The organism is Candidatus Eisenbacteria bacterium, assembly GCA_018831195.1.
In the GTDB taxonomy this organism is placed as follows: Bacteria; Eisenbacteria; RBG-16-71-46; order CAIMUX01; family JAHJDP01; genus JAHJDP01.
Window position 1 is genome coordinate 1 of record JAHJDP010000097.1, and the last position, 57,671, is coordinate 57,671.

At 54.5% G+C, this 57,671-nt stretch carries 43 protein-coding genes (1 of these 43 running past the window's edge); 13 read left to right on the forward strand and 30 right to left on the reverse strand.

The features are described from left to right. Nucleotides 1–322, reverse strand: a 322-nt coding sequence (locus KJ970_16915) for a hypothetical protein (GenBank protein ID MBU2692598.1), incomplete at its 3' end; no start/stop codon positions are given. Nucleotides 323–1,237: 915 nt separating this feature from the next. On the opposite strand from KJ970_16915, the gene KJ970_16920 reads away from it, so the two are divergent. Then, nucleotides 1,238–2,962, forward strand: coding sequence for a recombinase family protein (locus tag KJ970_16920; GenBank protein MBU2692599.1), 1,725 nt, complete (start codon nt 1,238–1,240; stop codon nt 2,960–2,962). On the opposite strand, the gene KJ970_16925 is transcribed toward KJ970_16920, so the two are convergent. Both KJ970_16925 and KJ970_16930 read right to left on the reverse strand, forming a co-directional pair. After that, a complete protein-coding gene (locus KJ970_16925; protein ID MBU2692600.1) occupies nt 2,910–3,443 on the reverse strand; it encodes a sigma-54 factor interaction domain-containing protein in 534 nt (177 codons plus the stop codon). The genes KJ970_16920 and KJ970_16925 overlap by 53 nt on opposite strands. A 1,228-nt stretch (nt 3,444–4,671) precedes the next feature. Next, nucleotides 4,672–5,028 carry a hypothetical protein gene (locus tag KJ970_16930; protein ID MBU2692601.1) on the reverse strand — a complete coding sequence of 119 codons (357 nt, stop codon included), beginning with the start codon at nt 5,026–5,028 and terminating at the stop codon, nt 4,672–4,674. Nucleotides 5,029–6,137: 1,109 nt separating this feature from the next. On the opposite strand from KJ970_16930, the gene KJ970_16935 reads away from it, so the two are divergent. Then, complete coding sequence (locus KJ970_16935) at nt 6,138–6,746, forward strand: hypothetical protein (GenBank protein MBU2692602.1); 609 nt, start codon at nt 6,138–6,140, stop codon at nt 6,744–6,746. A 23-nt stretch (nt 6,747–6,769) separates the two neighbouring features. On the opposite strand, the gene KJ970_16940 is transcribed toward KJ970_16935, so the two are convergent. Continuing rightward, a complete protein-coding gene (locus KJ970_16940) occupies nt 6,770–8,203 on the reverse strand; it encodes a hypothetical protein (protein MBU2692603.1) in 1,434 nt (477 codons plus the stop codon). 371 nt (nt 8,204–8,574) lie between these two features. Between KJ970_16940 and KJ970_16945 the strand changes: the two genes are divergently transcribed. Then, nucleotides 8,575–8,811 carry a hypothetical protein gene (locus KJ970_16945; protein ID MBU2692604.1) on the forward strand — a complete coding sequence of 79 codons (237 nt, stop codon included), beginning with the start codon at nt 8,575–8,577 and terminating at the stop codon, nt 8,809–8,811. On the opposite strand, the gene speE is transcribed toward KJ970_16945, so the two are convergent. From speE to KJ970_16965, 4 genes are all read right to left on the reverse strand, one after another. After that, nucleotides 8,808–9,683 (reverse strand): polyamine aminopropyltransferase, encoded by an 876-nt coding sequence (gene speE, locus KJ970_16950; GenBank protein ID MBU2692605.1) that lies wholly within the window; start codon nt 9,681–9,683, stop codon nt 8,808–8,810. The two genes, KJ970_16945 and speE, sit on opposite strands and share 4 nt — an antisense overlap. A gap of 97 nt (nt 9,684–9,780) precedes the next feature. Further along, nucleotides 9,781–10,965: an aminotransferase class I/II-fold pyridoxal phosphate-dependent enzyme gene (locus KJ970_16955; GenBank protein ID MBU2692606.1), complete on the reverse strand. Its 1,185-nt coding sequence runs from the start codon at nt 10,963–10,965 to the stop codon at nt 9,781–9,783. 236 nt (nt 10,966–11,201) lie between these two features. Then, on the reverse strand, nt 11,202–11,663 hold the full coding sequence (locus KJ970_16960) for a hypothetical protein (GenBank protein MBU2692607.1): 462 nt from the start codon (nt 11,661–11,663) through the stop codon (nt 11,202–11,204). Between the two features lie 10 nt (nt 11,664–11,673). Further along, on the reverse strand, nt 11,674–13,860 hold the full coding sequence (locus KJ970_16965) for a hypothetical protein (protein MBU2692608.1): 2,187 nt from the start codon (nt 13,858–13,860) through the stop codon (nt 11,674–11,676). 408 nt (nt 13,861–14,268) lie between these two features. Between KJ970_16965 and KJ970_16970 the strand changes: the two genes are divergently transcribed. Then, a complete protein-coding gene (locus KJ970_16970; protein ID MBU2692609.1) occupies nt 14,269–15,315 on the forward strand; it encodes a DNRLRE domain-containing protein in 1,047 nt (348 codons plus the stop codon). Here the strand turns inward: KJ970_16970 and KJ970_16975 are convergent, their stop codons facing one another. Together KJ970_16975 and KJ970_16980 are read right to left on the reverse strand one after the other, a co-directional pair. Continuing rightward, a complete protein-coding gene (locus KJ970_16975; GenBank protein MBU2692610.1) occupies nt 15,316–16,119 on the reverse strand; it encodes a M48 family metallopeptidase in 804 nt (267 codons plus the stop codon). A gap of 34 nt (nt 16,120–16,153) precedes the next feature. Beyond that, nucleotides 16,154–18,259, reverse strand: coding sequence for a S8 family serine peptidase (locus KJ970_16980; GenBank protein ID MBU2692611.1), 2,106 nt, complete (start codon nt 18,257–18,259; stop codon nt 16,154–16,156). Between the two features lie 290 nt (nt 18,260–18,549). Between KJ970_16980 and KJ970_16985 the strand changes: the two genes are divergently transcribed. The 4 genes from KJ970_16985 (at nt 18,550) to KJ970_17000 (ending at nt 26,527) form a co-directional block, all read left to right on the forward strand. Beyond that, nucleotides 18,550–19,764 (forward strand): efflux RND transporter periplasmic adaptor subunit, encoded by a 1,215-nt coding sequence (locus KJ970_16985; protein MBU2692612.1) that lies wholly within the window; start codon nt 18,550–18,552, stop codon nt 19,762–19,764. 40 nt (nt 19,765–19,804) lie between these two features. After that, nucleotides 19,805–23,047 carry an efflux RND transporter permease subunit gene (locus KJ970_16990; protein ID MBU2692613.1) on the forward strand — a complete coding sequence of 1,081 codons (3,243 nt, stop codon included), beginning with the start codon at nt 19,805–19,807 and terminating at the stop codon, nt 23,045–23,047. After that, nucleotides 23,044–26,145: an efflux RND transporter permease subunit gene (locus KJ970_16995; GenBank protein ID MBU2692614.1), complete on the forward strand. Its 3,102-nt coding sequence runs from the start codon at nt 23,044–23,046 to the stop codon at nt 26,143–26,145. Before KJ970_16990 ends, KJ970_16995 begins: the two co-directional genes overlap by 4 nt. A 106-nt stretch (nt 26,146–26,251) precedes the next feature. Then, nucleotides 26,252–26,527, forward strand: coding sequence for a hypothetical protein (locus KJ970_17000; GenBank protein MBU2692615.1), 276 nt, complete (start codon nt 26,252–26,254; stop codon nt 26,525–26,527). A gap of 6 nt (nt 26,528–26,533) precedes the next feature. Here KJ970_17000 and KJ970_17005 read toward each other — a convergent pair whose 3' ends face one another. Next, the gene (locus KJ970_17005) at nt 26,534–27,430 is read right to left on the reverse strand and encodes an inositol monophosphatase (protein ID MBU2692616.1); all 897 of its coding nucleotides are present in this window, start codon (nt 27,428–27,430) and stop codon (nt 26,534–26,536) included. A 183-nt stretch (nt 27,431–27,613) separates the two neighbouring features. Between KJ970_17005 and KJ970_17010 the strand changes: the two genes are divergently transcribed. Next, on the forward strand, nt 27,614–28,936 hold the full coding sequence (locus tag KJ970_17010; GenBank protein MBU2692617.1) for a glycine--tRNA ligase: 1,323 nt from the start codon (nt 27,614–27,616) through the stop codon (nt 28,934–28,936). 60 nt (nt 28,937–28,996) lie between these two features. On the opposite strand, the gene KJ970_17015 is transcribed toward KJ970_17010, so the two are convergent. The 8 genes from KJ970_17015 to KJ970_17050 form a co-directional block, all read right to left on the reverse strand. Beyond that, nucleotides 28,997–30,163 carry a glycosyltransferase family 4 protein gene (locus KJ970_17015; GenBank protein ID MBU2692618.1) on the reverse strand — a complete coding sequence of 389 codons (1,167 nt, stop codon included), beginning with the start codon at nt 30,161–30,163 and terminating at the stop codon, nt 28,997–28,999. Nucleotides 30,164–30,486: 323 nt separating this feature from the next. Further along, a complete protein-coding gene (locus KJ970_17020) occupies nt 30,487–34,800 on the reverse strand; it encodes a PASTA domain-containing protein (GenBank protein MBU2692619.1) in 4,314 nt (1,437 codons plus the stop codon). 62 nt (nt 34,801–34,862) lie between these two features. Then, nucleotides 34,863–36,866, reverse strand: a complete 2,004-nt coding sequence (locus tag KJ970_17025; GenBank protein MBU2692620.1) for a hypothetical protein — start codon at nt 36,864–36,866, stop codon at nt 34,863–34,865. A gap of 142 nt (nt 36,867–37,008) precedes the next feature. Continuing rightward, nucleotides 37,009–38,523, reverse strand: coding sequence for an acyl--CoA ligase (locus KJ970_17030; GenBank protein ID MBU2692621.1), 1,515 nt, complete (start codon nt 38,521–38,523; stop codon nt 37,009–37,011). Then, nucleotides 38,520–39,176: a hypothetical protein gene (locus tag KJ970_17035; protein MBU2692622.1), complete on the reverse strand. Its 657-nt coding sequence runs from the start codon at nt 39,174–39,176 to the stop codon at nt 38,520–38,522. The genes KJ970_17030 and KJ970_17035 overlap by 4 nt, the downstream gene beginning before the upstream one ends. A gap of 38 nt (nt 39,177–39,214) precedes the next feature. Beyond that, nucleotides 39,215–40,414, reverse strand: a complete 1,200-nt coding sequence (gene aksA / locus KJ970_17040; protein MBU2692623.1) for a homoaconitate hydratase — start codon at nt 40,412–40,414, stop codon at nt 39,215–39,217. A gap of 71 nt (nt 40,415–40,485) precedes the next feature. Then, nucleotides 40,486–40,734: an acyl carrier protein gene (locus tag KJ970_17045; protein ID MBU2692624.1), complete on the reverse strand. Its 249-nt coding sequence runs from the start codon at nt 40,732–40,734 to the stop codon at nt 40,486–40,488. A 162-nt stretch (nt 40,735–40,896) separates the two neighbouring features. Next, nucleotides 40,897–41,631, reverse strand: coding sequence for a sugar transferase (locus KJ970_17050; GenBank protein MBU2692625.1), 735 nt, complete (start codon nt 41,629–41,631; stop codon nt 40,897–40,899). Nucleotides 41,632–41,801: 170 nt separating this feature from the next. Here KJ970_17050 and KJ970_17055 point away from each other — a divergent pair, with 170 nt between their 5' ends. Both KJ970_17055 and KJ970_17060 read left to right on the forward strand, forming a co-directional pair. Beyond that, nucleotides 41,802–43,058 carry a serpin family protein gene (locus KJ970_17055; protein ID MBU2692626.1) on the forward strand — a complete coding sequence of 419 codons (1,257 nt, stop codon included), beginning with the start codon at nt 41,802–41,804 and terminating at the stop codon, nt 43,056–43,058. Nucleotides 43,059–43,447: 389 nt separating this feature from the next. After that, the gene (locus tag KJ970_17060; protein MBU2692627.1) at nt 43,448–43,750 is read left to right on the forward strand and encodes an RNA-binding protein; all 303 of its coding nucleotides are present in this window, start codon (nt 43,448–43,450) and stop codon (nt 43,748–43,750) included. A gap of 100 nt (nt 43,751–43,850) precedes the next feature. Here the strand turns inward: KJ970_17060 and KJ970_17065 are convergent, their stop codons facing one another. Further along, on the reverse strand, nt 43,851–46,376 hold the full coding sequence (locus KJ970_17065) for a SpoIIE family protein phosphatase (GenBank protein ID MBU2692628.1): 2,526 nt from the start codon (nt 46,374–46,376) through the stop codon (nt 43,851–43,853). Between the two features lie 271 nt (nt 46,377–46,647). On the opposite strand from KJ970_17065, the gene KJ970_17070 reads away from it, so the two are divergent. Together KJ970_17070 and KJ970_17075 are read left to right on the forward strand one after the other, a co-directional pair. Then, nucleotides 46,648–48,189, forward strand: a complete 1,542-nt coding sequence (locus tag KJ970_17070) for a hypothetical protein (GenBank protein ID MBU2692629.1) — start codon at nt 46,648–46,650, stop codon at nt 48,187–48,189. A 200-nt stretch (nt 48,190–48,389) separates the two neighbouring features. Further along, nucleotides 48,390–49,664 carry a M28 family peptidase gene (locus KJ970_17075; GenBank protein ID MBU2692630.1) on the forward strand — a complete coding sequence of 425 codons (1,275 nt, stop codon included), beginning with the start codon at nt 48,390–48,392 and terminating at the stop codon, nt 49,662–49,664. A gap of 154 nt (nt 49,665–49,818) precedes the next feature. On the opposite strand, the gene KJ970_17080 is transcribed toward KJ970_17075, so the two are convergent. The 10 genes in view from KJ970_17080 to KJ970_17125 are tightly spaced (at most 22 nt apart) and all read right to left on the reverse strand, a layout consistent with a single transcriptional unit that may run on beyond the window. After that, nucleotides 49,819–50,547: a hypothetical protein gene (locus KJ970_17080; GenBank protein ID MBU2692631.1), complete on the reverse strand. Its 729-nt coding sequence runs from the start codon at nt 50,545–50,547 to the stop codon at nt 49,819–49,821. A gap of 22 nt (nt 50,548–50,569) precedes the next feature. After that, entirely contained in the window at nt 50,570–51,640 is a 1,071-nt protein-coding gene (locus KJ970_17085; GenBank protein MBU2692632.1) for a PilT/PilU family type 4a pilus ATPase, read from the reverse strand. 5 nt (nt 51,641–51,645) lie between these two features. Next, nucleotides 51,646–52,983: a hypothetical protein gene (locus KJ970_17090; GenBank protein MBU2692633.1), complete on the reverse strand. Its 1,338-nt coding sequence runs from the start codon at nt 52,981–52,983 to the stop codon at nt 51,646–51,648. Nucleotides 52,984–52,993: 10 nt separating this feature from the next. Continuing rightward, a complete protein-coding gene (locus tag KJ970_17095; GenBank protein MBU2692634.1) occupies nt 52,994–53,482 on the reverse strand; it encodes a hypothetical protein in 489 nt (162 codons plus the stop codon). Between the two features lie 3 nt (nt 53,483–53,485). After that, on the reverse strand, nt 53,486–54,019 hold the full coding sequence (locus KJ970_17100) for a hypothetical protein (GenBank protein ID MBU2692635.1): 534 nt from the start codon (nt 54,017–54,019) through the stop codon (nt 53,486–53,488). Continuing rightward, nucleotides 54,016–54,573, reverse strand: coding sequence for a hypothetical protein (locus KJ970_17105; GenBank protein ID MBU2692636.1), 558 nt, complete (start codon nt 54,571–54,573; stop codon nt 54,016–54,018). The genes KJ970_17100 and KJ970_17105 overlap by 4 nt, the downstream gene beginning before the upstream one ends. Then, entirely contained in the window at nt 54,566–55,537 is a 972-nt protein-coding gene (pilM, locus tag KJ970_17110) for a pilus assembly protein PilM (protein MBU2692637.1), read from the reverse strand. The genes KJ970_17105 and pilM overlap by 8 nt, the downstream gene beginning before the upstream one ends. Nucleotides 55,538–55,554: 17 nt before the next feature. Beyond that, on the reverse strand, nt 55,555–56,883 hold the full coding sequence (locus KJ970_17115) for a pilus assembly PilX N-terminal domain-containing protein (GenBank protein ID MBU2692638.1): 1,329 nt from the start codon (nt 56,881–56,883) through the stop codon (nt 55,555–55,557). A gap of 11 nt (nt 56,884–56,894) precedes the next feature. Next, complete coding sequence (locus KJ970_17120; GenBank protein MBU2692639.1) at nt 56,895–57,365, reverse strand: hypothetical protein; 471 nt, start codon at nt 57,363–57,365, stop codon at nt 56,895–56,897. Next, nucleotides 57,362–57,671 carry the 3' portion of a prepilin-type N-terminal cleavage/methylation domain-containing protein gene (locus KJ970_17125; GenBank protein ID MBU2692640.1) on the reverse strand. 119 nt of this gene lie beyond the right edge of the window, so only the last 310 of its 429 coding nucleotides appear in the window; its start codon lies beyond the right edge, outside the window; the stop codon is at nt 57,362–57,364. Before KJ970_17125 ends, KJ970_17120 begins: the two co-directional genes overlap by 4 nt.

Sequence of the window (57,671 nt, forward strand, 5' to 3'; positions counted from 1 at the left end):
GCCTGTCGGGATCGAGCGGGTCCCAGCGGCGCCTCTTCTTGAATATGGAGTCCAACCCAGGCCAAAAGACAGTCAGCAGAATGGTCACCCATCGCTGATCAGGAACTTCGCCATGAGCCTTGAGGATTGGGTATAGAACGGTATCCTTGCGGGGATCGTGTGAATCCCCACCATGCATGAACAACAGCACCTCATCCCAGAATACAAACTGCGGAAGAGGTGCATCCGTCAGGTTTAGGTTCGTCAGTAATGACTGGTAGGCATTGCTTTGCAGCTCCTTCTTAAGTTGCTCAAACCACTGAGCCCATTTTGTCTCGCGCACGACACTCCGGCCTCTCTGGCCGGGCGTCGTGCGCCTCACATGGGCCAACTAGGGCGTCGTGCGCCTCAGGATTTTGAGCAGTAACTGAACGCTACTGGCTATATGTACTCCCCGATTTGGCTACCACCAGATCGGGAGTTCATTCAGTGTCTTGCAATGTCGACACTTGCAACAGGCGGGCAAGCTAGCAAAATACTCGTGCCCACGCGTGAAGCGAATGTGTACCCTCTTGCCATTAAGCCTGGCGAGGAGCCTCTCGCATTTTATGCATCTCCAATCACGGCCTTCTTGACCGACATACGATTTTGCTTTGGAATTTTTCATATCCATTTCCTGGGCATAGCTCGCCCTTCTCTCGGACATATATTTCTATGCCGATTGACTTCAAACCCTCACACCCCTGCAGGGTTCTAGTGTCTATGGAAATGGACTGGTTGCTTCAGGGGTTAATCAAGCATCGGAGGATACACATCGCAACGCTCAACAAAGCTCTGCTCACAATCCACTCCCCATTGCGACTCACTTATCGCACCTCCTCAAAAGGACCTCCCGATAACCTCTCGATATCCTTTTGACACCAGTAAACTGGTTAAGTGAGTGGATCTGCCTTTTACTTTTCTGTTTGCTCCTCAGCTGAACCTCAGATGTGCATGCTGCCAATAGGATCTCTACCCACCATTGTGCAAGCACCCATAACCTAGCGCGCGAGAAACACAATCGTCAAGCGAAAGAGCTATCACAAAATTAAAAATAATTGTCCCCATTGCCCTCTCCCAACCCCCTTTTACATATAGAGAGCAGTGCCCCGGGTTCAACTTGATGTTCCGGCCAGCCAGAGCCAATTGTGGACAGGGGAGACTCTAATCGCCTTGAAATAAACAAGTTAAAGCTTGCAGGCCAGAGGAGACAATTCACGTGAAAGCAGCCATCTACGCCCGCGTCTCATCGCAGGAGCAGCGGGAGAACCAAACCATCCAGACCCAGCGGGAGTTCGCGGAAAAATATTGCGATCTCCACAAAATAAGCGTCATCGATATCTACTCCGATGACGGCGTCACCGGCACCCTGCCCCTCAGCCAGCGCCCCGCCGGAGCCAAGATGCTCGATGATGCCCGCACCGGCAAGATCGACACCGTTCTGTTCTACAAGCTGGACCGCCTTGGCCGCGATCCCCGGTTGACCCTGGAAGCCATCGACCAGCTGGAAAAGTGCGGTGCAAAGATCAAGTCCATGACCGAACCGTTCGATTCCGGCGAAGCGACAGGACGGTTTCTTATCGGCATCCTCGCGAGCGTGGCCGGGCTGGAACGCGAGACATTCCTTGAGAGATCCCATGCGGGCAGGGAACGCCTGGCGCGAGAAGGCGCATGGCTCGGCGGGATTGTGCCATTTGGCTATCGGGTCGAGGGTCGAAAGAAAGACGCCCGGCTCGTCGTCAACGAGGAGCATCTACCCACTGTTCCAATATCCGAAGCTGATATCGTCCGGATGATCTTCGACTTGTCAGCCAACAAGGGCTGGACCTGCGGGGCCATTACCAGGCACTTAACGGACCTCGGTATCCCCCCAGCCTATGTCAAGGACGGCCGCAAGGTCGCGACGAGAGGGAAACGGAAGCAAGGTACCGCCGGGGTCTGGTGGCCGGGAAGGGTCGGATTGATCATCCGCAACACGACCTACAAAGGTGTCCACTACTTCGGCCGCCGGGCGAAACGAATCAAGGAACCTATCAAACGCCAGGTCCCCGCTATTGTAAGCGAGGAAATTTGGGACAAGGCTCAAAAGACCCTCAAGAGGAACCTCATGAACTCCCCCCGCGGTGCCAAGAGGCGTTACCTGCTCAGGTCACTGATCAAATGCGGGATATGCGGCCTCAACTTCGGTGGCCTAAACGACCACAATGACACGCCATACTACCGCTGCGGAGGGAAGAGGAAACTGCGCGGCATCTATGGCAAGACAGGAGAGCCCTGTCGATCAAAATACGTCCCACTCGCAATTGAGGATATGATCTGGGCCGACCTGGAAGAATTTCTGCGGAACCCGGGCGATGTGCTGAAGACGCTGGCCGAGAATATGGACGGCCTGGAGGATGATGACTCCATCGCCAAGAGAGAACTCGAACTGATCCAGGAGCAGCTCAAAGAGAAAGATATTGAAAGAGGACGCATCCTGAACCTTTATCGCCGGGGCACGATCGACACCGCCCTCTTGGACGGCCAGATGACCGACATTGAGACGGAGCGCCAAAACCTCACACAAGCCCTCGTGTGCGTGCGGGAGCGCCTGGGAGGCGTCCAGGCCGCGGCGACCCGAATTGACTCGGCTGAGGCCCTCCTGAGCGAGTTAAACGGGCGACTGGACGGCACTCTGACGTGGGAGCTTAAGCGGGAGATCGTGGAGACGCTTGTGGAGGGAATTATTGTGGAGACGGTCGAGAAGAAGAATGGCAAGAAGGAAGCTATTGTACATGTGACCTACTGTTTTGATAAACCGAATACCGTACTTACAAACTACACGGACTCTCGTGCGAGTCGCAAACAGGGAATAAAAATTGACCGATCTGGGAAGAAAACGAATACCTGTCTTACAAACCACACGCAGATTCGTGCAATTCGCTCGGAACAGCGCCGCAATTGACTGGAACAAAGGCGCGGCCCCGCCGGTTACTGGCCTCATGAATCGCACGGGCAATCAACTCCTTGCCGGTGCCGCTTTGACCGAGGATCAAGATCGGGAGATCACTGCCCGCGATCGGTTCGAGATCCTCAAGCCGCGAGAGGAGTTTCATGTCGCGGGTCAGAAAGGTTCCGACACCGAGACGCCGGTGCCTCCTGTAATACCCGGAGGCTTTCAGCCGCACTTGAGAAATCCCCGCACCGCCGGCGGCCGTATCCGGCTCTCGCCAGGGACAGCGCAGCCAAAGTTCTTCCAGCATATGGTGAGCTTGGCTGACTAGATCCGCCCTCTTGATGCTGTTGAGAAGACCACGGGATTCCAGCAGCAGCTCCCGAATCTCACCGAGCCTTTTCATCGATCCCGTCTCGGTGGGACCGCCGCCGGGTTGCCAGGCCACGGTCTTGAAAGCCCGCTCCGCGAAGAGAAGCTCCAACCGCCCCATTTCGAAGGGATCGCCGACCGCCCTGAGCTCTTTGAGGGCCTCGTTGGCTTCAGCAAAAGCTTCATCCGACCCCTCTCCCAAAACGATCTTGGATGTGGCAAGTAGAATACGGGCCGCCGCGGCTTCCATCTGGTCCGGTATCTTTCGAGCCAAATGATAAGCTGCCGCGGCTTCACGTTTCGCATCCTCGGGCTGATCCAACGCCAGATAACATTCGGCCCTGCGGCGATGCACCTCGCACACGACATCGCCGTCGGGCGCCATCTCATATCCGCGACGATACGCTTTATCCAGCCTTGATAAAGCCCCGAGGGGATCCTCTTCATCCAGATCCAGATCGGCCTGAAACTCCAGAATCAGCGCTTCCTCCCTTGGCGAACCGGTGTTTAACAAAAGAGCCTTCGCCCGTTGAGCGGAAGATCGAGCCGCCGGGATCGCACCGCATCTTCGGTGAAGAAGCAGCGCCGTCAGGTGGAGCCGCATTTCAATCCGGGGATCTCCCAAACGCCGCGCGCGGCGAAGCGCGGTGGCCAAGACAGGCCTCGCCTCCGCGAGAGCTCCACTCTTGATACAGACAATGGCGAGATTGAGGCTGACATGGACCGTGCGATTCCACTGCCCTGTTTCCTCATAAAGATGATTCGCATTGTGAAGATGATCGCGGGCCAGAGACCAGACACACCGATTTTTGGCTTGAATCCCGAGTGCGACCAGAACATCGGCCTCGCCGCCGCGATCGCCCACCTGGCGGTACAGCACCCGGGCGGTTTCCAGCTCCCTGAGAGCTTCATCACCACGGCCCAAACGCATCAGAGAAAGGGCCATGACATGATAAAAACCAGCCAGTTGTCCGGCGGAACATCCATGATGAGGTTTTAATGTATACTTTTGACAGAGAACCAGCGCCTTTTTATACTCGCCGGTCTCAAAAAGGATATCCCTTTCGAGACGGTCCCATTCCACCGGTCTCTTGCTGTTTTGCCGCAGAGAATGTGAAATGGAAGATTCCAAGTCTCCAAGCGCTTCCTGTCCGCGGCCGAGATTCCAAAGACTGGTCAACCGGGCCAACCATACCTCTTCCGCACCAGCGGACCGGTTGGGGATCTTGGGATTCTGGCCGTTGTTCAGCAAGATTTCGGATAGACGGAGAACCTCCTCATACGATTCCGTACGAATGTGCAACCGGAGGAGATCGAGATTAACATCCGCCGCACCCTGCATTTTCAGGCTAGAGTTTTCCATAGTGGCCTCCCCTCATGAGGAGCACTAATCTCTCCAACCAAAAACGCCATCCCCGATGGGGCTCGGGCGTCTTTTCCCGGTGCTGAATCCTCGATCCTCTTCGGACTTCAATGGATTCACCAGGATTTTGAATGCAGGATTTTGGTCGGTAAATCGAATCATCCCCGCCGCCGGGATTGGAACGATGCGGCAAAGAATCCGGGTCTCCATCCGATTCCACCGGTGCCCGTTCGTAGGCCTGCGTATGAGCCCAAACCCGGCTGGCGATGCCCCATCCTCCTAGGGTCGATAGAAGGAAGGTCGCCAGCAGGAGGACCCATAACATTCTTTGATGTGCGAACATTTGAGACTCCTTACTTTCTTGGCACACGAAGCAGTAAATTATAGGATCCTTCGGAAATGGCATAGACATACCCTGGTCAAGACGTGGAAACCGCGTCTTGAATAACGGGCACATCCTTTGCCAGGGAGAATCCCTTTCCTGGGATCCTGGGAGGCGAGTCACTGAGGGGACTTGGGATAATCCCAACAGTGTGAAATGCACCCGAGTCGGCCGGATGAAAATTGATCAACTCGAATGACTTTTACTAATTGTGCAACAAATATTACCAATTGATCGGAAAATTGTCAATATGCAAAGGTAAAGGTCGACGGATCTGAATCCGCCGCGGGTCAGCCGCCCTATACTCTTCCTTGAAGAATCCGATCGAACAGCTTGTACGACATTTCGACTTAGTGACGACATCAAGCCGACATCTGGATCTTCACCGCACATTGTATGCCAACACTGCCCACATCCTGCTTGGGAAGTGGAACTCCATCTTATTTAATGACAAGGTGATAACTCGTCCACTTTTGGCGGGCTCAGGAAGAGAGCCGGCCTGTCGAGATTTCGTCGCTCTGATCAGAGCTGCAGGCCGAACCCCTCACCCCGCCCAAACGTGCATTCCCCACGAAGATTCATGCTTTTCGCAACGGAGATTTCATCTCCCGTGGGGAGTCTCGATAGGATGTCAAATCATACGGAGACGTAACCCCCTTACCAGCAATGCGCTACAAGTCCTCTGCTTGAAAGGTGACGACCGCCCTTTGTTGGCACATCACCTGCATATTGATTCAGCAGTCATGAGTCGCCAGGAGCCTTGACAGGCCGTGGCGATGGAAGCCGCCGTCGGTGGACTGAAACGGCGGGCCACCAGGCTCGCCCTTCCCGCTCCCTTATAGACACACCCCATTGGGCGGCGGCTTCCATTAAAAAGCATCTCCGGCGGTGACGGGATCTTAGATGATCTCGTCTTGGCCCCGCCTCCCCTCACCCCTGCTATGCATCATGGGCCTCCGCCGGCAGTTCTCGTGTCCCTCCGCCGCCACAGCGGGCGGGTCCCTTGAGGGCCCGCCCGCAAGACTTTTCCGGCCGGCGGGAACGGAATAGCCCTTCCGGGGAGGCAATTTATGGGCACTCTGCAGGTTGGTTTTGAAACTTTGCTTCGCGGATTCGATCCCGAAATTCTTAAACAGGATTCTTGCGTCGCCTACGGACTCTGGCCCGATCTGAGTTTGTGCTATGTCAATAGGGGCTGGAAAGAGTTCGCCTCCAAAAATGGAGGGGATTCGGATATATCAAGCCGGTGGCGTCTTGGAAGCAGAGTCTTGGATGCGGTCTCGGATGAGTTGAAGATATTTTATCAGAATGTCTACTCTCAATGTTTCAGTTATTCAAAACCCTGGTCGCATGAGTATGAATGTTCAAGTCCAGAATTATTCCGGCGTTTTGAACAGACTTTCTTTCCGCTCAAAATGAATGAGGGGCTTCTGGTCGTCAACAGGCTCCTCACTGAAACGCTGCATGATCCCGCCGAGCATATTGCGACAAGCCCCGATGAAGAGTGGTATCGGAATGAAGCCGGTATTCTTCGCCAGTGCAGCAATTGCCGCAGGACACAGAATATCGGCTCTCTCGACCGGTGGGATTGGGTTCCCGAGTGGGTCCGTCAACCGGCGGACGCCACCCGGTTCGTGCTCTGCCCCTCATGTTTGGATAGCGACTATGCGCACCCGTAATTGATTCAGCCTTCATAGGCGTGTTATTTTGCGGAGTTCAGTGCGGCCGTCAGCTGCGCTAAGATATCCTCTTCCGGTATGATCGTTGAAAAGAGCTTTGCGGCCATTGGAACCGCATCCTGAGCCGGCAGGCAATAACCCATTTTCGCAAACCGGCTTCTGAAACGGCTGACCTCTTCCCCAACTTCTTTTTTCTGCACAATGACATCGGCCATGAGCTGGGCCAAGCGGGCGAAGTCGGCTTCTTTCATTCCAAACCGGGTCATCTCTTGCACACCCAGCCGGATCCCGCTCGATTGAAGGAACGACTCATCATCGGGAAGAGCCTGATAATTGCAGACAATATTGCTTTCTTCGAGACGCATCGCCACCTCTTCCCCGGTACCATGCTGGGCCACGCGCACGATGACCTGATGCGTACGAGTATATCCATCCGCCGGATCCCCCTCGACGGAAAGTCCCGCGTCCGCCAAGGCCTTTGCAAAGGCTTTGGCATTAAGTATCACCTGCTTTTGATACAACTCCTTGAATTCATTCATTTCATAGGTCGCCATCAGGAGGGCCAAGAGGGTCCCCAGATGATGATTGCTTGTGGAACCCGGGAAAGCGCGGCTCTTGATATCGTTCCAGAGACGCGCCGTCGGTGAGCCCTTCGGCAAATTCCCGACAATGACGCCGCGCTGGGGCCCGAAAAATGTTTTATGAGTGCTTCCCGTCACCAGATCCGCCCCTTCCTGCAGTGGTTCCTGGAAAGCGCCGTAAAGACCCAGGACATGCGCCATGTCGAAGTGAATGATCGGCGGATCCTCAAAGTCAGCAACAGCGGCCCGCGCTTCACGAACCGGTTCGGGATAAAGGAACATGCTCTTGCCAAAAACGATCAGCTCGGGTTTATGTTCCTGAATGAGTTCCACCATCCGTCCGACATTGATTTTGTATGGGTTGTCCTGCTGAATGGGGAAATTGACTACAGACTCCTGGCCGGTTTCCGGATCGATCTCGACATAGTTAAAGAGAGCCCCCATCGGCTGGCTGCTGAGATGTCCGCCCTTGGTCAGGTCGTTATTCATGACGAGACGCATCCTGCGGAAGGTGCCTTTGGGGCTCTTGCGGTTTACAAATTTGGTGACGCCCTTGAAGAGCACCTCATTGGCCATCTGGCCGCTGATGGTTCGCAATTCGGCCCGCTCGGCGCCAAAGAAACGGCAGATCTCTTCCCGCGCTTCTTCCTCGACATCGCGGATAAAATTGATCCCCTGGTAGAAATAGACCTCGTTGCCCTTCATTGTGCGGTGTTCGGCGTAGCGGCCGGAGGGGTCGCAGATCTCGCAAAGTTTAACCAGAAGACTCGGCGTGTTCTCTGACGGGATAAGATTCACACATCGCTTCTGCCGCCAGATATTGTTTTCTGTCGCCCTCTCAACCAATCGCATGGCTTTCTCTTTCAACCCGGCCATCGTCCTTCTCCTTTTTTGCCCGTCAGACCCCATCCGGGATCCATCGCATCTTATCCAATGATCAGGATTCTCCCCTCAAGCGCTCAGCGCCGACGATGCCTTACCTTAGCGAATTTTGGGGCTTTCCTGCAATGGGTTACGGCGTTCTATGGCTGCCGGGCGGATGAAATCCTCGAGGGAGTGTAAGAAACCCTTTTATTATGTGGAGGCCTTGCTAATCTATTGTGTTCAATGGGTGCTGATCCTATCATTGTGGGACACGTTACGGTGTGGGTTGCGGCATAAGCTGCGGCCTGAATTGCGGCAAGGGGCGGCGCGGGGCGGCGGCCCCGATCCCGCCAGAACCCTGAAAAGGAGAGGACATCCCGGCCATGGAGATCCGGAAGACGATCGAAGAGATGGAATCCAGGATGCCTTGGATCCACTGGAAGGTATTAGAACCAGCCCAGGTTCAACCGATGCTGGCCAATCTTGGGTACGACGGATGGTATGACCGCTGCAAATACGATGTCATTGCCTTTCATGAAGAGGGCGAAGAGAAGGCTCTATTGATTTGGAATCTCGCCGTTGGACCTGACCGGGAGAATCCGGCCAAGTCCTGGAATTAGTCCTCCTCTATCATCCGCCTTATAAAGCTCGGCAACGCAAAGACCGCATTGAAGAGTCCGCAATTCAGATATTTCAGATCATCTTCCATCGAGGCCAGTCTTTTAGATCGATCCAAACCCCTCGGATCCTGCCCCTTCGACGCCACACAGAACGCCCAAAGAAATCCGGGATAGGTCGGCACCGTCGCCGTGTACATCGCGACCTTCGGGAATATTTTGCTGAGTTCTCGATAGACCAGCTTGGTCCATTCAGGATGGAAGTAGGGCGATCCCGCCAGTGTGCCGAAGACCCCATTCTCCCCCAGCGCCCGGTGAATAGTGCGGTAGAAATCGGCGCTGTAAAGCCCGATCGCCATCGGCGTGGGATCGGTTCCGTCAATGATAATGACGTCGACCGCTCCCTCGCGAAGCCCTTTGAGACGGGCGATCCCGTCTCCAATATTGAGTTTGAAGCGGGGATCATCAAACGATGTCGCGATCTGCGGGAAGTATTTCCGGCTGATTTCGCAGACCTTTTCATCGATTTCACAAAGCTCCAGATTTTTTACTTCGGGATGCCGCAAGGCCTCCCGGGCCGCGCCGCCGTCGCCCCCTCCGACAATGAGGATCCTTTCCGGCTTAGGGTGCACGAGCATGGGCATGTGGGTCAGCATTTCATGATAAATAAATTCATCGACGTCAGTAAACTGAACCGCCTGATCCAGCATCAAGATCCTGCCGAAAGCTTTCGTTTCAAAAACCTGGATTTGCTGATAGTCGCTCTGGCCGTTGTAGAGAATCTTCTCAGTAACATAGGTGATGAATTCACTATCGCTCACCGTCTCGGTGATATAGCGCGTCATGTTCATCGCGATCGATTTTTTATCTGCCATCTTAAAATCCTCTCCCTGCTCCGCTCCAATTCCCGAACCCATAAAAAATGAGGACCCGGATTGAAATCATCCGGATCCTCAAGTCGTAGATCACTCTTTAGATCTTGGCAAGCCCTTGATCAAGATCGGCGATGATCTCATCGACATCTTCGATGCCGACGGCGATCCGGACCAATCCATCGGTGATGTTCGCTTGGCGACGGGCTTCGGGACCCAGCGTGGCATGGGTCATCGACGCCGGATGCTCAATGAGCGTTTCGACGCCGCCCAAACTCACGGCCAGGGTGCAGAGCTTGACCGAATTCATGAGGGTCTTGCCCGCTTCGAGCCCCCCCAGGAGTCCGAAGGAAACAACCCCTCCCCCGCCCTTCATTTGACGCTTCGCGACCTCATATTGCGGATGGGAGGGCAGGTAGGGATAACGCACCCACTCGGTCTTTGCATGGGCTTCGAGGTATTTGGCGACCTTCATACCATTTATACAATGGCGTTCCATCCGAAGCGCCAGGGTCTTGATCCCGCGCGCGACGAGGAATGAATTGAAGGGTGTGATCGTGCCGCCGAGCTGATTCAGGGTTTTGCGGAAATGAGTATAGTCTTCCTTGTTCTTCACCACGATGATGCCGGCCACAACATCGGCGTGACCATTTAGATATTTCGTCATCGAATGGACGACAACATCAACACCAAACTTCAATGGCTGCTGAAGGATCGGACTGGAGAAGGTGTTGTCAACAACAACACGCGCGCCTTTGGCGTGGGCGATTTCAACAACAGCCTTGAGATCGGCGACGACAAGGGTCGGATTGCCCGGCGTCTCGACATAGATCACTTTTGTCTCAGGTTTCATCGCCTCTCTGACAGCATTGGTATCGGATGTATCGACGAAGGTCGCTGTGATTCCAAAACGCGACAGGACCGTCTTAACGAGTGTATTTGTCGGCCCATATACGGCATCGCTGCACACAATATGATCCCCGGCATTCAACATGGAAGCGAAGGCCGTGTGGATCGCAGCCATCCCCGATCCGCAACCGAGCGCCGCGAAACCGCCTTCCAACGCCGCCACAGTTTTCTCCATCGATTCTATGGTCGGATTCCCCATCCGGGTGTAGATATACCCCTTCTCTTCTCCGGCAAAGAGACTGGCGCCGTGATCCACATTTTTAAAGAGGAAGGTGGAGGTTTGATAAATCGGCGGAATGACGGCGCCGCAGGCGTCGTGATGATGACCGGCGTGGACACATTGGGTGTCCATGCTTCGCATTTTGGGATCTTCCATGGCGGACTCCTTCATGGGCTTCGAGAGCCTGGGTTCAGATTCAGCAGTGTTTCTGGTGTCCCGCCGGGGTGGATACCCGGGGTGGCTTTCGGTTTCACCGTGGCGGATGAGTACAGTGTATCGAAAGGTTTGCGTAATGGCTAGTGTAAGATATTGGGTTATAACCTGTTGTTAGGTAGGGATTAGAAGCAAAATTAGACAGGGCGTTTGATGCATGAAACGAGTTCGGACCCTCTCTACTCCGAGGACGTTCTCTTTGGACGCACAACCATTTGAATGGATGAGGCGGGGAAAAAAGGCAGAGAGACAATTCTCTCTTCATCGAAATGAAACTCCTGATCCTCAATCACCAGTATAAATTCCGGTTCGTTGACCTCTCTACGTTCCGTTTGCGAGGAATCTGAACCGACCTCACCACGGATAAGAACGGCCACGGCGCCTTGTCCCGAAGCCTTCGGGAAAATCCTAACGAGATAGCTCCCATCCTCGGAAGCCAGTGAAAGAACCGGCGAATCAGTTGGAAAATAATTTTTCCCTTTCTCGGGTGAATCGGCCGCCAGGGAGAACGGTATTATCTGCTCTGGAGGCTTCAGAACATCAGCCTCCGCAATTCCCCAGGAGATGGGTTTCAGATCGATTTTCTGCTCCACCAATCGGTTGGCTATGATCTCCACATGATTTTCTCGCCGGCTGTTCACGACTCCTCCTTCATTTCCCGGAATACTCCTCGATTCCAACCCACCCGTTCGGTGTCAAGATCATCACTTCCTCCGCCAATCGCAATTCTTCCGCCTGGATTTCCTCAAGTGTAATATCCGGATTATATTTTTCCCGGATGGCGGCCCGGCCCGCATCGCTAAAATGAACCCATTTCAATTTCGGGCTCTTCAATTCTGAGAAATCAAAACTAAATAGAATTCTATCAGATCCATCCACACCCGAGCAGGATATATTCGCGCAGGCGTGATCTTCCATGAACGCCACCCTACAGTGTGTTCTCTCGGCTGAATCAAAGCTTGTTTTTGCGAAACTCAGAGCAGTCAGAATACCCTTTTGCAGGCATTCAGGATCCATCATTGATTGCGCTTCGGTCACATCTGCGCTGACGTGAGACTTCATTTTATCAAGATTCCCGAAATTTTCCTCTGAGAGAACAAGGTACAGTCCTCTTCCGGTCGGATTGTTTGTTCCAACGATGGCATACTCATTGACTCCATCACTATTTAAATCGATTCGATGGATAGCATCCATATGACCGGCATTTTCAAATTGCGCTATGAGTTTTCCATTACTGCTATCAATGATATCCAGAAGACTAAATGATTGACGCATGGATCTCCGCAAGGCCAGGATTCCCTTCGTCATCTCTCCAATCTGAACGGGACCGTAGATGCGCCACCAGTTCATATCCTCCCGTATCACCCCCCCCTCGAGGTCAAGATCCCGTGAGGATGCTTGCCAGATCCGATTTCCTTTCCTATCAAATATAGTGATCAAATCCGTCCGATTTACGCCACTCCCATGTAAAACCATAATCTCATTCAAACCATCCCCGTCCAGATCCCAAACATTGGATTTGCTGTGCCAGTGTTCGAGACCGTAATCTTGATGAAGAGGAGGTGAAGGGAGCTTCAATTTCATCGTTATCCAACCATGGCTATTTCGAACAACAATATCATTTCCCTCCCACACTGCGCTGTCCGGCTTATTTTGAGTGCTTAAAAGAATAAAAATCCAAAGAGCGATGAGGAGGATTGTGGATATGACGGATGTTACCATCCGCGAACGGCTGTAGGTGAACCAAGCCGTGATGGTGCGCGCCCCCTCAAGCAGGCCTCGACTTCGCCTTGCAAGAACCTCACCATACTCAACCTCTCTCGCCGGACCCAAGATGTCCCTGAGATCGTCAACACCTCGGATTTCCAATTGCCGTTTCGGGTACCTCTCACTAAGGGATGCCACCTCTTTTTTAAACATTTCCTTTTGTTGTCCAGGGACCCATAAGGTTTCTACATTGGAGAAAAAGCAGGCCCTGGCCTTGGGCTTCAATGTCGAGGCCTCAACCGGGGTGACGCGGTAACGATCCATGACACCCGTTGCGGCGGTTCTTCTATCGAGTTCGCAGATATGCCATCCCGGCGCCAGAGATTGCCATCCCGAAATGGCCGCAATGGCAAAAGGCAAACCAGCCGACCGGCCGACCAGAGTCGCCCCGGGCTGATCCCACCCCGTACCAAACCAGGTATGGGTCAGGTGCGGACCTCCCTTGGGTCGGAAGGGGTGCATTCTTTCCAAGACAGATAGAAAAGCCTCCTTCGCCTCGGGGCTTGTTGCCCCATCGACGTGGAGAATGGGTTTGGGTGATCGCCTAGAGACTGAATCTACTTGTACAGTAAACCGAAGCAGTTGCCCGCAGGACAATCCTGCAAAATCGGGGTGGGAAATCCTCATGTCCGGCACCTCGGCAACTACAGGCACAAATATCTCCACTGATTGCCGGGAGATGGGTTCTGATGACCCTTGGATCGCTCTCCCTGAAAGGAGATCATCTGTCTTTCGTTGCGCCTTGCCGACCGCTTCCAGGGCCGAATTTCCAGCTTCCCTCCAATCCTCACTCCCTGGAATATTCGGAACTTTAAACTCTAGGCATCTCTGTAAAGAGGTATGGATAACTTCTAATTCATCGGGGGAAAGCCCTTCCAATGGACATTTATTTATAAGGCCGGCGAGTTGATATGCTATTTTGAAACCATACCCTACCCACCCTTCCAACCCATGTGACAGTGCCAATTCCAGAAATCGAATTTCAAGTTTTATTTGAAGAAGCGGCGGCAGCCCCAGCACGAGGAGCCGTTGAAGTTCATCATAGAGATGATGTAGTTCAAGCGGTTTCATGATGTGTGGCTCGGCTAACCTTTAAATCTTGGAGAAGGACTCCCCGGAATTCGGAAGGATTCGGTGCAGTGATCATCCCACCTCCCCACCCCACACGAATTGTCTGTTCTCGGATGTCTGAAGAATGCGGTACACGAGATAGAGCCTCAACGCCAACTTCAACCGCACTAGAAAGTTACATCATTCTGGCTGGGTTGGCAAGTAAGAAGCCGACGGGAAAGGCAAGGGCTCCAAGAAATCCACAAGACGCTTACATCTGTAGATATTTTGGCTTTAGGCGCAAAATCGTGTTATAATTGTTACAGATTGGCCTTGCTGGAAACATCCTTTTACATCTTCGGCCGGTTGGCAGTTCCGGCCGGATTGAGCCCTCTTTAAGGGGCTTTGCGCCAAGAAGGAGTCTGCACCATGAGTAAAGCAACCACTCTATTAATGTTGGTGATGCTCCTACCGGTCTTGATTGTCGGCTGCAGCGAAGAGACCAACGTTGCGGAGCCCCAACAGGTACTGGATCCGGGAAACGGGAGCGCCCTCCCCATGGAGACATTGCCGGATGGCGCGATCCTCGAATCGGCGACCCTCTACATTTACGCCGTTGAGGCGAATCATCACACCATCAACGCTCACCAGATCACCACTCCATGGGATGAGATGACCGTCACTTGGAATAATTTCGGCGGTGGTTTCGCTCCTGAGGTCGTCAGTTCGTTTGTCGCCGATGCCGCCGATTGGCATAGCGTGGATTTGACGCCCCTCGTTCAGAGCTGGCTCGACGGCACCGCGGAGAATCACGGCGTGCTATTGGATCAAGCGACGATGGAGTTTCCCTTCGCCAAATTCAGAAGCACCGACTATTTCTATAACAATCCGTATATGGAAATTTGTTATCTGGTGGACGATCTTCTTGAATGCATGATTATCCCGGTGCTCGGCGACACCTATATTTGGGAATATATGCCGGATGAAAATTACGGCGGCAATAACGCCCTCTACACCGGTTGGTACAATGAGAATTATCTCGAAAAGCAGACATTGATCAAGTTCGATCTCGAAATCCAAGAGTGCGGCGAGTGTGAAGGCGGCGTCAATGAATTGACGCTCCGCTATCTGGGCTCATCAGAGGATCATGTCATCATCTACGCCGGCGATAAGCCCGATATGTCGATGATGCTCTTCAAAGGAATCGTTCAACCTAATGAAGATATCACTTTCGCGGGGATTGGCGATATGGGAACGATGGGTCCCAAAATCAATATCTGGGTGAACGAGAGGTTCCATGTCAAGATTCACACAAGCTGCTCCGAACCGATCGGTCCGGGGTTGCTCCGTGGAAATTTTAGAATATTAGCGGGCCGCAGCCGCCTCGGCGGCCCTCTGTGCCCCCTGGATTTGCCTTTCGATAAAGACGAGGCGATCTTTTACGCCCCTCATTATGCGGTGAAGGGCGGCAGGTAATTACGGCGCCGGTTTGTAATAGGTAAGCGCTTCCGGCATCCATTTCTGGAGCTGTTCGACCCGCGTTCCATGACTCGGATGGGTGCTGAGCCATTCAGGCGGCGCCGAACCGCCGGCGCTTTTCCCCATCCGCTCCCAGAATCGGATCGATTCCCGCGGGTCATATCCGGCCTTGGCCATATAGACAAGGCCGATATGATCCGCTTCGCTCTCCTGCGCGCGGCTGAAGGGCAGAAGAATTCCGACCTGTCCACCGATCCCATAAGCTGCCAGCACCACGCTGCGCGTCGTCTCGCTCTTTTCATTCAGGAGCGCTTCAAGACCCATCCCGCCGATTTGAAAGGCGAGATCATCGGTCATTCTCTCTCCGCCGTGCCGGGCGATGGCGTGGGCAATCTCATGGGCCATGACGGTCGCCAATCCGGCTTCGTTTTCAGCAACGGGCAGAATCCCGGTATAGATCGCCACCTTCCCGCCCGGAAGGCAAAAGGCGTTGACCGTAGCTTCATCACGAATCAGGCTGAATTCCCATTCATATCCGGGGCGGTCGGAGGCGGCGGCGATCTTCCTGCCGACACGCCGGACCATTTCAAATTCGGCGCCGGATTTCACAATCTCCGACTCCGAGAGGACTTGTTGGTAGCTCTCGAGGCCGAGGGCCAGCTCCTGGCTCTCCGGAATAAGATTTAAACTCCGGCGCCCGGTGACCGGCACGGTGGCGCACCCGGCGATCATGAACATAAGAACGATGAGAGCAACCCAGTGGAGATTGTATAAAGTACGAAGTTGGTTTTCTCTCTTCATGGACCTTCCCCTCCCTGGGAACAGTCTCGGCCTTCTAACGCAAGCGCACCCAGCGCTCCTGGGCGACAAGATCGCGCCCGCTCAAAAGACGGATCCAATAAATTCCCGCCGCCACGGCCCGGCCGCGGTCGTCGACGCCGTCCCATGTCCAGGAGGAGCCGGTGAGGGCGCGGGATAGAATCCGCCGTCCCGTCGGCGCGATAATCACTACATGATAGGCGTCGCGAGCGAGGCCGTCATCGGCCAAATGCAGTTTCAATCCGCCGGATGAGGGATTCGGCCAAATCTGCAGCCGCGATGCCGATCCCGCGACGGGATCCGCAACGCCGGATCCGGTGGGCATTGTGAAAGTCCAGGTTTCGCGGCTCTTGCGGGAGTGTGATTCTGCATCCACCGCGAAGACCTTCCAATTGTAGGTTACGCCGGGTATCAGAATATGATGAACGACGAGAAATGTATCGGCGGGAACCTCTTGTACCATCGGAAGATCAAATGGAGAGGCGGTCACATCCTGTATCACGACGCGGTAGGTCGGCGGCACACCCGAATCGAGATCTTCCGTCGATTCCCAGACAAGGGTCACGGGCAGCTCCGGCTCCTCGGAATCTCCGGGTGAAACGAGCGAAAAGGGCAGCGGATAAATGGGCGTCTCTGAGAAGATCGCCGCATAAACATCCGGAATGCCGGCACCATAATCATTGTCGGGAAAGGCCGAGTTATCGCCCGAGGCTTTGAGCGCTTGAATCACGGCGTAGGGATCCCACTCGGGATGCGCTTCCAGCACCAGGGCGCAGGCGCCGGCGATGATCGGCGCTGAAAAAGAGGTCCCGTTCCCATCCCCGTAGTCTGTGTCGCTCCAGGCTCTGGCGACAGCGGCCTTCCAGCCCCGCGCGCAAAGCTCGGGTTTGATCCGGTTGTCATAGGTCGGTCCGCGGCTGCTGAAGTTTTGTAGAACTCCGGCGCTGTCGACCGCTCCGCAGGAGAGAATCGTGTCGGCATCCGCCGGCACGCGGAGGGTCCCCGGATCCGGCCCATAATTCCCGACGGAGTTGACACAGAGGATCCCCTTGGCCGCGGCGATATCAACCGCCCGCGTAATGACGGCGGTATTGCCGTCGAGGTCCTCATACGTATAGCCTGTTAAATCGTCAAAGGTCAGATAGGTCAGTGAAGCCGAGGTCAGCCAAACACCCAAGGTGTCGGCCCACTCAAGGGCGGCGACATAGTTGTCTTCTTCCACGGGCAGCTCGCTGCGGGTGTCCTCGGTCTTGGCCAATACAAATGAGGCGCCGTAAGCGGGGCCGATCACATGTCCCGGGGAGTAGCCCCCGGCCGCGCTCCAGGTGCCCGTCCCATGGAATTGCGCATTTTCTTCATCTTCAGCCTCGTTTTGTACAATGCTGTCGCCATAAACATAATCATACTGCGCGACCAGATCGAGCGCGGCAAAGGCCTCATGATCGGTACGAAATCCGGTATCCAGCATCATCATAAGGACATGATCGCCGGTGATTCCCAGCGCATGCAGAGGTAGTACATTAATCTGATCCAGCTGCCAATAAGAAGGCCCATAATCCAAAGAGCGGCCCGCTTTCGGCGCGGCCTCCCGCCCCATATCCCCCGGATCCGATGACACACTCTCCGCCGGATCGACACCGCCCCGCGCCACAGGGATCACCTCTTTTACAAAAGGCAGCTCGATAACGCGGCGCAGGGTTTCGACACTCATGACGAAGCTGCCGCCGTTCAGCCAGCGGGTCCGGTGCCTGAGAATGCCGCCCAACTCAATGACAGCGTCGATATAGGAGGAACAGACCGGCAGATCCCGCTCATCGACAAGTTCCACATTCCTGACCCGGGACCGGCGGGCCAAAACATCATCCGACAACTTATGCTTTGCGGATTGGAGGGCGGCGGCCTGTTGGGAAGATTCCAGCCCTCTATCGGAGAAAAGGACCCAGACCGTCCATTCCCGGCCGGCGCGGTCCTCGGATAGGGATCGGCTCAGGGTCGGGTGAATGGCGGTCCCAGCGGCCGGGCCGGCGCTGGAGAGCAGGATGAAGACACAAAAGAGAGCTGTCGCGACTGCTGGTAATCCCTTCTGAGACAACACCATCCGGCGTTCCTTTCTGAGGTCCATCCGCCCTTTGACACCCGCGCGTTGACACCTCCATCAAAGATCGGCGGCAGACCGTTGAGTGGATACAGACTGTTTCTATTATAGGGCAAATCCATCGAAAACTCACCTCCGAACGAAGAATAAAAAGTCGATGGAACCCCTGGCGTCGGCGAACCGTATCTATTGGAGAACGCGGGGTTGGGAGACTTTAAATTGAATGAGATGCCGGTGCGGAACGTATAAAGAGAAGTTCAGATAGGACGTCAGGCCCGGTTTTAATCGAATGTCGAGGGGCTCAACGGGGAGGATCCATGGAGAACATGGTGAAAACGCCGAAACGGCGGGGCCGCATCCGCTGGTTCATCATTTTAGGATTTGTGATCGTGATCGCCGCTTCTTTAGTCTACTTCAAGCCCTGGACCCGCTTCTTGGAAGAGTCGGCCGCCGCCGATGAGGCGCTCGCGGATTCATCCGCCGTCGCGTCCGCCGATTCAACGAAGAAAGACGACACATCCGATGGCGACAAGGACAAGAAGAAGGAGGTTCCGATCGAGATGGCCACGGTTGTCAGAGACTCCGTCTCGGCGACCTATACGGCCAGCGCTACATTGGAAGCCGAGCGCGATGTCGATATCCTGGCGAAGATCCAGGGCCTCGTCGAGAAGATCCATGTTGAGGAGGGTGATTATGTACAAGATGGGGATATTCTCGCCATCCTCGACGGACGGGAGTTGTCTATCCAAGTCGACAAAGCCGTCTCCTCACTCAACAATGCCACGACCGAATATGAGCGGATGCAAAGTCTCGCCAATAGAGATTTAGCCTCCCAAAAGGCCTTGGAAGACGCCCGGCATGCCCTGCAGCAGGCCGAATCGATTCTGGAAGAGATGAAGCTGAAGCTCTCCTACACGCAGATCCGGGCTCCTTTTTCGGGGATGGTAACCCAGCGTTTCATCGAGACAGGTCAGACCATCAATCCAGGTCATCAGGCCTTTTCGATCGCTGACATGGATCCCCTCTTGACCCGTGTCTATCTGCCCGAGGATGAAATCCCCAATATCAAGCGGGGCCAGCCGGTCCAGGTCCGTCTCGATTCCGAGCCCGATCTTCAACTTTCCGGTCGTGTCCGTCAGATCGCCCCGATGGTCGACCGGCAGACCGGCACGGTGAAGGTCACCGTTGAGATCGAAAAATGCGCCTCGCCGATCAGACCCGGTTCCTTCGCCCGCGTCTTCATCACCACCGATATTCATCCGCTGGCCCTGGTTCTACCCAAGAGGTGCCTCGTTGAGGAAGCCGGCAAACGGTATGTCTTTCTCATTGAGGGCGACACCGTCGTCGTCCGGGATGTTGAGCTTGGCTACGAAGAGGCCGACCGGATTGAAATCGTCGAGGGACTGGGAGAAGGCGACCATGTCGTTCTTATCGGGCAAGGCAGCCTTAAAGACGGAAGCCACGTTCGTGTATTAAATCAGTTGAACGAACCGGAAGACGCGCAGGTCGACACGGCCGAGGCCACATCGTAATGCCGTACGGGATCGACATTGCCGACAGGAGGCTTCCGGCATGCAGATAACAAGCGCCAGTATCCGCCGCCCCGTCACCGTCGCCATGATCTTCGTCGCGGCTCTGGTCTTTGGTCTCGTCTCATTGGGCCGGCTCCGCGTCAATCTGCTCCCCGATCTGACCTATCCGACGCTGACCATCCAAACAATCCTTCCCGACGCGGCGCCCGAAGAGGTGGAGAACCTTGTGACCCGCCCTCTCGAGGAATCGGCGGGCGTCGTTCATGGAGTGCGTGAGATTCGATCGGCTTCCCGTTCCGGGATGAGCGAGATCACGCTGGAATTCGCCTGGGGCACAAAGATGGACTATGCCTCGCTGGATGTGCGCGAAAAGATCGATCTGGTGAACCTTCCGGATGAAGCGCGCAGCCCCGTTTTGCTGCGGTTTGACCCGGCGCTCGAACCGATTCTCCGCATCGGCATCTACGGCGACACCGAATTAACGCATCTTCGCTGGCTGGCCGAGCACCTTTATAAAAGAGAGCTCGAGAGTCTGATCGGCGTGGCCTCGGCCAAAGTACAAGGTGGTCTCGAAGAAGAAATCCGCATTGAAGTTGATGACGCCAAGCTCGCCATCTACGGATTTTCAATGGCTGAGATCACACAGCGCTTGGCTTCTGAGAATATCAATCTTTCCGGCGGACGGCTGCGCGATCGCAATGCGGAGTTCCTGATCCGCACGCTGAACACCTATCGCGACCTGGATGACATAGGCGAAACGATCCTCCGGCATAATGAGGGACGTGTTCTCCGGCTCAAGGATGTTGCCAAAATCACCCGCTCCACCCGGGAGCGCGAGGTGATCAGCCGCATCGAAGGTAAGGAAAACGTCGAGATCGCCATCTATAAAGAAGGCGATGCCAACACGGTTGAGGTCGCGCGCAAGATCCGTGAGGAATTCAAACAGATTAACAAACAGCTACCCGAGCTGGTTCATGCGCAAATTCTCTCTGATCAATCGGTCTTTATCGAGAACGCCGTGGGTGAGGTCCGTTCCAACGCCTTCGTAGGCGGGATTCTCGCCATCCTGATCCTCTTCCTCTTCCTGCGCGATGTCCGCAGCACCCTTACAATCGGCCTCGCGATACCCATCTCCGTCATCGCAACCTTCATGTTCATGCTGCGCGCGAATGTCAGCTTGAACATTATGAGCCTGGGCGGTCTTGCCTTGGGAGTCGGGATGCTCGTCGATAACAGCATCGTCGTTCTGGAGGCGATGGTGCGTCATCTCCGTGCAGGCGCCTCACGCGCCGAGGCCGCGGAACGAGGCGCTTCCGAGGTCGGGCAGGCGGTTGTCGCTTCAACGCTCACCACGATCTGCGTTTTCCTCCCCATCATCTTTGTTGAGGGAATGGCGGGTCAGATCTTTAAGGATCAAGCCCTGACCGTTACCTTTTCGCTTCTCATCTCGCTGGCTGTCGCCGTCACGCTCATACCCATGATGGCCGCGATCGACCGCAAAGGTCCCGCTCCGCTTCCGGAGATCATCGAAAGAGCGAGGAATCCCCGCTGGTGGCGGCGATATGCGAGCGCCACCGGCGGTTTCGTTTTCTTCAGCCTCCCCACCCAGTTCCTTTGGGGCGTCCGGATTCTCGTCAAATCAATCGGCTGGCTGGTCTTTACCCTCCTTTATCCGCTGCGGCGTTCATTCGACGCGATCTACCCGCGCCTCGAACGGGCTTATCCAAAAGTCCTCGAATCGACCCTGCGCCGCCGCACGACTTTGTACATTATTATTCTTATTGCCGGCGCCTTCACCGTTTTGCTCGGCGGCCGCCTGGGCCGCCAGCTTATCCCTCCCTTCTCACAGGGGGAGTTCGCCTTTCAGATCGAGCTGCCGGTGGGAACACCGCTGGATGAAACAAGCAAAGTCCTGGGACGGATGGAAAAACTCGCCGCGGGCATGGAGGGCGTTGAAAGCTATCTCGCCACCGTCGGGACAGCCAGCCGCTCAGGCATGAACGCCGCCATCCAGCAGGAGAACCGCGGAGAGTTCTTTGTCCGTCTGAAGCCGGGGATCTCCAAACGCCGTGAAGAGGAAATCGTAGACAATCTCCGGGATCGTTTCGCCGGTATCCCCGCCGTGACGGTCGAGTTCACCCGGCCCTCCTATTTCACATTCCGTTCGCCCGTGGAGCTTGTCATTCATGGGTACGATCTGAATGATCTGCGTCTCGTCGCGGATCAGATGGTGGAGCGCTTGCAGCATGTTGAAGGTCTGAAGGATATCACATCCTCCGTGCAGAAAGGACACCCCGAAGTCCGGATCATATTTGACCGGGATCGCCTCGCCGCTTTGGATCTTTCCATGGAAGGAGTGGCTCGCGCTCTGAGAGCTAAGATCCACGGCGAGGTGGCGACCCGGTTCGACGAAAAGGACCGGGAAATCGATATCCGCATCGCCACCAAAGAGGGCCGGTATGCCGATCTTGAATCGGTCGAGGCGCTTATCGTCGGCCATAGCAACGGCATTCCCATCAGGCTCTCGGCCGTGGCGGAAATCACGCGGGATCTCGGCCCGAGCCAGGTTCTGCGGATCGGCCAGCAGCGGGCCGCCATCGTGACCGCCAATCTTGAGGGCCGCGATCTTGGCAGCGCTTCACACGAAATCATGCAGCAGGTCCGGCAGGTGCCCCTCACATCCGACATGAGCGTCATCCTTGCCGGGCAGAATGAGGAGTTTCTTTCATCTTACAAATCCCTGCTCTTCGCCATCGTCCTCGCGATTTTCCTCGTCTATCTCGTCATGGCCTCTCAATTCGAGAATCTTCTGCAGCCCCTTATCATCATGGTGACCGTGCCGCTGGGCCTCATGGGAGTGATCTGGATTCTCGCTCTCACCGGGATAGACTTCAGCGTGGTTGTCCTTATCGGGGTGATCATGCTGGCCGGCATCGTTGTAAATAACGGGATTGTTCTCATTGATATGATGAACCAGCTTCGCCGCGACGAGGGGCTGCCGCTGCAAGAGGCCGTTGTGAAAGCGGCGCATCTTCGTTTGCGGCCGATCGTCATGACGACAACCACGACGGTTCTCGCCCTCCTCCCCATGGCTCTGGGATTCGGTGAAGGTGGCGAGATCCGCGCACCGATGGCCGTCACCGTGATCGGCGGATTGTTGCTCTCGACCGCATTGACGCTGCTCGTCATCCCGAGTCTCTACACAACGATCAGCTCCTGGCGCCGGCGCGGTGTGGGAGCGGCCGGATCCGGGGCGCCGGACCACGCTGTGGTTGAGCCATGAAAATCGTCAACTTCTCGCTCAACCGGCCCGTCACGGTGATCATGCTTGTCGTCAGCATCGTTCTTCTCGGCGCGGTGAGTATCACCCGCCTGCCGCAAGAGATGCTGCCACAGATGGATTTTCCCTTCATCGGCGTCGTTGTCGCTTACCCCAACTCGATACCATCCCAGGTTGAGGAAGAGATCACGCGCCCCATCGAAGAAGTCTGCGCGACGATGGGCGGCATGAAGGAGATGTTCTCCGACAGCGGCAGCGACTATTGTTTCGTGGGGATGGTCTTTAATTGGGGCCAGTCCGTTGATGTCTTGCGGATGGGGGTTCGCGAAAAGATCGACCAGATTCGGGACGAGCTCCCCTCCGATATCCAGCAGATCGATATCTTTACATTCAACTCGAATGATATGCCGATCATGGTCGGCCGCATCGCCGCGCCGGGCATGGACCTTTCGGGAAGTTACGAGGTTCTCAATCGCAAGCTGATCGCCCCGCTCGAGCGGATCAACGGCGTCGGCCAGGTGAATATCGACGGCGTCGAGCCGAAAACGATCTCGATCTATCTTCACCTCGACAAAATCAAATCACTGCAGGTCGATGTGAACCGCATCTTCCAGGTCCTGGGCGAGACGAATTTAACATTATCGGTCGGCAAGCTCGAGGATGGCGGCACACGCTATCATCTTCGCGCCTTCTCCGCCATGGAGGCGCCGCAGGATCTGGCAAGAATTCCCATCCGGCAAGATGGATTGCAATTGGGCGATGTCGCCACCGTCATTTACGATGAACCCCTCCTCACCTACGGCCGGCATCTGAATCAGGAGCCGGCGATCGCCTTTTGGATTCAAAAAGAGTCGGGCGCCAACGTTGTTGAACTCTGCCATAATGTTCACAAACGGATGGAAGAGCTGAAAGAGGACCCCGCCCTGGCGGGCATGGACATCCTCCTCTTTTTCGACCAATCCGAGCAGATTACAAACAGTATCAACGGCCTGCTGCAGGCAGGTTTTGTCGGATCGCTGCTCGCGGTCTTGGTGCTTTATCTTTTTTTACGCCGCCTGATTACAACACTCCTCGTGGCGATCGCGATTCCCTTCAGCCTCATCGGCACCTGCACCTTCCTCTATCTCACGGGACGCACCCTGAACATTCTTACGATGATGGGACTCATGCTGGCCGTTGGGATGATGGTGGACAATGCCGTCGTTGTGCTTGAATCGATTCACCGCCATCAGGGCAAAGAACGGGATCCAAGAAAGGCGGCGATCAAGGGCGCCTCTGAAGTCGGCATGGCAGTGACGGCGGCGACACTGACATCGATCATCGTCTTCGCGCCGATCACTTTCTCGAATGCGCAAAGCGGTTTGACTAATTATCTCGCCGTCGTTGGGATCACGATCTCATCCTGTCTTGTCTTCAGCCTTCTTGTCTCGCTGATTCTCATCCCCCTCATGGCAAGCAAGATCCCTCCCCCAAAATCGAACGGCGAGGTTCGATGGATCACAGCGCTCAAGAAACGCTACAAGATCGCCCTCAACTGGGCCGCGCTGAAGCACCCGAAAATCATGGGGCTGCTCATTGTGCCCGCGGTCCTGGCATTGACCATCCTTGTCGCAAAGGTCGGCGGTATCGAATCGGATCCTGAAGCCGATGTCCAGCAGGAGAACCTCTATATTTCGTACAAGTTCACCGACAACATGACCTATACATTGACGGAGCCCCTTGTCTTTCAGGTTGAAGACTCCCTACTCGCGCACAAGCAGGAATTGGAAATCGAGCAGGTCTACTCCTGGTTTGCCGACAACGGCGCCGCCACAACCATTTACTTTAACGATAAGACTCTGAAGCCGAAACAACTTATCGATATCAGAAATAGAGTCCGCGAGGTTCTCCCGACGCTGGCCGGAGTTGAATTGAACCTCGGCGGAAATGAAGAGAGCAATATCTCAGGCGCCACCTTTATGCAGGTCACCATCTTCGGCGAGGACCACACGGCGCTCTCAGAGATCGCCACCGAGGTTAAACGCCGTTTTGAGCTGGTCGATGGGATGTACGATATTACATCGGATGATGTCCAGGGCAAACAGGAGATCCGCCTGAGATTCGATCCGGAGAAGGCCGGTCAATATAAGGTGAATCCATCCTTCATTGCGCAGCTCCTGAATCTGACCTTCCGGGGCGCCCCGCTTCCCGATTTTAAATCGGATGACGGCGAGATCCCGATGTCCATTTTATTAACACCCGAGGATCGCACGAATATCGAGAACCTTCTCGATCTCCCTATTTCAATCATTGAGGGACGTGAGGTGACATTGGCCGCTGTGGCCGATCTCGATATCGTCCGCGGCCCGGAACAGATCAGCCGCAGCAATCAGCGCACTTCGCTGACAATCTCGGGCACCTATGAAAGCGAAGACTCGGAGAAAATGAAAGAGATCACCCGGGGTATCATGGACAACATCCAATATCCCACGGGTTATGGTTGGAATTTCGGCCGGTCCATCCAGGATGCGGAAGAAGACCAGACGACGATGCTGATCAATACGCTTCTCGCCCTGGTGAGTGTCGGGCTCGTCATGGCCGCCCTCTTTCAATCTTTTCTGCACCCGATCGTGATCATGGTCTCCCTGCCCTTTGCCTTCATCGGGGTGGTCCTCATCCTCCTGCTGACCGGCACGCCCTTCTCGATTATGGTCTCGATCGGCGGGATCATCCTGATCGGTGTCGTCGTTAACAATGGCATCGTCCTCGTTGATCATATCAATGGCCTGCGGCGGGAGGGATTGTCGCGCGCGGAGGCGATCATAGAGGGCGGCCAGGGGCGGCTGCGGCCGATCCTGATGACCGCGGCGACGACGATCCTCGGCCTGCTGCCGCTGGCCGTCGGCACCGTCTCCGTCGGCGATGTCTTATACAAAGGACTGGCATTGGCCGTCATCGGCGGATTGGGGCTCTCCACCCTATTGACACTGCTCGTGATGCCGACCTACTATGTCCTCGCTGAAGAGATTACGGCGCATCTCAAGAAAATCTGGCACGCGAGCCGCAGATCGCCGCTCCGGCGGCTCCCCTCACGGCCGGCCTGGCTGAAGGCAAAGGGATAAATTAAAAGGCTATACTGAATAAAAGGCGACGGCCGGAGTATAGATGGAGCGTCGATGAATAGGGAAACCCATAGATCAGGGCCAATGGAACGAAGGAAGGTGAAAAATGCTTTGTATGATTGAACTCGCCCTTCCACTTCTCCTGGTGCTGGGAGTCGCGGGATTGGCTTTGGGGCTGGTGGGATTGGTTTTTAAGCTGATCCTGCTGCCGCTGAAGCTCGCTTTCGGTTTGATCGGCGGCATCTTGGGGTTGGTTGCGGGCTTGCTGATTCTTCCGGTCGTTTTGCCGATTCTGATCGGAATGCTGGGGCTCGGCCTGTCGATTCTCGCCATCCTGGGGCTCGTCCTGGTGCCGATCGGTCTCTTTTGCTGGATCTTTTAGCGCCGGCTAAGGCTGCGCATCGGCCGCGGAGAGACATTGCGAGAGTTCATCGTGTAAGCGGCCGTTGGTCGCCACGACCTCCCATCCGTCACGCCATTTTTCGCCACCGGTGACATCGGTCACCCGGCCACCCGCTTCACGCACCAAAAGTGTACCCGCCGCCACATCCCAGGGATTGAGATAGAGCTCCCAGAATCCGTCGAAGCGGCCACAGGCGACATAGGCGAGATCCAAGGCCGCCGAACCGCCGCGCCGGATACCACGGGCCTTGAGGGTCACATTCTCAAAATTCCGGATATTCGTATTGCGCCGTTCATCTTGAAGATAGGGAAAACCGGTCGCCATGAGCCCGTCCCGCAATGCATCCGTCTCGGTCACACAAAGTTTTTTGCGCCGGACCGGATGTCCTTCGCCGGGCGCGTCGCGTATAGATATCAACTCGCCGCCGCGACCCTTCTCCGCCCAAAAGAGCTCCCCGAGATAGGGCGCCCAAATAACGCCGAGCCGCCCCTCGCCCTCCGCCTCGAGGGCGATGCTGACACAGAACATCGGATGCCCGTGGATAAAATTGGTTGTGCCGTCGAGGGGGTCGATCACCCACCGGCGGCCGCTACGCCCCATCCGCCGGCTGCTTTCCTCGGCATGAATCCCATCATCAGGCCGCTCCCGCTCCAGACGCCGCGTCACGGCCGCCTCCGAGGCCAGATCGGTCTCACTGACGAGATCACGCCATCCCTTGCGGGTCACGCTATGCTGCCGGTGGAGCCCATCCATGAGAATGGCCCCCGCCTCAAAGGCCAGCTGGAAGGCGAGCGCGAGGTCATCCGACCTGTGCGGCGGTTCGATGGGAAAGCCGGAGGTATGAGGGTTTTCAGGATGATGGGGCGGATTCTGGGGATTCATCGACTCCTCCGAAGGATGGTGGCTGCGATGGGCCGCAAGGGTGCGTGATCATTGCTGATCTTAAGCCCAACTTACCTTTCAACTCAAAACTCCAATTCATCCCTTGTCGTACCGATGCTTCACAGTGTAGATTGCAGGCTTAATGCATGCTGGATGGGAAGCAGGAATGGACCGGGAGGACCCATGGACAACACGATGGATAAACTGGTTTCGCTGTGCAAACGACGCGGTTTTGTCTTTCCTTCGAGCGAGATCTACGGCGGCATCAATGCCTGCTGGGATTACGGTCCATTGGGAACGGTGATGAAAAACAACGTCAAGGCCGCCTGGTGGCGGGCGATGACGCAGCTTCGTGACGACATCGAGGCGCTCGACGCGGCGATCCTGATGCATCCCAAGGTCTGGGAGGCGAGCGGCCATATCGAGAACTTCACCGATCCGCTGGTTGACTGCAAACAATGTAAGGCGCGCTATCGCACCGATGAGCTAAAGGGCGACCCCACCGATCCGGAGACGGTTTGCCCCAAATGCGGCAACCGGGGGACTCTCACCGAGCCGCGGCTCTTCAACCTGATGTTCAAGACCTTTATGGGCCCTGTTCAAGACGATGCCTCCGTTATCTATCTGCGCCCGGAGACGGCGCAGGGGATCTATGTGAACTTTGATAATGTTCGCACCACCTCCCGCCAGAAGATTCCCTTCGGCATCGCCCAGATCGGGAAGGCGTTCCGGAATGAGATCACACCGGGGAACTTCATCTTTAGGACGCGCGAATTCGAGCAGATGGAGATGCAGTTCTTTGTGAAACCATCGGATGATGAGATCTGGTTTGAACATTGGAAGCAAGAACGGTATCAGTGGTACCTCGATTTGGGCATTCGCAAGGAGAAGCTGCGGTTTCATGAGCACGGCCCCAATGATCTGGCCCACTATGCAAAGAAAGCGTACGACGTCGAGTATGAGTTCCCCTTCGGCTGGAAAGAGCTGGAAGGGATTCACAACCGCACCGATTTCGACTTGGGCCGGCATCAGAAATATTCGGGCAAGAAACTGGAGTATTTCGACGATGCGAACAAGGAGCGCTACATCCCCTACATCATCGAGACATCGGCCGGATGCGACCGCACTCTCCTCACCTGCCTCGTCGACGCCTATCGCGAAGATGAAGTGGGCGGCGAAAAGAGGGTTTATCTTTCCCTGCACCCCCGCCTCGCACCGATCAAAGCCGCCGTCTTTCCTTTGGTCAAGCGCGACGGCATGCCGGAGACGTCCAAGGAAATCGTCAAGACGCTCCGCAAGGACTTCCCGGTCTTCTATGATGAAGCCGGAGCCGTGGGACGCCGCTATCGCCGGCAGGACGAAGCGGGAACGCCCTTCTGTATAACCGTCGATTCCCAGACGAAGGAAGATGAGACGGTCACCATCCGCTACCGCGACACCCTCGAGCAGGAACGGTGCAAGATCGCCGACCTGCCCAAGCGGATGAAAAAGCTGATCTGGGTTTAGATTAAGTTCGATTGAAATGCCGTGAAATGAGATGGCGTGGAAACTTCCAATTTGTACAAGTTAGAGGATTTCACGCCATAATTCTACGGTGCGGTTGACCATGGATTCGATCGAATAGCTCTTCTCGAGCGCGCTCCAATTCATGCGAACGCCTTCCCGCCCTTCACCGCCACTCTCCAAAACATCCATGACGGCGGCGGCTAGATCCTCGGCGTCACCCGAATGGACAACAAACCCGTTCTCGCCCTGAACAATCATGCGCTCGACATCTCCAACATCGGTCGAGACAACCGGTGTCCCCAAACCCAGCGCTTCCAAAACGGCGTTGGGGCATCCTTCCGACAAAGAAGTGACCAGCAGGCAACTCATGTCGGCCACCAAAGCTGGAAGATCTTCACGCGTCCCAAGAAAATGGATCCGTTCCTTTGGAAGCTGAGGATAGAATTTATCCCGTGCAAATTCACTGAGGCCACCGCCCAAAAGCACGGCGTGTGTTCCTTCAACACATGACATCACGCGATGGGCGACATCCAGAAAAAGAGGAACGTTCTTGCCCGGGGTGTCCTTTCCCACAAATCCGAGAATCGGCGTTTCCGGCGGAAGATTCAGCATGGCGCGCAGGATCGGCGGTTCGGCCTGCCGGCGGAGTTCCTTGAAGTCAACACCATTGGGAACGATAGCCAGCCGCTCCCTTGGGGCGCCGAGAGCATCACAAACAAATTCCGCGCCGCTGTGGGAGTTGGCGATCGCCCGGGGGGAATCGTTGAACATTTTGCGATAGATCCATTTTCTCGCCCACCCCGGATAAACTTCCGCACATCGGATAGACGGCACCGCCCGAATCCCGCTTGAGCCGAATTGAGACAGCCAGGTATACCCCGAAGCCAGCAGATGAACCGCATGGACTATTTGAATCCGCTCCCGGCCGAGCAGGCTCCTAAGTTTGTATAACCGATCAAGATCAAAAGATGAATGTCTTTGCAGAACCTCCAGCCGGTAACCGAGCCGCTGCACGGTGGAGGCATACGGTTCGAGTTGATCCGACAGACAAACGATGAGGGAGGGCTCCCAATCGGTGCTTTTAAGAAGGCGGAGGAGCTCCACCGTCTGCCGCTCCGCGCCGCCGAAACCAAGCTGCGTCAGGATAATCGCGATACGGGGCCGGCTGCCGTTGGGAGGAGGGGGCAAATGCAGCTGATGCCCATTGCCGCGAACGGTTCTCTCCACCTCTTCATCAGGGGATTTTATGATGTGGGTAGAGGGACGAAAGGGTGCCGGCATATGCCTATCCTGGAAGAAGTCCGCGCAACTCGTTGATTCCCAATAAAATAAAAGATCCGGCCCTTTTGGTGCAACGCAAAGGAGACGGACTTCGGCGTCAGGATTCATTATAACAGAAGAGCTGTGGATTTGGAACGAGGAGCTTCCCATAACAGGGCCGGGCTTTGGCGGCGCCGGAGAGTTCGATTGAATATAAGCCGCAGGGCGGCCTGGAACGGAGGGTCGCTCCGTTCCAGGTTTAGGCTCGGCTTTTGAAGGGTGCTGCGAGTTTACTTCTTCTGTTCGAGATGCTGCAGTGACGATCCGTTGATGATCCTCTGGAAGCCGACGCCTTCGTCGCCTTCCGGCACGGTAAAACCGATCGTCGTTGATGCTCCCAACCCGATAGGCAGCTCATCGCCTCCAATGGCGGGTCCGCCAAATATGACTATATACACACATGCGGTCCCGATATCATCGGCAACTCCAAACTCACCGCCATCATCCAAGCAGGTAAGCATAACAGCATGTGGCCCCGGCGACAGCTCAATGTTAAAGGTGTTCGCCGCCCCCTTGGGTGTCACGCCGAGATCCTTGCCGTCAACAGCGATCAGGAAGACATCGTCCGCCGCAGTCCCGCAGTCGGTGACGGTGACCTGTACATTTTTATCACAGCACCCGGCATCGCACTCATCGATCTCATTGTCGCCGTCGTTGTCGATGCCGTCGCCGCAGACCTCGACCCCGCCTCCGATGTCCTCAGGAGCGATGTTATCATCGGCCACATCGTCGGAATCGGTTTCAGAAGCGTCCTTGTCGCACTCGAAGGCGGCGTAGATCGCCTGCATCCCCGCAAAATAGCTCTGTATCGCCGTACTGGTATTGATGGCTTCCGAATAATCCTCCTCGGCCTGGGCCAGCTCGGATCCATCAACGCAGGAAGCCGCCACATCCCCCAGGAGCCCGGCCAGTAGATCAACCGAAACCTGGTAGGAATCGATCGCGCGCGCGGCATTGGTCAGAGCGTATTGGACTTCCTGATTCGCGCAGACCACTTCGCGCTCGTCGCGGACTCCCTGGTCGAAAAATGAGGAAAGTTCATAAAAGTCGGCGGCCAAACCGTCCAGCTCAAACATCATTCCGGAGAATTGGACCATCGCCTCGTCGCAATCGCCCATCACATCATCGTTGATATCATCAATCGCATCATCGATGTCATCATCGGTGGCGCCGGGCTGATCATCATCATCGTCCTGCACCCAATCGGTGCATTGCCCATCCGGTGTGCAACGCCAGGAAGGGCAGTTCTGATTCACCCATAGGCGGGCGTCCGGCTCCCCTAAAAATCCACGGGCCAGGATCGGGTTGCTGTGATGGGTGGGCTCCTGACCGCTCCCGAGCATCACCGCGCCGTCAGCGGAACAGAAGACATACCAATCCCCGCCGGTGGCCGGGCCGGTGGCGCAAGTGCCGTCCTTGGTGCAGCGCCAGGAGGGGCAGTTGGTGTTCACCCAGAGTCTCGCATCCGGCTCGCCGCGGAAATTCCCATCGAGAATCCGGCGGTTTCCAGTGGCGAAGCCCTTGCCGATGGTAACCTCCCCGCTCTCCGGATCGCAGAAGACATTCCAGTCGCCGCCGCGAACCGGCCCTGAGGCGCAGGCGCCGTATTCATCACAGCGCCAACTGGGGCAGTTTTGTTCAACCCAGAGCCGCGCATCCGGCTCACCGAGGAAACCCTCCGCCAGTATGAAAAATCGAGTGAAATCAGACTCCTTCCCCAGCACAACCGATCCGTCGGTTTTATTGCACAGGACTTTCCATGGCCCGCCATGGGCCGGATCGTCGGCGCAGGCCCCTTCTAATGTACAACGCCAGCGCGGGCAGTTATCGTCGATCCACTTCTTGACCGATCGCGGTCCCGGGAAAGGCCCCGCCATGACGAAGAAACGCGTCGGATCGCGATCCTTGCCGTAGTAGACCTCGCCAACGCCCTTCTTGCAGAGGGCGTACCATTCATACATGTCCGGTGTCGGTTGCAGGCCGACGGCCAGAGTGTCGTCGGCATGGCTGATCGGATCACCCCAGCCCCAGAGATCCGAATCGTCGTCATCGGCCACAACCGCGACCGTCGCCGCCCCCTGGGCATCGCGGTAGACGGCCGTGATGATGAAGGTACCGATGGTGGTCCCCCTGAAACTATTTCCGGGACCGGGCGTCCACTGCACTTGAGCCGGATTGAGCACCTCTTCGGCGCCGTCCTCGTAGATCAGGGTCGCCGTGAAGGCCACCGTTGAATCGACGGTGATGGTCGAGCGCGGCGGATCGAGGTAGATGAATTTCGGATCCGATTTCGACACCCAAAAACTGACGGCGGTCTTCGCCGGCACCTTCGTGCCCGCAGCCGGCGTCTGGCGCGTGACCCGTCCCGGTGACACCACATCGCTGGATTCGTTCTGTACCGTTCCGACCGTCAGGCCCGCCTCCCGGATGTCGTATTCCGCCGTCGCCTCGAGGAGATCGTAAAGATCGGGGACGGTTACCAGTCCGCGGATGACAGTCACCGTCACGGCCGCCGCATCGGTGACGGCGGCGCCCCCCGGTCCGATGCCCGTGACCGTCGCCGTATTGACCACCGGTCCCGGCTGGCTGAGAATCTGGGCGCCCTTGTAGGTCCAGACCTCCAGCGTATCGAGCACGCCGTTGCCGTTGCCGTCGCCCGACACGAATTGCAGGTTGGGACAGACATTATCACTCAGCCGGATGCCCGTGAGGGGAACATTCCCGGCGTTGGAGACGGTCAGGGTATAGACAACCGAGCTGTCAACCGGCACCTCGGCCGCCGAGGCGGCCTTCGTCAGACGGATGCCTGGGCGATCCTGGCGTTGTCTTTCTTTTTTCTTTTCGATGCACTGCTTGGTGAGTTCATCCCAAACATACCCGCTGTCGCAGACGCACTTCTTGAGCATGGGATCCCAATGCTCACGGGGCGGGCAGTCGGGCACCGGCGGCGGTTCGGGAGCCTTCACCTGAATCTGCGCCGTGCCGGTGATCGAGCTCCCCGATTCCGGCTCGGTGTAACTCGCCGAGATTGTGAAGGAACCTTCGACTGTGGCCTCGAAGCTGTTTTGCAGCGTGCCCCCCGTCCAGACAATGTTGGGATCATTGGTCACGTCCCGGGAGCTCCCGTCATCCAAGGCGAGCAGGGCCGTGAAGGTCTGGCTTTCCCCGATCGTGAGCTCGACGGAGGGAGGATTAATCGCGAGAGCGGTCGGTTTCGGTCCCTTCTTCTTCGAAATGGCGATCGGTATGTCGATCGTAAAGGTCTCTTTGTTGATCCGGCTGGTGAGGGTGGAGCCGCTGATATTGCCGGTGTGGGGTTCATATCCCTCGGCCTCAGCGTAAACCTCGAACTGGTTGAGCCCGCCATTCGCCTGCAGCTCGGCCAGGGAAGCCCGGAAGGTGGCCGTGCCGCTCGAGGCGGTCTTCGAGTTGGAGCCGAATTTAACCGTCGCCCCGGGAATCACCTCCCGCGTCTCATTGTCTTTGACGGTAATGTTTATGTTCACGTCTTTCGGGAAATCGATCCCGTCGAGAATCGTAATCAGGGTCTCCTCCCCCTGCTTCATCCCGGTGCGGATCTCTTCAAAGATCATCCGATCGGCGCGCTTCTTCCCGCGGCTGATCGCCTCCTGCATTTTGCTTTTACTCGTATGCCTTCCGATATAGCAGGCTTCCAGAACGTTCATCACCTGGTCCCTATCCATATTATCGGCACCGTAGAAATAGCCGCCCAGGACGATCATATCCTCAATTGGAACCGGCGCTCCCTTTTCACCGGAGGGGTTTAGTCTCATCGCATCATCAGGAGACCACCCCATCTCCTTGCGGTTATATTCGTATTGCGTGCAGAGCTCGCGATGTTCGACAGATCCATCAGGCTTTTTAACCTGGAAGGTCGAGAAATAGTATTTTGACCACTCCTCAAAGGCCTCAATCGCCATGATTTCCAATTCGATAATCTTTAAAAAGATACCGCCGGCATTCGTGATGACGTGGCCCAATGCCTCGTTCATGCCGGCTTCAATCATTTCCAAAGTAAATTTCTTCAGGCGCCCTTCAACCTGGGATTTGATTTCGGCCTTCACATGTTCAAAAAGAATGTCGCCGGCCCTGCCGTAATTGCCCTCCCAGGCCTCGTCGGCCATCGCCAGCAGCGCACCCCCGTGCTTCTCGGCATAGCCGATATACGTCATCGTATTGCCGCCGAGCAGTTCGTTCTGGGCCGCATAGGCCTTGCCCCTTTCATAAAGGTCCGTCATGATGGCGTCTTTTTGCTCATTGAGGATGTCGTTGATAACGGCGCCGTACTCACCGGCGCTGAGTCGCCCCGCATATTGACCCCACTTCTTGGGATCCATCTGCCCGAAGAACTGAGCGACCCTGGGATAACCGCGGCGATCCAATTCGGCAATAAGCTTGTCCTTCGCCTGATTCAGGACAGCTTCCGAAATGTCGTCATCCGCCGGCGCAGGCTTCACAACCATGGCCATAAACACGACGGCGAGTATAAGGAGGACAGCCCTTCGGATCTTTATTCCGCCCATCACTTTTGCTCCTTCGAATATTTGTACAAGACCGCCGACATGACCCCGGTTCGCCTTTCGGCCTACTGAACAACATCAAAGAGGTAGCGAACCCGGACGGCGATATCGGACTCCTGCAAATCGCCGGCGGCGTCCGTATCGGCTGTTGTCAAACGGATATTCGCCCATCCTTCAACCTCCACCTGCGGGTTGACGGAATAGAGTCCCGATAGCTTGATTTCGACTCGCGCGAGTTTTCTTTTCGGCTCCGCGTTGTAGTAGAACCTTAGTTTATAGAGACCGTCGCCTCGAATCCTCAAGGCGGGGGTGGCCATAAACTGCGCCCGCGCTTGGATCCCACCCAGCGCGCTGTTAGCCGGATTTGTCAAAATATAATCGATATCGTTATCAAAGGCGTCATTGCGTTCGGTATCGATATGGAACGTCGCGCCCCAGATCGGCCCGATCGTGAGATTCCTGAGAGCGCCCGATGTGGCGCCGGTCCAGCCGATCGAGTGGTAGTAATCCAGCGTGTGCGGCGGGTGAACATTGGCGAAGCGGAGTGGATCGTCTTTGTTGGATTCCTCGGTGTAGTAACGCGCCGCGATATTCATCTCAGTATCGGCGCCGGATCCCATGGGCCGGGATGACCGGCGAAAAGTGATTTGCGCGAAATCGAATTTCGTTGTGTCACTGTAGGCTCGATAAACCGCACGCCAAGAGGCTATCGAAATTTTCCTGCCGCGATCTTGCTTTTGATACATTAAGGCGAAATCCGAAAAATTATTGTCCTCAGCATTGGGGTACCGGTAAAGCGCCACTTCCGGACCGAAAATGACACTGCCCGCCGGACGGTTTTTTTGATTGTAATAACTCGCTTTGAGCCGGTTGTTATCAAGAGGCGATTTGTCGACTTCTGTATGTGTGAATTGCTCATAGCGGAGATTGATTGAAGAACCGCTGCCGGCAATCAACCATGTGGCGTAGGGCGTCACCTCGCGATGATTGAAAAGCTCTATCTCATTTGATTTCTTCAGGTAGTCGATCCCGAACTTCGCCTTGCCGGTTCCCACCGGCAGAATGACATTGGGTTGAAATGATAGAATGTTAAAATTGGCGTTTTTCGCCTTTCCATAGGATCGCTTCATATAATTCAAATTCGCGGCCGCCTGGAGGCGGGGGGTTTCGTAATTAACGCCTCCAGCGAAGGAGACATCCCCGAAATTGCGGAAATCTTCCTTGTCATCAGAGTATCCGCTGTAATCCAATTGAGCCCTAATGGCGAGATCTTCCTGTACTTGATGCTGCACCCCGGCGCCGAGTTTTGTGAGACCGATCTTCTTTTGCTCAATCTTGCTCTCATGGCTTCCGTGAAAGTTGATCGCGGTTGTTTCGGAAGGTATCAGCGACCCCTTCACGTTGAAGTTCAATTGCCCTGATGAGAGATCAACCTTCGGATTGGCATGGGGCCTCTTATAAGAAGCGCTTCCCGCCATGCCGCCCACCTCACCCTTAATCCGCATCCCCTTGGGTCCGCGGACAGGTGCGAGATCATCGGAAAGCCCCCCCGTTACCGGCTGAATCGGCGGGCCGAAATCATCCACCGCGCCTTGATAATACTTTTTGAGATACCGCCCGAGTTTTTCCATCTCAGACTGGTAACGATTCATTTCACGCTGCAACGCTTGAACCTCGCCGGACGAATCCTTCAACCGGGCGAAGCCGGTGTTAAATTCCTGCATGAGACGGCTTGCCTCTTTCTGGCAGGTGGTAAAAGAGGTGTGTATCGGCTCGAGCCGGCCCAGCGATTTTCTCGCCTCCGCCTTTTGCGCCGGGAGCGGTTGCCCACTCGGATCCCGGTGGTTCTGATCGATCGTCTTTATCTCTTTCAAAATGGTGAGGATCAAACCCCGCGCCCGATTTGTATTTTGCGACATGTCATTCCGCGTATTACGGAGATCCTTCGGGCTGGCCGCCCAAGCGCCGGCTGGGATTGAGAGGGAAAAAAGGCCGGTGAGGAACAGGACCCATATGACGCGACGAAAAATGATCCTTCCCGGTTGTGGACCGGGACCGCAACTCTTCATTTTTGAAAGCATAGGAGACCCTCAAACCGAAAATTTCGCTGGGTAAACCTTTCGCCGTTGTCGCCTGCAAGCTTACTATGGCGGGTCCGTGAGGTCCAACAAGATATTCAGCGGTATGAGACGGTGGGAGAATGAGATCCCGTTACTTCCCAGGATCGGCGATCCACTCCCGAAGACGTTTTCGATCGAGTTTTCCGTAGAGATTCCGCGGCAGGGATTGCCGGAGATGGATTTTCCTGGGGATTTTATAGGCTGAGACGAGCTCCTTGAGATAGGAGCGGCATTTAAGGGTCACTTCTGATTCGGTGAGGGTGTTCTGTTCAACGACTTGAACCACCGCCTCCACCGCTTCACCAAGGAGCGGGTCTTCGACACCGAGAATCGCCGCCTCCTGGATCTCGGGCAATTCCTGGATATACCCCTCGATTTCGCCGGGATCGACCTTTTCATTTCCGATATTGATCGAATCGGTCATTCGTCCGATAAGAACAAGATTCTGCTCGGAATCGAGCAAACCGACGTCACCGGTTTTGAGCCAACCTTTGATAAATTTCTCTTTCGTTTCGCCCGGCATCCGCCAGTAGCGGCTCATCAGACTGGTCCCGCGAATCATCACCTGGCCGATCTCGCCCTCGGAAACCGGATTCGCCTGCTCGTCAGCGACCATCAGTTCTGTTCCACGCACGGCCCGTCCCACCGGTAACGATTTTCCGGTTAGGGGTTGCTCATGATCACGAACCCAGTGATAGCTGATCCGGGGAGAATTTTCCGTGCATCCATACTGATTCACAACCCCGCTGTTCGGGAAACACTGTTGCATGTCATCGACGACCTGACGGGCGAGAAACTGCCCCCCGCCCATCGCATATCGGAGCGAGGTCAGATCGAGATCTTCACCGGCGGCCGTCTTCATGAGGATTTTAAAACTTGTCGGATTCGCCGAGAGCCCCTTCAGACCGAACTGCTGGATCGCCTCCAAAATGAGGATCGGATATCTCAATCCGCGGCGGATGGGACAGATGGCGGCCCTCCCCAAGATTTGTACAAGAACCTGTGAGACCGCATAGGCATAGCAGGTGGGGGTAAAGAGAGGGGCAGCATCCTTTGCCTCTACCTCGAGATATTCCCTGATGGCGGCGACATTTGAAAGAAGGCCTCCTGCAGAGAGAACGACGCCTTTAGGCAACCCGCTCGTACCGGATGTAAAGATAATCACGGCATCACCGGGCCGTCCGGCCTCAAGCGTCCCGCGACGGCAATCGAGAATACGGAGTGACTTTTCATCCGTGTCGATCGTGGAATGGACGCCGCCCGTCCCCGGATTCGCCCCATGTGTGAGAAGAAAAGAAGGGTTCACCGATTGGATACAACGATCAACCTCGAACCGGGTCCAGGTCGGGCTCAGCATCAAAGCCGTCGCCCCACTGCGAAGCACCGCCAGAAGCGAAACGATATATTCTGGAGACGGATCGCAGCAAATCCCGACCCGCATCGAGTCTTCGAGTCCGGCGCCGCGCAATCGATCCGCTAGACAATCAACCCTCTTCAGAAGACCCGGATAATGACAAATCTCGGGCCCCAAGACAGCCGGGCCGGTGAACGAAGCCAGCGGTTCAAAGAGGATTTCATTGAAGAGATCACGGCTGGAACGGTTCATAAAACCGCTTTCAATGGATCTTGGTACCGAATGACCCGGCCGGGATTACCGAGGACCACCGCATTGTCGGGTATATCTTTGAAAATGACCGATCCGGCGCAAAGAAACACATTGTTGCCGATTGTTTTGGAACCGGCGGCGATATTGACTCCCGTCCCGGCAAAAAAATTATCGCCGATTTTTGCGGAAGCTCCGACGATCGTGTTGCCCCCGATGACGCAATTCGTGCCGATCGTGATGTCGTGCCCGATACTGACTCCGGTTCCGATCTGCGCATAGGGTCCGATGTGAACACCGGTTAATATATTCGTGCCCAGTGAAATGACCGCTCCCTCTCCGAGTTCCACATCGCTGCAAAGATTCACCGACGGATCGATGACGGATGGGATTTTGAAACCCAGATCCTTCACCTTCTTAAAAAGCCGCCTTCGCGCCGCCATGTTTCCCAGAACGGGAAGCGCGCCCTCCAATCCCCCCTCGCGCAGAGATTCGAGGCGATCCGTACCGCCGATGACGGATAGATTGTAAAAGATCCGGCCGTGGAGGTCCGCGTTGTCATCGAGATAACCGATGCACTCCAATTGGGTCTGCCGGCGCATGAACTCACCCACCATCCGGCCGGTCTGCCCCGCACCGATGACAACAAATTTCATCTCAACACCTCATCGCCGGGCTCCTGATGGAACAGTTTTCAGAAACCCTTTCCCAGTTTCGCCCTGATGATAATCGAAAGTTCTTCATCCGTCAGATAGCGGCCCGCTTCCACGGTTCTCGCCGCGATCATCGGCAGCAACTCCTCCAACTGCTTTTCGGTCATTTCGAAGCCCAAGCGGTTGGCGTTGGTTTTAAGGGCGACCCGCCCGCTGTGCTTGGAAACACCGATAGTACGCGCCGAGGCATCCCGGCCGACAAGTTCAGGTGAAATCAGTTCATAGGTGTTGAGCGCCTTGAGAACACCGTCGACATGAATACCGCTGGAATGCCGCCAGTTATTATCCCCCACCACGGGGTGATTCACCGGCAAGGGCCGGTCGGCCGCGACTTGCACATAATGACATAATTCATGGAATCGGGTCATGTCGATTCCGGTATCGACATTGAGCGTCAGCTCCATCGCCGCCGTGACAACCTCGAGGGCGGCATTACCCGCCCTCTCTCCGATACCGTTCACCGCCGTGGAAACAAAATACTTTCTGGCGCCGGATATTTTCCCCGACTCTTTTAAATCCAGATAGGTGCGCGCCCCGACAACGGCATTCGCAGCCGCCATACCCAAGTCATTGTGGGCATGAACCTCGATGTCGATATCTTCCTGCTCCCAGACCTCTTGTAATATCCGTTGCACACTGATCGGATCGGTACGCCCCACCGTATCACAGAGGCGGATCCGGTCTGCTCCCGCCTCCCGCACGGCGGCGATCAATTCCATCCGGAAGACAGGATCGGCGCTGAAAGCATCCTGAAAATCGGCGACCATATAGAGGTCGAGACTCTTGCCATGCCTCATCGCGTCCGTCATCGCTTTTAGAACAAAGGATCGATCCTTTCGCAGGACATTCGCGATCATGAACTCGGAAGACGGAATCGACGCGCAACAACCATCCATTCCCCTCTTCCGTGACCAGTCGATTTCGGCTGGGATCGGCCGGTGCCATCCCAAAATTCGACACGCCAACAGGCCGTCACGGCGTCTCGACACCAACTCATCGAGATATTCCCCTTCGTATCCTCCTGAAGCCGGAAATCCCGCTTCAATCTCGGTGACACCGGCCTGATTCAGTAACGAGGCGATTTGCAGCTTCTGCTCATTGGTGAAGACAATCCCATAGGTTTGTTCCCCATCCCGCAGAGTCGTGTCTGATAAAATAACGCCTGTAGCCTTTTCCGTCATGGTTGTCCCTTCCGCTCCCATATTAATGATCTGATGTCTTATACAAGATCCCGTGGAAGATGAAAACAGGCCTAATTTATTCCGCCACGTTTCCTATTGATGAATTGAGCGGTTGCGGCGACCGTATCGAAATGCTCCGGCCGCACCTCGCGATCCAGAACGGTAATCCCAAATGAGTTTTCAATAAAATTGATAAACCCGAACATCTCGAGGGAATCCAATGAATCCAAAGAGCACGTCTGCGGCGGGCACCCGTTCAGCCGGATCGACGTGGATCGCTTCAAGTACGATACAATCTCATTAATGATGGGATCGGTCATCAACAGCCATCACCCTTCCATTTTCACCCTTCAGTGATCTTTCTGCACCCTTATGGCATACAGCAACTTAGCATAGCAGATCCCGGCAGTTCCGTCAGGACCCTAATCTTCAGATCAAACCCGCAAATTCATGGCATGATGCCGCTGGTTCCTTTGGGAGTTTTAATCCGCCGGATCGACCGGATCCCCGGAGCTTGGAGTCGATTCTTTAACCTCTTCTCCCTCATGGCGTTGGGCGGTTCGCGCTCTCAATTTATCCCCCCAATAATCCGAGGTGGCGATCACGTCGGAACTATAAAGAACGGTGGGGATCGTTTTGAGCAGTACGAGAAGATCCATCGCCAAGGAGAGACGCCGGATATATTCCAGATCGAGCTGGATCCGTCGTTCCCAATCAATCGTGTTCCGGCCGTTAACCTGGGCCCAGCCGGTGATCCCCGGCCGGACGAGAAGCCGGCCCCGCTGGTTTTCATCATAAAGATCGACCTGAAATCTCAACCCGGGTCGCGGTCCGACAATGCTGATATCCCCCTTGATCACGTTAAAGAGCTGTGGAAGTTCATCCAAACTCGTCTTGCGAAGAAACCGCCCGATGCCGGAAACACGGGAATCGTGCTCCATCACCCGGATCCCCGCCCCCTTATGCTCGGCCCCGACGACCATCGAACGGAACTTTATGAGGTGGAAGGGGCGGCCGTCTCTGCCGATGCGCTCCTGGCGGTAGAAAACCTCTTCTCCATCCTCCAGTTTGACGAGGAGGGCGATGAAGAGCATAGGAAGTGCGAAGATCAGCAGGATCGGCAGGGCCATCAGGACGTCAAGCATCCTTTTGCCGCTCCGTGCGTAGAAATTGCGGGGGGCCGCCGCATTGTCGGATTTTCCGCTTTCTGGACTCATCCTGGCTTCAATTTAAGAGGGATTATCCTGCCAGTCCACTGCATGAATCACCGGCTCTCGATAAATAAAATTCTTACTAATTTTGATTCCCAAGTAAACGTTTGCAAGATCTCCCGCGACTCCACATGCAAACCACCTACCCCGGGCTGCCGAATGGAAGGGAGTTAACAATGGAACGATCTTGGTTTCTATGCCTTCTCTCCTTAAGTCTTTTGATCCCTCTGACCTCATCCAATGCGAATCTCTCTGAGTCAAAGAACGTATTTGACGGATCACAACCGCGCCTGGCGCAGGAGGAACTGATCCGGCAGATCGCGGACATGAATCACTTTTCTCTGAATCTCTATCTTCGTTTGAGCCGTAAACCCGGAAACTTGTTCTTCTCCCCCTACAGTGTATCGGAAACTTTGGCAATGACCTATGCCGGGGCCAGGGGCGAAACGGAAAGGCAGATGTCCCAGGTCCTAAATTTCCCCACCGACCGTGAAAGGCTCCATTTGATTCAGGCCGGATCTCGGAAGCAGCGGGAACAATATACATCGGGGGGGTTGCGTTTCAGTATGGCGAATTCCGTGTGGGGTCAGAGAGATCACACGTTCAGAGCCGATTATATTGAATTGATTCAGAAGCAATATGGCGCCCTCTTCACTGCGGTCGATTTCAGATCCCAAACGGAAGAGGCGCGGCAAGCGATAAATCACTGGGCGGAGAAAGAGACACATTCACGGACGGAGGATTTTATTGAAAGCAGCCTCCTGGACACTTCCACCATTTTGGTTCTGGCGGATATCATTTACTTCAAGGGAATGTGGGCCCGCCGCTTCCCGATCGAGAATACCGCCGAAGCTGATTTCCATCTGTCCAGTGATCGGAGGGTAAAATCCCTCCTGATGTCGCAACTTACAGAGCTCAGGAATTACGACTTTAACGATTTTCAAGCCGTCGAAATCCCCTATGACGGTCATGACCTCTCCTTGGTCCTCCTCCTTCCCAAAGAGATAGATGGATTGGCCCGGCTGGAGGCCGCGCTGACCCTGGATCATTTGGATGACTGGCTCGATAAATTGGGGGAATCGAGGCCGAAATTGGTGCGGATTACGATTCCAAAGCTCAACCTTGCCTCCCGCCTCGAATTGTCGGCGCCCTTGGCGGATCTTGGAATGCCGGATCTCTTTCAATCAGGTCATGCCGATCTCTCGGGGATAGATGGATCCGGCGCTCTCTTTGTCGATAGTGTTATCCATCAGGCGACAATAGAGATCGATGAGATGGGATCCGAAGCCTCCTCCTCGACCGCCGCCGTCATAAAGAAAAGGGAAAGGATCACAGACCTCCGGGCGGATCACCCCTTCCTCTTCATGATTCTGGATCGCCACACAAGGACCCTTCTTTTTATGGGAAGGATGATCGATCCTTCCCGGCCTTGAATGAGCCTCACACAAGAGGAGAATCGATGACAATGTCAACATTTCCCATCACATTGCCCCACAAGATATTACAGGGCATGCCCGGAAAGCCGTCCCACAAATCCCCTGATTCGGACCCCAAAACGCCGGAACCGCCACTCTCGGTCCCGGCGGTACGGGCTCGATGAGCCGCTCCATGCTCCTTTTTTTATTGAAACCTTTCAAAATAAATGAGGTATAGTACCCGGAGGTGGGGTATTCCCACCTGGGCGATTTAGTGATTTCTCTCCAGAAAAGATGTGGTTTCGTTTCCGCCCTCCCTTTCGGAGTTCAGGTCTCACTGATTACCCCTGGTATAGTCAGATTGTTAGAATTGTATTCATCGCACGGTGAATACGAAGTGAGGAACAATGTCCAAGAAATTGTATGTTGGTAATTTGCCCTTCAGCGCGACTGAAGAGGCACTCCATGAACTCTTTTCCCAATACGGATCCATCGAATCGGTCAAGTTGGTCACAGACCGGGACACAGGCAGACCCCGTGGTTTTGGTTTCGTAGAAATGGCGGATGGCGCAAGTGAGGCGATAGCCGCACTCAACGATCGGGAATTCGGCGGCCGGAATCTCAAGGTCAACGAAGCCAAGCCCCGCGAAGGCGGCGGTGGCGGCGGTGGCCGTGGCGGCGGCGGCGGTGGCGGCCGGCGTAACTGGTAACCTTTAGATTTTAAAGGTGTGCCCGCTGGAGAATGGACTCACAACTCCTCTTCAGCGGGCATTTTCTTTCGCCCTATTTTCTTGAATCTCTTCCGCTGGCTTATAGATTACTTTTGCAAATGACTATAGTTATATCATCCGACTGTGGCATTCCAGCGGCGAAAATGCGAACAGCGTTTCGAACATGTTCCACGATCTCTTCGGCCGATTCTCTGCGATTGTTTTTGACAATTTCAAGCACACCCTCGATGCCAAAATACCTGTCATCGGCTGTCTGTGTTTCCGTAATTCCATCCGTAAGGAATATCGCGATTTCACCAGGCCTTAGCTCTATCGAATCACTGACAGAGTATTCCTGCCCCGATAAAACACCGAGAGGCAATCCCGTGCTCTGCAGCTCAACCCTTACCTCTCCAGCGGGATCAATGATGAAACCGGAGGTATGGCCGGCACTGGCATAGACTATTCGCCGCGCCGCGATATCGAGCCGCGCATACAATAACGTTACAAACCGGTGCAATTCCAAATCTTTGACAAGAACTTCATTGAGACGCTTTAGGATTTCATTGAGATCTTGATGATTCTGCAAGAGAGATCGGAGATAGGCCCGTGTTTGTGTCATGACCATAGCCGGACCGAAGCCGTGGCCGCTGACATCACCGATCGCGATTCCCAATGAGCCGTTCGTCGAACGGATGAAGTCATAGTAGTCGCCGCACATGGCATCAGCGGGAAAGGTCGCACCCGCAATATCGAAGCCGGGGACGTGAGGCGGTTTCTTTGGATAAAGGTGCTTTTGTACCAGGGCGGCCACCTGCATTTCGATGTCCTGCTCTTTCGTCCTGAGCTTTTCGGTCATGTCTTTGACGACAGATACAAAATGATGAATCCGGCCGCTTGCATCTCGCATGGGTGTAATACTCTGCTCGGCGTAATAGATCTCGCCGTTCTTCTTTCGATTGATGACGGTATCCCGATAGACCTCTCCTCTAAGTATCGTGTCCCAGAGCTTTTTATAACTTTCTTCCCCTTGCAGCCCGGATTTCAGGATGCGCGGTGTCCGACCCATCACTTCTGCTCTTGAATAGCCGGTGGTCTTTTCAAATGCCGGATTGACATACTCTATCTTTCCCTTCAAATCCGTAATAAGAACGGTATCGTTGGTTTGCTCGACGGCGCTGGAAAGCCTTTGGACCAATTCCTGTGACTTTTTCTTATTCGTTACGTCGCGAAAAAAGGCGACGCCTCCCCGCAGTATCCCGGACTCATCCACCATCGGGGTTGCGCTGGCGCTGAGCCACATCTCTCCCGGCAGTTCAGAATTCCGGACATAGATCTCTGCCTCCCGCACCTCTTCACCCCTCACCGCCCTCGGGATCGGCAATTGATCCAGCGGGTAGGGAGTGACGGTGTCCGGCAGAAAGAATCCGCGAGCCGATAGGATCCCGGCATCGAACCTATCCCCCGTTGAGCATTTCAACATTCTCTGAGCCGCGGGATTGGTAAAGATGATGACGCCGTCGCGGTCGGCTACAACAACCCCTTCCGCCAGACTGCGGCTGATGGATTTGAGAATCCTATCCTGTTTCCTGAGAGCCGCGTTCCGGTAAAAAATGATCAGCGAAAAGATGATGCCAAGTATCATTTCCCATCCAAAGAAAGCCATCAATCCCCGGATAAGCGGTTGCTTTGATTTATTCTTGGAGAAATACTTTTCGGTGGGGTGAAGGGATAGACTCCACGTTTGGCCGCCCAGCTCAATCTGCTTCTCGCAGGATTCAGCCGGTGAGGATGCTTCAATAAAACCGGCTGATAGCCATATCGATTCCGGCCCGCCGTTGACATCCAAATCAACCAACTTGAAGTGTACTAAATTCTCCATATCTTCCTGAAAAAGCAGAAAGGAATGTTTGAGGACTTCTTCAATACTCAGCGCAAGCGTCGCAAAACCCAACAACCCGCCTTTCTCAGGCAAGACTTCCTCAACGGGCTTTTCATAAACCGGGAGAAAACCGAGAAACCCAATTGAGTTGCCCTCCACTGAGGCAAGCAGGACCGGATCCGATAGAGCGAGATCCGCCGATTCTATGGCCCGATCGAGAGCGGCGCGGCGGGTCGATTCGGAACCGACATCATAGCCGATAAGATCTTCATTCCCTTTCAGGGGCTCTACACAGAAAATTGGATAGTACTCATCCCTCTGGGGCGATGAGATCAAATCACCGCCAAGAGTGACGTCACTAACCGTAAAGTTTTCAAACCCTGAAGCCCGCGCGTGCGATTCGAAATTCGTGCGCATGTCTCCAGGTATACGAGGGATCCATTCGAGCGCTTTTATCGAGGGATGCCGTGAGATCGCGCGGGCGGTGAAGGATCTAAATTCCTGGCGTGAAACATCAGTACTGCTGTCAAAGAGAGACCTGATGCCGTACAGGACTTCAAAAAGATTCGACATTTTTATTTCAAGTGAGGAGACCCGCTCAGAGAGATAGTCGCCGCAATGAGCCAACAATTCTTCCCGTTCCTGCCGGCCGACAACCTGATAGGTCAGCATCCCGAGAAGGGGTCCCAGGAGGATCAGCACAATGATGATGACCGACCCCGTGCTCCTGTAGAAGGGTTGCATTCTATAGATTCCTGCCCCGTGGATTCAGAAACATCCGTTGTTTCATTGCCGACCTTCAGTTCACAAAATTATGAGTAACTGATAAGACTACCCTAATTACGGCATTCTGACCAGTAAATCTTTACTATTCTTTATGTTATAAGATTTACTCAAAACAATAAACGGTTGGCATTAGGAATGGGTATTGTGTTTCAGGCGTGTGGTTTTTTGGATACCTTGCGGGAAACAAGAGGATGTCCACGGCCGTTTCATCAGGGAAGGAAGGTTCGTGATGCCAGGATACAGGGCTATCGTAGGTCATTTCACCCTATTTCTATTGTTGATGAATCCGCAACCGGCTCAAGCCACGGATGCTTCACTGGTGAATGGCGAAGTGGGGCTTTATCCGGTCGGCTTTAGACTCTATGCGGATCGAGATGGAGCGCGAACCTTCGCATGTCCCATCCGGCCCGATGGAGACGCCTTCGCGCCGGGTCGTCCCGTGCGGATCTATATCTGGTATCCGGCGCAGGATTCCGATCGTGGACGTTTGCTCATCCGGGATTATATCCAGATGGCGGCGGATGACTTCGGGCTCCGGGGTGAGAATTCCGAACCGGTTCTTCCCGTTCAGCTTATGAAGGGGCTCGACGATGAACCTCTTGCCGCTCTTCTTAATGTTAAAACCATGGCCGTTCAGGGCGCGGAGCCGGAAAGTTGCCCGTTCCCCTTGATCATCCTGGGCCAGGGTCTTTATTACGAATCCCCCTTCACACATTATGCTCTCTGTGAATCGCTTGCGGGTCACGGATACGTTGTGGCGACCTGCCCGTTAATGGGAACTCACGCCAGATTGGTCAATATCAATGCTGTCGATCTGGAGACACAGATCCGGGATATGGAATTCGTCCTTTCCAAAGCCCGGGAACTCCCCTTTGTTGATTCTGAGGAATTGGGTGTCATCGGCTATGATTTGGGCGGGATGGCCGGACTGATCCTGTCCATGCGCAATCTTGATGTAGACGCTTTTCTGAGTCTCGATTCAGGAATTCTCTTCCCTCATTATTCGGGTCTTCCAAACACTCATCCCAATTACGATGAAAATAGGTTTGTCATCCCCTGGCTTCATGTGACTCAAGCGAGGTTTGGGCAGGGCGAGCCATCCCGGGGAGATCCCTCTTCACTGATGGACCGGAAAAGATTCGGCGACTCTTATCTCTACCTCGCTGAGACATTCAATCATGGAGATTTCACATCTTATGCGGCTTTCAGGATAACCAAAGCGGTTCCAGGCTATTGGTCTTCCCCGACTAATGATAGTGAATTGCTGCATGAACAAATCTGTCTCGCCGGCAGGGAATTCTTCGATGCCTACCTAAAAGATGACGGGGATGCCTTGTCGCGCCTTCAAACCATGCCGGGCGATCCGGCCGTGAGTAGGGCGTTCCCTGAAATGATTCACAAGCCTGGACAACCCCGCCATCCCCATCCGGACGACATCGTACAAGAGATCATTGAAAAGGGATTTGAGGCGGCCAGACCCACGATCCTTGAGGCTCGCAAAACCTATCCCGACAGCCTCTTGTTTCGTGAGCCCTTCATCAATTGGCTAGGTTATCATTTCCTCTATTGGTGGGGCCGCGAATCGGAAGCAGTTGAGGTTTTCAAGCTGAATACTGAGATATTTCCGCAATCAGCGAACGCCTTTGACAGCCTCGGCGAAGCCTACTCATTCACTGGAAATCGAGAGAAGGCGATCGAGAGTTACCGCCGATCCCTCGAACTGAATCCCGAAAACCAGAACGCAAGAGAGATCCTGGAGCAGCTCGACTGACAAGGAGAGGTGCCTCGCCAACCATCTGCGCCACAATAGAATACAGCCTTGTTGTTTTCCGTATCTGAGATGCTCGAACCCGATCCGCCGCGGCGCATGCTGTTTTCCCCATTACCTGCTATACTTATTAAATGAAAGTAATGCCATCAAGAATCACTCACTTGTATGATAACAAGGGATTACTATTCTTCCTGGTCCTCATGATCGGTTTCATTCTCAATCCCGCGGAAGGAAAAGGCGCCCGGAGAGATCATCCTATACGCCCCTTCACCGATACCAGGCCTGTAAAAGCGGTGGTGCAGAGGCAGTGGACACCTCTTCTGGAGGCCGACCCGGTGATACAGGGGGTCGTCGATGAAATCGATTGGAACGGACTGGCAGCTAAGATTGGTTGGCTCGAAAACTTCGAGACGCGGTATAGTTATACACCGCAGTGTGAAGCAGCGGGAGACTCACTCTTCGAATACTTTTCAAATCTTGGGCTGTCGGTCGTCAAACGGCATTTTATCTGGGATGACGTCGATATGTGGAATGTGGAGGCCACTCAAACCGGTACGATCTATCCCGACTCCATCTTCATCATCTGCGGCCACTATGATTCCATCTCGGAGGATGCCTATAACCTGGCGCCGGGGGCCGATGACAATGCCAGTGGTACGGCCGCCGTCATGACCGCCGCGCAGATTTTGAGTCAACATCCCACAAATTATGCAATCAAGTATGTTCTCTTTGCCGGCGAGGAGCAGGGTCTCATTGGAAGCTATTATTATGTTCAAGATGCGGTTTCTCTGGGTATGGCCATTGTCGGCGTGCTGAATGCCGACATGCTCGGTTGGTGGAGCTCGGGTGCTGATTTCGATTTGGAGATCGAAACAAACACTGACTCCCAGTGGCTGGCGGCGGCCGTGACCAATGCGGCCGATCTCTATACAAATATGCCTTATGAACTGCATATAGAGGATAATGCCTGGTGGGGGGATCATTGGTACTTTTGGCAGGCCGGGTTTGCCGCGGTCAATCATGAAGAGTCATATGATTTGGTCGATCCTGACTTCAATCCCTATTATCATACAACTCAGGATGTGCTCGATCATATCGATCCCGATTTCACTGTCGGTAATGTCAAAATTCTTGTGGCGGCCTTGACGACATTGGCACAACTTCAAGATGCCACGGGAGTCACTGATCAATTCGAAACCCCATCATTGACACTCCGGGCCGACCCGAACCCTTTCCACAATGGCGTGACAATTTGCCTGACCACCTCCGGAAAGTTACTGGCTGCAGATCTTGGAATTTTCAATATAGGCGGAAGGTTGATCGCCACCCTGCCGGTCAGGTTACAAGGCGGCCGGGGAACCGCGACTTGGCGGGCCTCCGAATTGTCTTCGATACACCTCTCCTCAGGGGTTTACTTCTGCCGTCCTCTGGGAATGCGTTCCGCCCGTCCGATTGAATTGATTTATATAAAGTAGTTTTCAGATCCAGCCTGCAGGAGACCTCCCTGGATTGTTAGGGAGACCCCGTCTTTTCCGCGGGTTGTATATAATATCTTCTGATATTCAATCATGATGGTGCCCTGACCGGAATTCGCAAGATTGCGGGCGCCGGCGGCACACGCAGCAGTGATTAGTGGGAACGGATAAAAATCAAATATCCAAGGCCCAGAAGCAAGATCCCCACCAGCCCAATGGTCAACTCAATGCCATAACTATCGATGACCGGCTGTATGAAACTCACGCTGCGTGTGGAAATAGAAACGACACCGCCCCAGAGATTATTGGTCACATCACCAAAGCTGCTCGGCAGTTCGGCCACCAACTTGCCCTCTTCATTTCGATTGACGCCGACGCCGCTGGCGAGGAGATATAGTACAACGGCCAGGATAATAAGCCTCGTGGCAACACGAGCCATCTTAAGACCATTGGAGGGCATCCTGCGTCCACGGGGGATTCCGGTCGATACACTCCGCATCATGGATTTGCGTTTTTGATCCTTGCTGGCCAGGGTGACACCCTTGAGCTTGTTGAGAAAAATGAAGACGTGGTGCCATCTCTTTTCAAAAGTGGACCACTCCTTCTCTTCCATGCCGACACCCGCATACAGTGTCCCCTTCTGGTTTAACATATCTGTCATGAGACCGACATGCGCCTGTGTTTCTTGTGTCAAGGCATTAGGAACGGCATCCGCAACAAAAGGAATCTGCTTGGCGATCCGTGCCTGCAGTTCAAGGAAATCCGATTCCTCCTTGTGCGTCAGACCGGCTGAATCTTTGAATTGCAGAAGGGTGTCGCGATACTTCAACCAATCACTTAACAGATTGCGAAGACGCCGTTTCGTAGCTAGCTTCTCGAACATAGTTATTCCCTCCCACACCCAATTAGTATTTCCCCATGATGAGTCTCATTTTCTCAGGATCTTCAAGTCGCGGTAGAATTTCAGAAGGACTAACGATTCCCTCATTATACAATTCGAGCAAAGAGGAATCGAGGAGAATCATCCCCTCACTGTAACTTCCAGCAATGATATTTGTCAGCTGATGGATTTTCCCCTCACGAATGAGATTGGAAATCGGACTATTAACAATCAAGATCTCCCGCGCGGCAATTCGTCCTTCTTGATCCTGGCGCCGCAGAAGAACCTGGGAGACAACCATTCTGAGAGTCAGCGCCAGACGGCCGCGTATCTCAGCCTGATCATCGTTTGGGAATACATCGATGATTCGATTGATGGTCTTTGTCGAACTCTGGGTTGAAAGCGTGCTAATGACAAGATTGCCCGTTTCGGCGGCGGTCAATGCGATCTCCATCGTTTCTCGATCCCTCATCTCCCCAACAAAGATAATGTGAGGCATTTGCCGGAGGGCGCTTCGCAGACCTCTCGCATAGCTTGAGGTATCGGCCCCCAGTTCACGCTGATCAATCACACAGGTCTTAGATGACAACATGAATTCGATGGGATCTTCAATGGTAATAATGTGTTTTGATTCTTCACCTTCAGTATTTAGATATTCCAGAAAACTGGCCACTGTTGAAGATTTTCCCGCCCCGGTTGGCCCGGTAATCAAGATCAATCCATTGGGTGTGTTGGTCATTTGGATTAAAAGCCGTTCAGAAATGCCCAGCTCGACGTAGTTGGGAACACTGAAAGGGACCAGGCGCAGAACAGCGGCCACTGAACTCCTTTGTCGATAGACATTCACACGAAAGCGGCAGATGTCTTCAATATGAAAAGACATATCCAACTCATTTTCCAACTCGAATTTCATGCGTTGATCAGAATTCAGAATTTCATAAACAAGTAACTGGCTATCCTTGGCTGAGAGGATCTTGTCGGAATCCTGCCACTCGAGACGTCCGAAGACATGGTAGGTAACGGGAGCTCCGGCGGAGATAATAATATCCGAAGCCTGCCGCTGGAGAGCCTCCTTTAGAATATCAACTATATGCATTGTAATTATCCTTCATCATCAGTCTGGGGATCATTAAGAGTCTCCGGAATCGGTCTTGCGGAGGCATCATCCACCCCTTCATCGCTCACAATTCTTGGGGTAATCTCGATGATGAGATCCAATTGCGATTTCTCTGTCTTGCGGTGCTGGAAAAAATAACCGAGAAACGGGATATCCCCTAATAAAGGCACTTTTTTAACTGAATTCCGTTCTTCTTCAGCGAGGAGACCTCCGATATAGATCTTCCCGCCATCCCTGACACGCACATAGGTCCTGGTGCGCCTGGTCGAGGTCTGCGGGAGGTCATCGTCTGGTCCAATGAAGGCCACGATTCGGGAAACCTCAGGTTCAACTAATGTCGTTATATAACCATTTCCGGATATCCGGGGCGTAATACCCAGCTTCACCCCGACATCGATCTTTTCGAGTTGGATTGTTTGCAGCACGCCGCCCGCGGCCGTCGGAGACTGCAGCGAGGTAATGACAACCGGCACGGTCTCACCGGCGAAAATTTCTGCCGGTTCATTATCCAAGGTGACGACCTTTGCGTTGGAGAGGAGCCTCGCCCTACCTTCTGTGACTAAGGCTTCAATGGTGACCTCAAAGGCCGCCATTTGCCGCTGAATATCGCCATTCTTTTCAAAGGGCGTAAAGGGGATTCTCGGAGGTATCTGACCGGCGGCGCTTCCCTCGTAGGATCCCTCGGCGACTACGGTCGTCCAATTCGTGATCTTCTCCCAATCGATTCCAATCTCCAACAATCCCGTCGTATTCACCTCAAAGAGGCGGGCTTCGAGGAGTATTTGCGCCGGTTTCTCATCAAGGCCGGCAATAATCGATTCAGCCTGTTCAATGACCGAGGGGCTCGCCCTCATGACGATTTTATTCCCCTGAACATTGGATGTGACGGCCTTTGTGAGGAGTTCGAGCATCCGGCTCACGTCTGCGGCGTTGGCGTACTTTAAATGGAATGTCTTTGTTACCAGTCCGGTTTCGGTATTCAGCCGTTGCACATCCGCGACGAGGATGGATTTCCCAACCCTCTCATACCCCAATCCGGCTGCCCGAACCACCAGGTTCAAAGCCTCATCAAAGGGCGTATCTTTGAGATGAATCGATATCCGGCGGCCCTGAAGCTCCGGCGAGGTCACGATATTGAGCCCCGTCCGGCTCGCCAATATTTGGAGGATATCAACCACCGAAGTGCTGTCGGCGTCCAGCGTTATCAGGTTTTGCTCCGGTTCATCCTGCGCCAGCGGTCCATAGGGCGCGGGAGACAGGCACATTCCGAGGACCAAGACCAGGATTGCGGCCTTTAGAATAAGAGTTCTGTTCAGACTCACCTTTCACCTCCTAGGGTGACTGCAAAAACACCTCTTCTTCGTCTTTTACAACCGTGATTCCACTCGAAGTGATGTCTTGGATGAACCAGCCCTGAAAGGTGTCTCCTACCCGAAGCCAGCTTGATTGTGTGGAACCAACGCTGAGTTGCACAGATGGATTAACATTATCAAAGAGCAATGCCCGCAGAACCGGTTTAACAACCTCATTCTTGGATTTGAGTTTAACATCAGAGGTCCGCGGCCGGGACTTCGGCCGGCTTGGAACCTTAAACGGATCTCTTGTCAGCTCGACGTCAACACTGAGCAGGCTGTCCTTCGCGCTGAGTCTGTCCAGGAGGTCCCCATTCTCGACGACGATCTGCTGTTCCCCCGTGCTGTTTCCATTCCAGAGCACTGAAGTGACGACGGTTTGGGTCCTGAATCCTAGAAAGAGACAGACCCCGAAGAGAACGGCCAAGGCGTACCAGATAGTTCGGTTTTTCTGTGCAAGTCGGCTCACGAATTAGGACTCCATCCGCGGATCATAGATCGAGAGATTCAGGCGTAGTTCCAGGTCGCTTGAATCGATTATTGGTTCAATGGAGAAGGCGTCGATAGTGGATAATTGCCCTCCCCTCTCCAGCCATTTAAAAAAATCGATGATTTGGTTGTAAGAACCATTCGCCCGCAGAAAATACCGATTGCGCGTTAGCTGGCCGGTCTGGCTGCTTTTTTCCGTTCTCAACTCAAGTCTCTTGAGATTCGATTTCCGCAGCCCCCCCGCAAGAAAATCTATGGGATCAACAAGTTTTGCCGGAATCGCGAGTGAATCTCCCTTCATACCGGCAAAGTAGCCGGCCAATCGGTCTTCATATGCGCTCTGATTCTCGATCTTCGTCAACTGCCGGCGAAGTTGTTCCCTCTGCACCTTTAAATCCTCGTATTCACCGAGCTGCCGGTTCACGGCGCCCAAATCAATGACAAGCCCAAGGAGAAGCAGAAGGACGGCGGTACCGATCGTCAATCCGGCCCGTTTTTTCCATTTTTGCAGCGTCACAACGCTTCTTCCCCACGGCGGCAAAAGACCTGAAAGCGGCTGGAGCTCCGCCCCTGCAAATTGCCGAGTGTCACATCCGGAAGATCGCTTGCAATCCTTGGATCTCCTCGGAGGGCCTCGACGAATTCGGAGATCGATTCCATATCGGATCCCCCACTCAGGAAAAAACCGGAAAGCTGGAAACTGACAGAATGGCCTCGTTGTGCGAGTTCCGCGTTCATGCCCTCCAATTGCAGCGATGGGTTGATGAGTCGCGATACCGCCGCGAGTTTTGGGGACCAATTGATGCGGTTCTCCCGGGCTTCCAAAAGCTCCAATATCAATTTTGTTCCAGGCTGCATCTCCGTCTTGCGATTCACCTGGTCGGCCAGTCTGGCCACCTCCGCCCGGATGGCATTTGTACGTTCCCTAACGAGGGACGCGCTGAGCAGGAGAAGAAAGATAATCAAAATTCCAATGGTCGTCATTGCAGAAAGAACTATTGTATAAATCATACGCTCTTTGGCAAGCCGTCGATTCTCGATGTACTCAGGATATAGATTAATTTTAAACATCGGTATGATCCCACCAGCGGCAGAGTCCACAGGCTGTGATATAGTGTGGCCCCTTTGCCGCTATCTCTTGCTCTGCCTTCTTGGATTTTTCGAGTCCTTCGAGAGGGTCCAATATGGACAGATCGACGCCGATCTTCGCATTCAATTTTTCGCATAATCCAGTATTGAGGGCGCCTCCTCCACCGACCATCAGCAATCCGAGATCCTTTCTAAATCTTGATCGATAGAAAGTTTGGGTCTCGCGGATTTGTTCAGCAAGACGGTCCAGATATCCATTCACCTCGTCAGCATCCGCGCTATCGGGCACACCGGGTCCAATGGTCCGGGTCAGAATGCCGCCATCGGCCTGTGTCATATAGAGCCGGGTATGCTGCGCCCCAAGATCTAATAATCCTAAGACTCCGGTCTTCGCCGACGATTTTGCGGCCAGCAGCGCATTGAGCCCGGCCAAAGGTTCAAGATCAACAACATTGGGCTCCAGCCCCAACTGAGAGAGCACCTTTAAAGAAAATTCACGCTGCGAAAGTGGAGCGGCCGCCAACAAAACCCGCATCTCTTCAGGATCGCCCTCCTTCTCAGGCGCTTGTTTTCCCATAATCTGAAAATCAAGGATCGGAGAGATCATATCCTCAAGATTGAGATGTTTTTTTGCCTCAAATGGAAGCGCCAGGCGAAGCTCAGCAGTACTCAATCGGGGCAGGGCAACTTCGCGTACATTCGCCTCCTCGCCGCGTACGGCGACGGCGATCGTACCCAGTTTCTTTCCATTGAGACCGAGCCGATTCAGCAAACGCTTCAAGGCCTCGGCTGTACGGACAATTTCATCATCCGAACTCTTTATATCGATCTCTTCAACACCGGCATGCGTTATTCGCTTCAGCGTTGAAGCCCCTTGGCCCCGAAGCAGTTTCACCCAGCGATGGCCGAGGTCGATACCGGTTCGAACCGGTCCTGAAACAGACAATACCCTTCTCCTATCCTTCAATTCGCCAATGCGGCGATTTCACGCCAATTTAGGATTTTTAGCGTCCCGGAGACCCCACCCGGCCACTCTTCTTCAAGGTATCCAGGAAGATTGGGGATGAAGCCGCCGTTGTAAGTGACATCAGGCCCCCCTGTCGTCACGAGATCACGAAGACAAACGAGACTTCCAACGAGGGCAAAATTTGAATTTATCCTGTCAATATCACGAGTGACATACAGCAGAGCCGGCCATGTCGTTGTGCCGATCTGAACCAAGGCGCTTCCATTCTTGTCAACATCGTAGGCGATCATCGCGATTCCATAATAGGGTTCGAAGATCACCTGTGATACTTCGACGACAGCGCCTATCCAATAGTTATAATCAATGCGGTCCGATTCCGTAACGCCCGTAAATCGAGCGCCGATGATCGTCGCATGAATCGTCGTGCTGGAATTTCCATCGAAGATGAGGGATGTGACGCCCAATATTCCGGGCGGATCAACGATCGGGACCTCCCCAAAATTAACAACGACTCCGACGTCTCCCGCATTGCGTTTGAAAACACCCGTTGCGTCATCGAAATATGCGGTGATCGTGGCATTATTATCGAAGTCATATGTGAAGGTCTTTTGCCCGCTGTTGTAACTTATCACACTTTGACAGCTATCCCCGCAGCTTGAGGTGATCTCCGTGCCGTCACCCGTAAAAATACGCGCATAGTATTTCGATCCATCCTTGGCAGCGCGTACATTATAGTAGGTCGCATCCGGGAAATGACCGGGATCGGTGTAGATCGGAGGCGGCGTGATGATGAATCCAGAGGTATAAGAATAATCGCAGGCCAAATGCGAATCATGCGGCCCGAAGTCCGGATCCCCGTTGACATGGGCATCACCATTCAGGCAGAAATTGCCTCCTACATCGGCATCCCCCATGATCAGCATGCTGAGGCCGTAAATCGACGGCGGCACCTCGGCCATGACCTCGATACGCCGCTGCGCATCCAGAACGTCGCCCGTCGCCAATAATTGTACAACATTCGAATGACCGCCGAAAGTCGTATCCGTCACGGTGAGGTCGTAACTGCCCCTGCCCGCAGGCTCATCGACCCAACCGGTACGCCATGATCGGTCTTCCAGGAATTTGGCGCGAGCGCGTTCGATGGCGCCATCGGCAAGAAGAAAGGCCTCGCTGGATTTTTGACGGTAGAGGGCGCTCTTTGTTTCATAGGAAGTCATGGCGAAGAAGGACACACCGGCGATAAGAATGACGAGGATGAAAATCATGACAGTAAGCAGAGCAAAACCCTTGCCGTGATGTCCCAAAGGGTGCTTTAGTCTTTTCACTATTCCATCCCCTAGAATTCAAAAATCCGGTTGCGAAGCCTGGCACGGGTCATTTCTAGAACAAGATTTCCCGCGTTATCTTCCAGTTCCAGCGTTAAAGAGAGACTGGTCGTGTCGCTGTCGGGCACAACATTAAACTGAGTACAGCGTCTGTCGACAAGGTTGACTCCATCCTCCTGAATCCGGGGATCGCCTCCCCCTGTCAGCTGATAGGTATGGATTAGGACGCCGCTCGAATCATGAGTCGAGAACGAAGTTGCGGAACTCGTACTGAGAGATCCAGCCGCACGTATGGAACGAGCCATCCATTCAAGCGCCTCGGTCGAATTCTGTTGAAGAACGGCCTTATCACGGCCCCATTCCCAAGATCTTTGATTTGTAAGAATAAGTCTTCCTAGCGCGAAGACAATGATCAAGCCGAGGAAAGAGGCAATGAGCATCTCGATCGCCGTATAACCTGCATTTCCGCCGCGGCGTCTCATGGCATTCCTCGCCCCAGCATCGTGGTGACCTCAAGTGTCCGGTCTACATTGTTTCCATAGACGCGCGCGGTCCATGAGACATTGAGCGTCACGGTCGTCGCCTCCGCCTCCGGAACGCCGGCGAATATCTGATGCGAGACCGTGAAATTTCGATTGTCGACAACATAGGTTGTGTCGTTTCCGTCCAACCCCGGCAGGGTATCGTACCGGTAATCACTTCTTATGCCGTCAATTCGCGCCTGGGCCACGGCGATCGCTTTCCGGCGATCCTCCTCATAATCCAGCTGGTTCCGGCCCCGCATATAC

Bases quoted from the DNA above. Each gene is read 5' to 3' on its own strand.
- KJ970_16925 (MBU2692600.1), bottom strand. From the start codon at position 3,443: ATGGGGCGGTTGGAGCTTCTCTTCGCGGAGCGGGCTTTCAAGACCGTG.
- KJ970_16930 (MBU2692601.1), bottom strand. From the start codon at position 5,028: ATGTTCGCACATCAAAGAATGTTATGGGTCCTCCTGCTGGCGACCTTC.
- KJ970_16935 (MBU2692602.1), top strand. From the start codon at position 6,138: ATGGGCACTCTGCAGGTTGGTTTTGAAACTTTGCTTCGCGGATTCGAT.
- KJ970_16940 (MBU2692603.1), bottom strand. From the start codon at position 8,203: ATGGCCGGGTTGAAAGAGAAAGCCATGCGATTGGTTGAGAGGGCGACA.
- KJ970_16945 (MBU2692604.1), top strand. From the start codon at position 8,575: ATGGAGATCCGGAAGACGATCGAAGAGATGGAATCCAGGATGCCTTGG.
- speE (MBU2692605.1), bottom strand. From the start codon at position 9,683: ATGGCAGATAAAAAATCGATCGCGATGAACATGACGCGCTATATCACC.
- KJ970_16955 (MBU2692606.1), bottom strand. From the start codon at position 10,965: ATGGAAGATCCCAAAATGCGAAGCATGGACACCCAATGTGTCCACGCC.
- KJ970_16965 (MBU2692608.1), bottom strand. From the start codon at position 13,860: ATGAAACCGCTTGAACTACATCATCTCTATGATGAACTTCAACGGCTC.
- KJ970_16970 (MBU2692609.1), top strand. From the start codon at position 14,269: ATGAGTAAAGCAACCACTCTATTAATGTTGGTGATGCTCCTACCGGTC.
- KJ970_16975 (MBU2692610.1), bottom strand. From the start codon at position 16,119: ATGAAGAGAGAAAACCAACTTCGTACTTTATACAATCTCCACTGGGTT.
- KJ970_16980 (MBU2692611.1), bottom strand. From the start codon at position 18,259: ATGGACCTCAGAAAGGAACGCCGGATGGTGTTGTCTCAGAAGGGATTA.
- KJ970_16985 (MBU2692612.1), top strand. From the start codon at position 18,550: ATGGAGAACATGGTGAAAACGCCGAAACGGCGGGGCCGCATCCGCTGG.
- KJ970_16990 (MBU2692613.1), top strand. From the start codon at position 19,805: ATGCAGATAACAAGCGCCAGTATCCGCCGCCCCGTCACCGTCGCCATG.
- KJ970_16995 (MBU2692614.1), top strand. From the start codon at position 23,044: ATGAAAATCGTCAACTTCTCGCTCAACCGGCCCGTCACGGTGATCATG.
- KJ970_17000 (MBU2692615.1), top strand. From the start codon at position 26,252: ATGCTTTGTATGATTGAACTCGCCCTTCCACTTCTCCTGGTGCTGGGA.
- KJ970_17005 (MBU2692616.1), bottom strand. From the start codon at position 27,430: ATGAATCCCCAGAATCCGCCCCATCATCCTGAAAACCCTCATACCTCC.
- KJ970_17010 (MBU2692617.1), top strand. From the start codon at position 27,614: ATGGACAACACGATGGATAAACTGGTTTCGCTGTGCAAACGACGCGGT.
- KJ970_17020 (MBU2692619.1), bottom strand. From the start codon at position 34,800: ATGGGCGGAATAAAGATCCGAAGGGCTGTCCTCCTTATACTCGCCGTC.
- KJ970_17025 (MBU2692620.1), bottom strand. From the start codon at position 36,866: ATGAAGAGTTGCGGTCCCGGTCCACAACCGGGAAGGATCATTTTTCGT.
- KJ970_17030 (MBU2692621.1), bottom strand. From the start codon at position 38,523: ATGAACCGTTCCAGCCGTGATCTCTTCAATGAAATCCTCTTTGAACCG.
- KJ970_17035 (MBU2692622.1), bottom strand. From the start codon at position 39,176: ATGAAATTTGTTGTCATCGGTGCGGGGCAGACCGGCCGGATGGTGGGT.
- aksA (MBU2692623.1), bottom strand. From the start codon at position 40,414: ATGACGGAAAAGGCTACAGGCGTTATTTTATCAGACACGACTCTGCGG.
- KJ970_17045 (MBU2692624.1), bottom strand. From the start codon at position 40,734: ATGACCGATCCCATCATTAATGAGATTGTATCGTACTTGAAGCGATCC.
- KJ970_17050 (MBU2692625.1), bottom strand. From the start codon at position 41,631: ATGAGTCCAGAAAGCGGAAAATCCGACAATGCGGCGGCCCCCCGCAAT.
- KJ970_17055 (MBU2692626.1), top strand. From the start codon at position 41,802: ATGGAACGATCTTGGTTTCTATGCCTTCTCTCCTTAAGTCTTTTGATC.
- KJ970_17060 (MBU2692627.1), top strand. From the start codon at position 43,448: ATGTCCAAGAAATTGTATGTTGGTAATTTGCCCTTCAGCGCGACTGAA.
- KJ970_17065 (MBU2692628.1), bottom strand. From the start codon at position 46,376: ATGCAACCCTTCTACAGGAGCACGGGGTCGGTCATCATCATTGTGCTG.
- KJ970_17070 (MBU2692629.1), top strand. From the start codon at position 46,648: ATGCCAGGATACAGGGCTATCGTAGGTCATTTCACCCTATTTCTATTG.
- KJ970_17075 (MBU2692630.1), top strand. From the start codon at position 48,390: ATGATCGGTTTCATTCTCAATCCCGCGGAAGGAAAAGGCGCCCGGAGA.
- KJ970_17080 (MBU2692631.1), bottom strand. From the start codon at position 50,547: ATGTTCGAGAAGCTAGCTACGAAACGGCGTCTTCGCAATCTGTTAAGT.
- KJ970_17085 (MBU2692632.1), bottom strand. From the start codon at position 51,640: ATGCATATAGTTGATATTCTAAAGGAGGCTCTCCAGCGGCAGGCTTCG.
- KJ970_17105 (MBU2692636.1), bottom strand. From the start codon at position 54,573: ATGTTTAAAATTAATCTATATCCTGAGTACATCGAGAATCGACGGCTT.
- KJ970_17120 (MBU2692639.1), bottom strand. From the start codon at position 57,365: ATGAGACGCCGCGGCGGAAATGCAGGTTATACGGCGATCGAGATGCTC.